Here is a 54334-nt window from a genome sequence, read left to right on the forward strand (position 1 = left end):
TCCTCCCTCGGCCTGCTGCTCGCGGCGGCGCCGCCCGAGCGGCGGGGGGCGGCGGTGCGGGCCTGGACGGCGGTGAGCGGGCTGGCGGCCGCTCTTGGACCCGTCGCCGGCGGGTTGCTGACCGAACTGGACTGGCGGTGGGTGTTCCTGGTCAACCTGCCGGTCGGGCTCGCCGTCCTCGTCGCCGGACCGCGGGTGCTGCCCCACCCGCCGCGGCGCCCCGGCGTGGGGCGGTCCGATCCGGCGGGGGCGGTCCTGCTGACGGTCGGGATCGCGGCGCTGGCGCTGGGGCTGGTCCGCGGGCCGGACTGGGGCTGGGGCTCCGCGCGGGTGGTCGGATCGCTGCTCGCCAGCGTGCTGCTGCTGGCCGGGTTCCTGCACCGCTCGGCGCGTCATCCCGCGCCGGTCCTGCCGCTGCCGCTGCTGCGCGTGCGGACCTTCAGCGCCGCCGCGGTGGCCGCGTTCGTGTTCAGCGTCGCGTTCGCGGCGATGCTGCTGTCGGGCGTGCTGTGGTGCCAGGACGTCTGGCACTGGTCGGCGCTGCGGACCGGGCTTGCCATCGCCCCCGGACCGCTGATGGTGCCGGGGCTCGCCCTCGCCGCCGGGCCGCTGGTGGCCCGCCTCGGGTCGGGACGGGTGGCCGCCGCCGGCTGCCTGGTGTTCGCGGCCGGGATCGGCTGGTGGATCCTGCGGATGGCGCCGCAGCCGGACTACGTCGGCGCGATGCTGCCCGGGATGCTGCTCACCGGCGTCGGCGTCGGGCTGATCCTGCCGACGCTGATCAGCGCGGCCGTCACCGCACTGCCCCCGGCGAGCGTCTCCACCGGCTCCGCGGTGGTGACCATGGCCCGTCAGATCGGCACCGTCATCGGGACCGCCCTGCTCGTCGCGGCGCTCGGCGGCGCGGCGGCCGACGACCTCGGCTCGCTCACGGACGCCTACGACCTGGGCTGGATCATCACCGTCTCGGCGGTCGTCCTCGCCGCGCTCGCGTGCCTCACGATCCCGCGCCCGACCACGACGCAGGCACCGCCCTCCCCGCGGGTGCCGACCCCTGCGCAGGTGCCGACCGTGGCGCCGTAGCGGCCGGGGTCAGCGGCGGAGAAGGAACCACACGGTCTTGCCGTCGCCGGGGACGGCGGCCGCGCCCCAGTCCTCGGCCAGCGCGTCGACGAGGTGCAGGCCACGGCCGCCGAGCGAGTCGGCGTCGACGTGGCGCACCCGCGGCGGGTGGCGGTCCGGGTCCCGGACGCCCACCCAGACCAGGTGATCGGTGGTCCGGATCTCCAGTTCCGGTTCACCGTGGCCGTGCAGCACGGCGTTGGTGACCAGTTCGCTGGCGAGCAGCACGACGGTCTCGGTCACCTCCACGGGGACGCCCCGGCCGGTCAGGTCCGCCGTCAGCCGCTGGCGCGCCCGACCCGGAGCGTCCGGACCTGGCGGGAGGACGAACCGGTCGAGAAATATCCCGACTGGAGGTTCCGACCCGACTGCCATGGCATCCACATATCCGGGCGAATCCATGGATAAACCGAAGTCGGGTCGGTCATCGCGGCCGTAGCGGCCGTGCGCGACGCCGGGGGGACGCCCCTCGTCCCTCGACCAGATGCCGGTCCCGTCCGCCCCGACGCCCGGAGCCGGCCTGCTGGCCCTCACCTCGGCGGACGTCCTGACCGCCGTGGACGTCCTGACCGCCGTGGACGGGCTGGTCGCCGTGGAACGCATGACGCCACCGGTACTGGCTGAGCTGTCCGGCCGGCAGCGCGGACCGGGCAATGNATTGCCGGTCGGCAGGCTTCTCGCGGGATATTCGCTTCACCCGGGCCGAACCCGCGCTGCGTCGCCCACCTTCGGCGGCGGCCGGGCCGGGGCCGTAGAATCCGGCCCGGGCACCGGGTGGCATGCTGACAATTATGGACGACACGAACCCGCGGGGGCCGGCTGGTCCGGAGCCGGAGGGCACCGGGAGGCAGGCCGAGTACGACTTCTTCGTCTCCTATCACGCCAAGGACCACGACTGGGCGAAGTGGGTCGCCTGGCAGCTCGAGGATGAGAAATACCGGGTGCTGCTGCAGGAGTGGAATTTCACGCCCGGAACGGAGTGGGCGGCTTCACTGCGACGTGACATGACCGCGTCGGAGCGCACGATTGCACTGGTGTCGGAGACCTACCTCGCGTCGGCCTACGAGCAGCGAGCGTGGGAACTCGCCTACCAGCACGACCACGGGTTCGCCCGCAAGCTGCTGCCGGTCAGGGTCGAGGACTGCCGCCTCCCCGGGCTGCTCGGCGACATCAAGGCCTTCGACCTGTTCGACGTGGCNGACGAGGCGGAAGCCAGCCGTCTGCTGCTGCAATGGATCGTGGACGCGCAGACGGGTCGGACCAAGCCCACGGCAAGGCCGCCGTTCCCCGGCTCGACCGGCACCGACCCAGAACAGCCCGGGGAAACATCCAGCCGGCTACTCAGCCCCGAAGCCCTGTTGACGGGCACGCCGCTGGCCAGGATGGTGGAGTATCCGGTGCGGTTGCGGGACAAGCGCGCCGTCGAGCTTGATCTCGAACATCTGCGGCGTGCCTGCCAGCGGGTCATCGCCGAGCGGAACGTCCGCGCCGCCGTGGAACTCGACTACCTGGTGGCGCAGAACCGGCCGGACGTGGAGCTCTCCCCGGACACCTACGCACTGGTGCAGCGGGTCAAGGCGGAGTTTCGGACGGAAATGAGGTACATGGACGGTCCCCAGGCCCAGCGACGAAACCTCATCGAACCGCTGATCAACCTGACCAACCTCGTCGGTGCGATGTTCGCCCACCTACCGATCGAGTTCGTCCTGCACGACACGCGGGATCCCCTTCATTCGGTCTGCGCCGTCCAGAACGGGTTCACCGGACGACAGGTGGGTTCGCCGGTAAGCAACGTGGCACTGAGCCGGATCGTGAACCCGCCGGGCGCCGAGNCAGCCGTCTACCAGGTGCGCCTGCCGGACGGCCGCAGACTGAGAAGCGCGACCATCCCGATTTACCACCGAGTATTCGGCCTGATCGCACTGCTGTGCATCAACGTGGACGCCGAGAGGTTCCTGCCAGGGNCGAAAGGCAGCAAAAGTTTGCTGGAGACTCTCGCCCGCCTTCCTGACAACATGGTGGAAGAATTCTTCTACGGCTGACTCCGCCAGCTACCTTCAGCGGCTCCCGAAACGTCGACGTCACATTCCCTGGCATTACGCGGGCGAGGTTTCAACGGCCGGGCGGCGGGCCATCATGGCTGCATGACCACAGCAACCGAAGCGCAGAAGTTCCTCAAGGGCGTCGACTACCCGGCCGATCGTTCGGCGATCGTGAAGAAGGCAAGGGAGAACGGTGCGGACGAATCCCTCGTCCGCACCCTGGAGAAGATTCCGGACCGGCAGTACAGCGGCCCGAACGCAATCTCGAAGGAGCTGTCCGAGAAGTCCTGACCGGAACCGGTCACCGAGCAGGACACGCGACGGGGTCGAGCCGGGGCAACCGCCTTCCGGCCCGACCCCGTCGTTCACGACACGGGGACCTCCGCCGTCCGGTCCGACTGGGCGGCCGGCTGCGCCGCCGGCTCCGGGNGGCCCGGCAGGAGCAGGCTGGCAGCCAGAATGATCACGATGGTGCCCAGCGCGAACCAGTAGACCCCGTGGAACCCGTCGACACCGCCGCCGTCACCCACCGTGGCCAGGATGAGGGTGACCACGGCGATGCCGATCGCGGCACCGAGCTGGTTGAGGATGTAGAGCACCGAGCTGCCCTGCGGCACCGAGGCCGGCGGCAGCGTGCGATACAGCGAGCCCATCGTCGGGGCGCCGACGAAGCTCAGCCCCAACCCGACGACGAACGCGGCCAGCGCCGGCCAGACCTCCGCGGTGTGCGCGCCCACCCGGGTGAACGCGAACTCGCCGACGGCGGCGACGAGCGCCCCGACGCGGACCAGCCGCCGGGCGCCGAGCCGGTCGGACAGCCGACCGGACTGCGGCATGGCGATGATGGCGGCGACCGCGAACGGCGCGACGAGCAGCCCGGAGGCGAGTGGGCCGTGCCCGTGCTGCTGCTGGTAGTACAGCGGCAGCACGAACAGGTTCGCGAACATCGCCAGCCCGACCAACATCATGATCGCCACACTGGCCGCGAAGCCGCCGCTGGTGAACAGCCGGACGTCGATCAGCGGCGGCGTGCGCCGCGCGGCGGCCGGGCGCAGGGCGTGCCCGGCGTAGCCGGCGAGCAGGGCGACGGCGGCGGCCAGCGGGAGCAGCACCTGCCAGGCGACGAAGGTCGTGCGGTCCGCGGCCTGGGACAGCGCCAGCACCGCCGCGGCGAAGCCCGGGCCCACCAGCGCCACCCCGAGCACGTCAAGCCGTGTGCGCGGCACGCCGCCCGTCGATACGCCGCCCGTCGGCGCGTCGCCCGTCGGCGCGTCGCCCGTCGGCGCGTCGCGGGGGATGACCCGCAGCGCGCCGATCAGCGCGGCGACCCCGATCGGCAGGTTGATCAGGAACATCCACCGCCAGGAGAAGTGCGCCAGGACGGCCCCGCCGACGATGAGACCGAGAACCGGGCCGGCCGAGAGGACCATGCCCATCAGCCCCATCACCCGACCCGCCCGGTGGGGGCCGGCGGCGCGGGCCAGCAGCGTGAGCACGAGCGGGTCGAGGATGCCGGCGGCGAGCCCCTGCAGGACCCGGAAGACGATCAGGCTGCTCACGTTCCAGGCCAGCCCCGAGGCGACCGAGGCGACCAGGAAGGCGACGAGGCCGNCCAGCCACAGCCGGCGGGCGCCGAACCGGTCGACGGCCCAGGTGGTGACGGGGATGGCGACGGTGAGCGCCAGCAGGTAGCCGGTGGAGACCCAGCCGATCGTGCTGAGCGCGGCGTCGAAGCGTGCGGCCAGGGTGTCCACTCCGACGGCCACCATGGAGCCGTCGAGGATTCCCATGATCCCGCCGAGGAGCACGACGGCGATCAGCCGCCGCAACGCGGGATCGAATCGGCCCTCGTCCAGCACCTGCGCCATCTCTCACCTCGTGAGTCCCTAAATCTGCACTGGTCGGTGCACTGTAACAGGCCATCACGTTCCAAGGAACCGGACGGGTGGCTTTACTGCACCAGCCGGTGCAGAGAATGGTGGGTGCTGGGATACGGTGTGGTGATGAGTGGGAGGACGCCCGCCGCGGCTGCCGGATCGGCCACCACCACCACCACCGGTTCGCCCGCCCGGCCGAGTGCGCGCGGCCGGATCGACAAGCGCGAGGCGATCCTCGCCACCGCGTTCGTGGTCTTCGCCCGCGAGGGGTACGCGCAGGCCACGCTGGACGCGATCGCCGCCGAGGCACGCGTCGCCAAGCACACGATCTACAACCACTTCGGGGACAAGCAGACACTGCTGCGCGCGGCGATCGCCGCCGAGGCGGACCGCGCGATGGCGAAGAACCTCGCGGCCGTCGACCGGCTACGCGACCACGACGGCGACCTGCGCGCGACGCTGGAGGACGTCGGCAGCCAGCTCGTCGCGTGCTACTGCGACGAGCGCGGCTGGGCGCTGCGGCGCCTGCTCTACGCGGAGATCAGCCAGTTCCCCGACCTGCTCGACATCATCACCGGCCGGGCATCGGACCCGGTCACCGAGGCACTCGCCGACCGCCTGGCCCGCCTCGCCCTGGCCGGCCACCTGCGCGCGGGCGATCCGGCCGCCGCGGCCGAGCAGCTCGCCGCCCTGCTCACCGGCTCGCTGGAGGCCCGCTGCCGGTACGGCACCAGAGTCATCTCCGCCGCCGAGCAGCACGCCGTCGCCCGCGCCGCGGTCGACACCTTCCTGCACGCCTTCGGCACCGCCCCCGGCCCTGCCGGGACGCCCGCGGCCGGGGAGGGAGACCCGGCGGCGCGATGCTGACGATCGGAATGCTGGGCGGGATGAGCTGGGAGAGCAGCGCCGAGTACTACCGGCTCGCCAACGAGCTGGTCCGGGCGCGGCTCGGTGATCTGCATTCGGCCCGGTGCGTGCTGTTCTCCGTCGACTTCGCCGACATCGAGGCCATGCAGACCGCCGGCCGGTGGGACGAGGCCAGCGTCGTCCTCGCCGCCGCCGCGCGGTCGCTGGTCGCGGCCGGCGCCGATCTGGTGCTGCTGTGCACCAACACGATGCACAAGGTCGCCGACCAGGTCCAGGCGGCCATCGACGTCCCGCTGCTACACCTCGCGGACGCCACGGCGGCGGCGGTGACCACCGCGGGGCTGCGCACCGTGGGCCTGCTGGGCACGGCGTTCACGATGGAACAGGCCTTCTACCGCGACCGGCTCACCGCCGCCGGGCTGCGCGTCCTCGTGCCACCCGCCGTCGACCGCGCGCTCGTGCACCGCGTCATCTTCGACGAGTTGTGCCGTGGCGTCGTGCGGGAGCAGTCGCGCCGGCAGTACGTGGCGGTCATCGAACGGCTGGCAGCCGCGGGCGCCGAGGGCGTCATTCTCGGCTGCACCGAAATCGAGCTGCTGGTTCGCCGCCAGGACAGTTCGGTGCCGGTCTTCCCGACGACCCGGCTGCACGTCGAGGCCGCCGTCGAGCTGGCCCTCGCCGCGGAAACGACGGCAGGCAAGTCCGGTTGACCGGGACGGGCGGCCCGGACGGTCCCGAGGAGCCGGCGCACCCGCACACCAGTGCGTGGGACCGGCTCTCGCCGATCCATCTGCGGCAGTTCGCCCGGGCCACCGGGCTGGCGGTCGGCGAGGTCCGCAGGCTGCCGGAGCATCTCGTCCCGGCGTGGCTGCGGCCTACCGACGGCGAGCGGCGGCTGCCGGTGCTGCTCGCCACGGTGGTGGCGATCGCGTTGCAGTGGGCGCTGCCGTCCCGGCTGACGCTCACCCCGCGCTGGCTGCTGCCCGGCCTGGAGATCGCGCTGCTGGCGGGGCTGACCGCGGTCAACCCGGTGCGGCTGACCCGCAAGCATCCGGTGGAGCGGGCGGCGAGCCTGCTGCTGGCCGCGTCGGTCACCACCGCGAACGGGGTGAGCGCGGCCCTGCTCGCCCACCGCCTGGTCCGCGGCACGGCCGGTGAGGACCCGGCGGTCCTGCTGAGCACCGGCGCGGCGATCTACCTGACGAACATCATCGCCTTCGCCCTCTGGTACTGGGAGTTCGACCGCGGCGGGCCGTTCGCCCGGGCGCAGAGCGAACGGCAGTACCCCGACCTGCTGTTCCCCCAGATGAGCGATCCGGCGAACGCCGATCCCCGCTGGGAGCCGACGTTCGTCGACTACCTGTTCGTCGCGTTCACGAACAGCACCGCCTTCAGCCCGACGGACACGATGCCGATGACCCGCTGGGCCAAGCTCATGATGATGGCCCAGTCGACAATCTCGATCATCGTCGTCGCCCTCGTCCTTGCCCGCGCCGTCAACATCCTCCGTTGACCGGCCACGCACCGGTCAGCGAGACGGCTGCGCCGTGCGCGCCGGATCAGGCACTCGGCGCGCGGCCGGCGGCGGGCAGCTCGATCCACCGCCGCGCCGAGGGTCGTGCGCGCCGCGCCGCCCCAGCACCACCCGATTGACGGCCGCGAGCCAGCACGCGCCGAGGAAGGCGCCGCCGAGCACGTCGCTGGGATGGTGCATGCCGCGATAGGTCCGGCAGAACCCGACGAGCACCGGCACGGCGACCGCGACGACCACCGACGCGACCAGCACGGCCCTGACCCACCACGGCCGAGCCGACGACGGCTGCCCCCCGCCCACGCCTCCGCCCTGGCCGGCACCGGAGCCGGCCGGTAGCCGCCCGAACCGGCCGTCCGCGGCGAGCCGGTGCAGCACGAGGGCCAGGCCGCCGTACAGGCACACCGCGGCGGCGGTGTGCCCGGACGGGAAGCTGGCCAGCGGATCCCCCGGGTCGAGCCGGGGCACCGCGGGGCGCGGCCGGCCCACGAGGGCGTTGGACGCCTCGTAGACGGCCGTCTCCCCTGCGGTGAGCAGGATGATCCCCGCCGGCAGCCACCAGCGCCGCGTCCACCACCCGACGGCCGCCGCCAGCACCGCCGTCGCGGCGATGACCGTCCAGGTGTCGGCGAGGTAGGTCGCGTCCGCGGTGAGGCGGACCAGGCCGCCGGTGCGGTGGCCGGCGAGCCAGCGCTCGGCGTCGGTGTCCCAGCCGCGCACCTGGCCGGGCCCGTGGACGAGGAGCGCACCGGTGCCGGCGAGGATGAGCACGAGCAGCCCCGCCGCCGCCACGAGACGGCCGCCCAGGCCGAGGAGAGATCGCACGGATCAGTTCCTCTCCACAACGAACCCACCGGACACCTGCCGTACCGTGCCACCCGGGTCCGACCGTCATCCACACGCCCGCCGCCTTCTGCCGCGCTCCGGCTGTGCCCGTCGTCGCAGCCAGACGGTGCCTACCGTGGACTGCNGGAGTCGTTGGTGTGCGGCCTCCTTCGACCGGAGGTCCCGGCCAGTCGCTGGTCGGCTGGCCGTGGTGGGGCCGAGCGGCGGGTGTTGATCTGTCGGGCCAGGCCCTCGAGCGCGACGCGAAACTGGTGTTGCGTCTCGGTGGCGAGCCGGCGGCGCAGCAGCGGAACGAGCACGCCGGTCAGACGCTCGGACTGGGTGACCCGGACCCGGGTGGAATCGAGCGGTTCGATCAGATAGCTGTGCTCGCCGGTGAAGACGCCCGGCGCCAGCAGCCGTCCCCGCCGGGTCAGTTCGCGTTCGGGAGTGACGGTCGTCAGCACGGGCCGGAAGGTCATCTGCCGGCCGGTGGCCGTGCGTACGACCTCCCGCTGTCGAGCACCGACCGCAAGCCGCCCACTCGCGTGGAGCACAAGCGGATGCCACTGCGGGTAGCTGNCCCCATCGGTGATGACCTGCCACACCTCCGCCGGGGTGGCCGCGATGTCGATCTCAGCGCGCACGTGGACACTCAGCAGGCTCATGCGAGACCCCCGGATGAGACCCCGGCCCCGGCCAGGGCCGCGGACACGAGACGCTTCAGGTAGTCGTCATCAACCGGGTCGCCCGTGATCAGGGCTCGATAGTAGACGGCGCCGATGATCTGATCGAGGATCAGCCCCGGATCCACGTCGTCAGCCTGTTCACCCTGGCCGACGGCCGCGGCGAACAGATCGAGGCTCGCCGCTCGCCGCCGGGCCCACAGCTGATACACCGACGCGGCCAGGTCGGGCTGACGAGCACCTGCGGCGATCAGCTCCGACACGAGCAGTCGTATTCCGGGCTGACCCAGGCCGGCNGCGATCGCGGCGGCGATCCGGACCAGGTCGGCTCGAAGATCCCCGGTTTCCTCGATCGCCACGTCGTCCAGAAAGGTGGCCACTGCCGCGACCACCAGGTGGTCACGCGAGGGCCATCGCCGGTAGACGGTCGTCTTGGCCACCCCGGCACGGTCAGCGACCTGGTCCACCGCGAACCTGGCGTATCCGCCCTCGCGCAGCATCNCCCTCGCGACCGCCACGACACGCTCTTCCACCCCGGTGTCCCGAGGCCTGCCCCCGCCCATGCGCCCCCTCCATTTCGCTACGCGAGTAGCGTAACAGAAGTGGATCACCCGGGGACCGCGCGCGGCGGGTCAGGCTCCGAGTCCGTTGCGCTGCGCGCGCCGGATCAGCCGTTCGGCACGCGGCTGGCTGCGGGCGGCTCGATCCGCCGCCGCGCCGAGGACCGTCGCGAGCGCGGTGAGCGTCGTGGGATCGGCGTCGTCGACGCGGGCGGCGAGGCCCGCGGGCCCGCCCGGATCACCCGGATCACCCGGATCACCCGGGTCGGCGGGGTCGGCGGGTAGTCGGGTGGCGACGTCCGCGGCCAGGCGGCTGGTCCGCCACTGTTCGAGGGCGAGATGGCGGCGCAGATGATCGAGGATGGCGGCGCCGGCGCGGTCCGCCTCGCCGAGGCGGGCGGCGAGCTGGTCGACGAGCCCGGTCTCCGCCGAAGTCGCCGGGATCGCCGGGATCGCCGGCGTTGCGAGCAGCCGCAGCGCGCCGCCGCGCAGCCGGACGAGCACGGCTCCCAGCAGCGCGTCGTAGGCGAGCGCGGCGATGAGCGGGCCGAGCACGTCCGCCCCCGGCGGCGCGGCGATGATCCCGGCCCACAGGCTGATCACCGACTTGGTCATCACGAACGCGGCCTGCCAGTCGAGCCGGCCCGGATCGACCGCGACGCCGGCGGCGGCGGCGTACTCGGCGACGCGGGTGGTGAACTCGCCGAAGTCGGTGTGCGCGCCGCGCATCCAGATCCAGGCGAGGTCCTCGTGCGGGTCGCCGGCGTGGAACAGCTCCCAGTCCAGCAGGGCGACCACCCTCCCCTCATGGATCATGACGTTGCCGGGGCCGGCGTCGCCGTGCACCGGCCGCGCCGGTGTCGGGTCGTCCGGCAGGCCATCGGCGAGGATCCGCAACGCCAGCCGGATCAGCGGCCGGTCCAGGGTGCCCGTCGTGGCGGCTCGGTCGCGCCACCAGTCGAGATCCGAGCGCAGCGCCGCGGTGATCGACGAGGCTGGCACGCCGAGGTCGGGCGGATCGATCCGGTGCAGCCGGGCGAGCAGCGCCATGTACTGCGGCGCGGCCTGCTCGACCGCCGCCGGGTCGGGTCTGCTGGTGCCGGGGACGAGCTCCAGCAGGGTGCCGGCGGGGTCCGTCAGGGTCGCGAGCACGGCGGGCACGGGCAGCCCGTGGGCGCGCACGCGCCGGAGCACCTCGGCCTCGCGGGCCAGGGTCATCTCGCTGCCGTCCATCACCCCGCCGGCCACCGGGTCGGCGCGCAGGAAGGCGATGCCGGCACCGGCGGGGCTCTCGACGCGGTAGGCCTCGCGGGAGGCCCCCGCGGGCACGGGCACCAGGCGGACCGCGTCGACGCCGAGGGCGGCGGCGATCTCGTCGGTCCGTTGGGCCCAGCTCGAGATGGGGGTCACGGCGGTCCTCTCAGCCTCGGCGACGAGTCGATACTAGCGAGAACTGACAGGTGCTCAATTTTTTGGGAGGCGAGATGACCGCAGCCGAACCGAGCGAGCCGTCCGGCCTGAGCGACGTGGCCCGGCTGTCGCGGCGACCGGCGGGCGGCGGCGGGCCCGGGCCCGGCCCCGGGCCGAAGGGGCGGCGCACCCGCCTGCGGCTGCTCGACGAGGTGGAGCGGCGCTGCCTGGCCGCGCCGTACCTGACGATCGCCGTCGCGGACGTCGCGCGGGCGGTGCACACGTCGCCGGGGACCTTCTACCACTACTTCCCCGACCTCCCCAGCGCCGTCGCCGAGGTGGCCGAGCGGCACATGGAGCAGTTCGAGCAGGTCACGGCGCTGGCCGCGGTGCTGGTGCGCGCGGACGCCGCGCCCGAGCCGTGCGAGCGGTTCGTCCGGGCGTTCCACGACTTCTGGAGCGACCGGCGCGGCCTGCTCGAGACGATCGTGNTCGCCTCCCGCGACGAGGACCCGCGGGTGTTCCGGGTCCTGCTGGACGCCATGAAGAGGCTCACCCACGTGCTGTCGGTCGCCGTCGTCGACGGTCATCCCGTGGGTCTCGCCGGGTCGCTGGTGATGATGCTGGTGATGTCGGCGGCCCGCCGCGAGGGGTTCGCCCGCGACGGGGCGCCACTCGAGGAGCTCCTCCGGTCCCAGGCCCAGATCATCCATCTCAGCCTGGCCCGGCGCCCGGACCATAATTGACGCTATGTCAGTTCCGTGAAAGCGTCTCTCGGTACGAGATCGGAGCCGGCGAGGTGGCCATGGACGAGTTCGACGGAGTGGGCGGGTCCGACGGCGTGGGCGGGTCCGACGGCGTGGGCGGGTCCGACGGAGTCAGTCTGTCGAGCGTGTTCGACCGACGGGTCCGGACCAGCCCGCGGGCGCCGGCGGTGCGCGACGTGGGTGGCGAGCCGGTGTCCTGGGGCGAGCTCGGCGACCGGGTGACGGCCCTCGCCGCGGACCTCGCCGCCCGCGGCGTCCGGCCCGCCACCGTCGTGTCCTGGCAGCTTCCGACCAGCGTCGAGGCGATCGTCCTGCTGCTGGCGCTATGCCGGCTCGGGGCGACGCAGAATCCCCTGCTGCCCGTCTACGGCGACCGTGAGCTCGACTTCATCCTGCGTCAGGCCCGCCCGGCGCTGCTCATCGTCGACGGCGCCGACCCGGCGCGTACGGCCGCCGCCCGGCGGGTGGCCGCCGCCGTGGCCCGCGACGGCGCGCCGATCGACGTCCTGGCCTGGGGGAAGGACAGCCCCGCGCGGGGCGGTCCGCTGGCCCCGCCGACGGGGGTCGCGGGCCGGTGGTACTTCTACACCTCGGGGACGACGTCGGTGCCGAAGGGCGTGGTGCATGCCGACCGCGCGGTGCTGGCGGCCGGACGCACCCTGGTCGAGCGGCTCGGGTTACGCCCGGACGACCGGTACGGCGCGGTCTTCCCCCTCTGCCACGTGGGCGGCCCGGCCTGGCAGGTCGCGGCGATGCTGGTCGGCTTCGAGACGTTGTGCGTCGCCCGGTTCACCGACGAGGCGATCAGCGCCCTGCAGGACTTCGACGTCACCATCGCCGGGGCCGGCCCGCCGTTCTTCCTCGCCTACCTCGCCGCCCAGCGTGCGCTGCCGGCCGGCCGGCGGCTGTTCCCATCGGTGCGTGCCTTCCCCGGCGGCGGTACCGGCCGACCCCCCGACCTGGACGCGCGGATGGTGGCCGCGTTCGGCGCCGGTATCGTCCCCACCTACGGACTGACCGAGGCGCCGATCGTGTGCATGGGCCGGCTCGGCGACTCCCCCGCGCAGCGGGCCACCACCGAGGGGATCGCCGCGCCCACGGCGCGGCTGCGGGTGACGGCAGCCGACGGCGGCGCCGCGCCGGCCGGCTCGGACGGCGAGATCCAGCTCCGCGGCGACCACCTGATGCTCGGCTATCTCGACCCGGAGCTGACCGCCGCGGCGATGACACCCGACGGGTGGCTGCGCACCGGCGACCTCGGCCGCCTCGACGCGGCCGGCTACCTGACCGTCACCGGACGGATCAAGGACGTGATCATCCGGAACATGGAGAACGTCTCGGCCGTGGAGGTGGAGCAGGTGCTGGCGACCCATCCGGGCGTCACCGACGTGTCGGTCATCGGGCTGCCCGACGGGCGGACCGGGGAGCGGGTGTGCGCCGTCATCGTCCCCGCGGCCGCGGACGCCCCGCCCAGCCTCGCGGACCTCACCGGCTGGTGCGCCCGGGCGGGTCTGATGAAGCAGAAGTGGCCGGAGCAGGTGGAACTGGTCGACGAGCTGCCCCGCAACCCGGTCGGCAAGGTCGCCAAGGCCCAGCTCCGCGAGCGTTACCTCCCCGGCGCCGACACGGCCGCGGCGGCACCGCGATGACCGCCGCCGCCGACCCGGCCGGCACCAGCCCCGCCGACACCGACTCGGCCAGCACCGACTCGGCCAGCACCGACCTGCCGGACACGGCCGGCTGGGGGCTGACGGAGGCGGACGACGGGCTGCACCCGTTCCCGCCCGACGAGCCGTTGTGGACGGAGACCGTCTGGTTCACCTGGATGGTGCCCGAACGTCACCTGCTGGGCTACGTGTACCCGGTGTTCCGGCCCAATCTCGGCGTCCAGTTCGGCGGGGTGACCGTCTACGACGCCAGCGCCCACCTGCCCTGGGAGCTTCCCGTGCGCCACTGGCAGCAGCACATCCCGCTGCCGGAGCTGCCGGACCTGCGCAACGCCCGGCTCGCCGACGGCATCACCCTGCGCGCCGTCCNCCCCGGCCACACGTACGACATTGGCTACCGCAGCGACGAGCTCACCCTCGACCTGCGCTACGAGGCCCTCATGCGGCCGCTGGTCTCCGGTGGCGAGTCCGACCTGTTCGCCCAGGGCGGTCATCTCGACCAGCCCGGACGGGTCACCGGGGAGATGGTGCTGCACGGCGAACGGGTCGCCGTCGACTGCCTCGCGATCCGCGACCGGGCGTGGGGGCCGCGGCGCGACCAGCGGCAGCGGCGCGTCGGCTACGCCTACGGCACGGCGTCGGCGACCGAGGCGTTCCTCGCCCTCACCGGCCCGGACCGCCACGGCACGGACCGGGTGTGGACGGGTTACCTCATGCGGGACGGCGTGTGGTCCCCGCTGGTCACCGGCGAGCGCCGGGTGGAACGCGACGGCGAGGGCCGGCCGGCGACCGTACGGATCACCGGCGGCGACGAGCTGGGCCGGGCGCTGTCCGCGACGGGCACGGTGGTCAGCCGGATGGTCTTCACCCCGTACCCGAGCATGCTCGCGTGGTGCAGCATGACCCGCTGGGATCTCGACGGCCAGGAGTGCTGGGGCGAGGACCAGGACGTCTGGAGCCCCTGCCGCTGGCGCCGCGACATGGTCGCCGCCCCGGCGGCCATGCCTGCCGAGGCTGGGTGAGCGGCCGAGCCCATGGCTGCCCGGCCGAAAACCTGTTGCGATGCCGGTTCCGTCACCCCTAGAAATCCGAAGCATGGATGAGCAGCCCCTGACCGAGCAGCGCCTGCCCGGCGGCCGGCATGTCGGGGGCGTCCGCATCGGCGACACCGTGCACCGCCCCGCCAATCCCTGGACCCCGGCGGTGCACGGGCTGCTGCGCCATCTCGACGCGGTCGGGTTCAGCGGTGCGCCGCGGGTGCTCGGCTTCGATGAGCGGGGCCGGGAGGTGCTGTCCTGGCTTGCCGGCGACACGATCGGCGAGCGGCGGCCGTGGCCGGCATGGGCGTTCTCCGACGAGGCGCTGGGCCAGGTCGGGGCGTGGCTGCGCCGGCTGCACGACGTCACCGCCGGCTACGTGCCGCCGACCGGCGCCGTCTGGCTGTCCGGGCGGCCGTGGCAGCCGGGCCTGGTCGTCGGCCACCACGACGCCTCGCCGTTCAACGCGGTGTGGGACGCCGCTGCCAACCGGCTTGTCGGGTTCGTCGACTGGGACACCGCCGGGCCGTCGTCCCGCGAGCTCGACCTCGCCTTCACCGCGCTGACCTGGGTGCCCCTGCACGCCCGCGCCGTCGTCGAAGCGCAGGGCTTCACCGCCTTCGACGACCGGCCCCGGCGGCTGCGCCTGCTGCTGGACGCCTACGACTACGACGGCGACCGGGCCGCGTTCGGCCCCGCCGTCGCCGCCCGGGCCCGGCTCAACGCCGCGGTCATCGACCGGCTGGGTATCGACGCGCTACGGCCCATCGCCGCCGACTTCGAGCAGGCCGCCCGCGAGATCGAGGCCCTGCCGCCCGCCTTCTGGACCTGACCGCTGCCCGACACCGAACCCTGGGCCTGCGCTCAGGCGGCGCACAGCAACCCCACAGGCTCGGCTCGCACTCTCATCACCAATCGGCGTTCCTCCCACGGAGCGCGGCCGGTGAGAGGGAGACGATGGCCACACGCGAACAGGGGATCCGACGGGTAGGTCCCGTCACGACCGGGCTGGTCGCCGTCGCGGCCGCCGGCGTCATCGGTTTCGGCGTCCTCGCCCACGAGCACACCGCCGCCACGGACGACGACACCTCCGCCACCGCGACGAGCGGCACCACTTCCGACACAGGCAGCACCTCGGGCAGTACCGGCACCGCCTCGGGCAGTACCGACTCTTCGGGTAGCACCGGTTCCTCGGGCAGCACAAGCTCCTCGGGCAGCGCCTCGGACAGCACGAGCTCCGGCACCTCGTCCTCGNGCGGGACCTCGCCGTGGAGCACCGACGGCCAGGCGCACGCCACCACGGGTGGCTCCTGAGATGGCCGCGACCACGAGACCCCGCCCCGCCGCGGTACCGAACTCCGACCGATCCGAGCCGGCCTCGGCCGCCTGGCCGGTCTGGAGCACCACCGCGCAGGTCGTGGTGACCGACCCGGACCGCCTCGACGCCGCGCGGCGGCTCGTTGCCGACCAGCTCGCGGCCGTCGACGCCGTGGCCAGCCGCTTCCGCGCCGACGCGGAGATCGTCCAGCTCGACGCCGCCGACGGGACGCCCCAGCAGGTCAGTCCCCTGCTCGCCGAGCTGATCGGCGTGGCGCTGGCCGCCGCCCGCCAGACCGGCGGGGCCGTCGACCCCACCCTCGGCGGCCCGCTCGCCGACCTCGGCTACGACCGGGACATCGCCCAGCTTGCCGCCGGCGGCCCGCCCGTGCGGGTGGTGCGCCGACCGGCGCCGGGCTGGCAGCGGGTCCGCCTGACCGGGCGGTTGCTGACCCTGCCCGCGGACGTCCAGCTCGACCTCGGCGCAACGGCGAAGGCGCACACCGCCGACCGCTGCGCCGCGCTGGTCGCCGACCGGCTGGGCACCGGAGTCCTGGTCAGCCTGGGCGGGGACATCGCCACCGCGGGGCCGCCGCCACCGGGCGGCTGGCGGGTCCGGGTGCTGGACCAGCCGGGCGAGCCGGCGTGCACGGTCGGCCTGCCGCCCGGGACCGCGCTCGCGACGTCGAGCACGCTCGGGCGCCGCTGGCGGCGCGGGCACCAGCTGCTGCACCATGTGCTGGACCCGCGGACCTGCCAGCCGGCGCCGGCGGTGTGGCGAACCGTCACCGTGGCCGCCGCGAGCTGCCTGGCGGCGAACACGGCGAGCACGGCGGCGATCGTGCGCGGCCCGGCGGCGCCCGATGCGCTGCGCCGCGAGGGGCTCGCCGCCCGACTGGTCGACGCGGACGGCACGGTGGTCACCGTGGCCGGCTGGCCGTCCCCGACGCAACGGTCGGCGCCGGCGGCGGTCGCGCCCGAGGCGGTCGCGCCCGAGGCGGAACAGGCGGTGCGATCCGCGGTCGCGCCCGGGATGGAGGAGACCGTCGAGCGAGACTCGACGGAAGCGCGATCGGGGATGCCCGGCCCGCGGGACGCCGGGGCCACCCGATGACCACCGACACGCTCTGGTACACCGCCCGGGGCAGCGGCACCGTGGCGCTGCTGCTGCTCACGCTCACGGTCGTCCTCGGCGTGGTGGCCCGTTCGGGCCGGGGTCTGGCGGGCCTGCCGGGCTTCGCGGTCGCCGCCGTGCACCGCAGCGCGGGCCTGCTCGCCGTCGTGTTCGTCGCCCTCCACGTCGTGACCCTGCTGCTCGACCCGTACGCGCAGCTTGCCCTGCCCGACGTGGTCCTCCCCTTCGGCGCGGGGTACCGCCCGCTGTGGGTCGGCCTGGGGACGGTGGCCCTCGACCTGCTGGCGGCGGTGGCGCTGACCAGCCTGCTGCGCCGGCGCGTCGGCGCCCGGATCTGGCGCGCGGTGCACTGGGCCGCCTACGGCGCCTGGCCGGTGGCCGTGGCGCACGGCCTCGGCGCCGGCAGCGACACGGGCACGCCGTGGCTGTGGGCGGTGGCCGTATGCTGCGTGCTCGCCGTCGCCGGGGCGCTGAGCTGGCGCCTGTCGGTGGGATTCGCCGCGTTCCACCGGTCCCGGCCGTTAGCCCCGACCGAGCCCCGGCCGGGCGGGGTCGATGACTCCCCCCTGCGGGCCCTGCGCACCGTCCCCGCGCACGGCCCCGTCCCCGCGCACGGCCCCGTCTCCGCGCACGGCCCCGTCTCCGCGCACGGCCCCGTCTCCGCGCACGGCCCCGTCTCCGCCGTCGGCGGCCACCTCGACCGGCCCGCGACGGCCGCCGCGGCGATCCCGCCCGTCCAGACCATGCGCGGCGCCGCTGGGGACAGCCCCGCGGCAGCCGCCGACCGATGGGACCCGCGATGACCGTCGAGCACACTGTTGAGCCCTGGCCGGCCGGCGTCCACCCGGTCCGCGGCGTCGGGGACGCACCGAGCGTGGCCGGCACCGCCGGCACCACGAACCCGCCGGGCACCGCCGGCACCACAAACCCGCTGGGCATGCCCGGCGCCGCGGACCTGCCGGGCACCGTCCGCGCCATGAACCTGCCGGATACGGTCGGCGTCGGCGGGCACGCCGCCCAGCGGCTGCTGGCCCTCGCCGCCCCCGACCTGCTCGGCCACCACCGCCGGTGCGGGCCGCTGCCCTGGCGCGGCCCCGGCGGGCCGCTGCTGCGCGAGATCCACGACGCGGGGCTGACCGGACGGGGCGGCGCGGCCTTCCCGACCTGGCAGAAGCTGGCCGCCGCCGCGCAGGCCGCGTGCCCGCCCGGCGCGGACCGCCCCGGGCGGCGCCGGGCGGGCACGGGCGGGGGCACCGGACGGCCACGGGCGGGCGGCACGCCCGTCGTCGTCGCCAACGCCGCCGAGGGTGAGCCCGAGAGCGCGAAGGACGCGACCCTGCTCGCCGCCGCGCCGCACCTCGTCCTCGACGGCGTGCAGCTCGCCGCCGAGGCGGTCGGCGCCGGGGAGGCGTTCGTCTACGTCAAGGCCGGCAGCGCCGCCGCGGTAGCCGTGCGGCAGGCGGTGGCCGAACGGCGGGCCGCCGGCTGGGACCGCTGCGGGATCGAGGTCCGCGAGGCGCCGGCGACGTTCCTCGCCGGGGAGGCGTCCGCGGTCGTCGCGGCGCTCGACGGGGCCGCGGCCCGACCCCGCGCGCACTGGCGACCGCTGGCCGACACCGGCCTGCACGGGCGTCCGACGCTGGTGCACAACGTCGAGACCCTCGCCCACCTGGCGACGATCGCGCGCTGGGGCGCCGCCTGGTTCCGCTCCGTCGGGACCGCCGACGAGCCCGGCACGCTCCTGGTCACGGTGACGGGAGCCGTCGCCGCGCCGGGAGTCGTCGAGGTGCCGTACGGAACCCCCCTTGGCGATCTCGTCGGGTCCCGCGGCGGCGCCGTCGAACCGGTCGGCGCCCTGCGGATCGGCGGATTCGCCGGCACCTGGCTGCCCGGCGGCGTGGCGCCCGCGGTGCCGATGTCGCGGGAGGGACTGGCGTCCTGGGGCGCCACGCCGGGACCGGGGATCGTCTCCGTGCTGCCCGCCCGGGCCTGCGGGCTGGCCGAGACCGCCCGCATCGTCGGCTACCTGGCCGCGCAGAACGCCGGCCAGTGCGGCCCGTGCGTCAGCGGGCTGCCGCAGCTCGCCCGGTCGGTCGCCGGCATGGCCGGGGTCGCCGGCCGGGACACGGCGCCGGACGGGGAGAACCCGGCCCAGGCGGCGAGCCGGTCGCTGCGCCTGGCCGCTCTGGTCGCGGGCCGCGGCGCCTGCCACCATCCCGACGGCGTGGCCCGCCTCGTGCACAGCGCGCTGCGCACGTTCGCCGCCGACATCCGCGCGCATGCCCAGGGCCACTGCCTCGGCTCGGCCCACCTGACCTGACCGCGGACGACCCCGCCGGCCACCCGGCGCACACGCACAGGCAGGCACGACTCGGGCAGCCACTCAGGCAGCCACAGGAGGAGACAGCATGCCCGGCATACCGCAACGGCGACGGACCGCCCCGGCCGGCGCCCCGAACGGCGACCCGACCGGCGACCCGGACTCCACGGCGGGCGGCGGCGGACCCGCGGTCGGCCCGGCCCGGCTGTGGATCGACTGGACGGCCTGCGACGCCCGCGGCTGGTGCGCCGAGCTGCTCCCGGAACTGCTCACCCGCGATCCCGACGGCTACCCCCTGGCCCGCGCCCCCGGCGTCCGGACCACCCGGCACGTCACGATCCCCCTGCGGCTCGCCGGCCACGCCCGCCGAGCCGTCGACGCCTGCCCCCGCCTCGCCCTGCGCCTGCTGCCCGACGGATGAGCGCATGGCCGGGCACGCCGCCGAACCAGGGATAATTCTCGGGAACCTCCGGGTGAGGGAACGGGATTGCGGGGTACAGCAAGGTCACGACAGTACCGGCCGACGACCGAAGGAGAAGAGGAGTTCCCATGACGAGGCCCAACACGGTGCACGATGCCGGTACCGAGCAGCTTCCCGTCAATCCGCCTGCCGACCGGCCCTACGGCCAGCCCTACCGTGAGCCGTACCCGCCCCAGAACTCGCCGCAGTACGGCGGATACGGCACCTGGGAAAGCGACCAGACCGGCTATCTTCNGTACCCGGACAATAACCAGGCGCAGATGCAGTACGGCTACCAGCAGCCGGTCGGGCCGCGCCCGGAATCGTCCGGGACGCGGGCGCTGTGGATTCTCGCCTTCGTTTTCTCGGCGGTGGCGCTGTTCGTACCGTTCGTCGGTTTCGCCGCCATCGCCTGCGGCGCCGTGGCCTGGGGCAAGGGCAGCCGCCGAGGCAAGCTCGCGACCTTCGTCGCCATCGCGGCCACGATCGTCGGCTGGGTCCTCAGCATCCTGATCTACACGTCCTGACCCACGCCGCGGCCGTCCACAGCACCGTCGGACGGCCGGAGCGGGGCCCCGCCGCACCCGGCGGCGAGGCCCTGTTCGTTCGCCGTGCCGCACCGCGGCCGACCCCCCGCCGCGGTGCGGCACCTCCCGACCCGCCCCCGCCCGCATGACCCGACGGTCGGCGGCGCGCCGCCCGATGCATGCCACCGATGCAGCGGGCGCCTGGGATCCGAGCCGGGTGGCGTCGGGCGGGGTCAGCCCACCGGCGGCTCGTCCGGCTCGTCCGGCCCAGCCGGCCCGGCCGGCCCGTCGTCGGCGAGGTCGCCGGGTGGGCCGTTCGGATCGGGACGAGGCCTCACGGGCGCCGAGGGATCCGGGTTCGCGTCGTCGCGTCGTGCGGCGGTGCCACCGCGACCGGCGTCAGGTTCCGTGGTCCGGGAGAGGCCGGGGATCGGTATCCCGTTGCCCAGCGGGATCGACGCGGGCAGCGGCAGATCGCGTTCGACCTGCCGGATCGTGCGCTCGGCCACGAGCAGCGTGAGGCTGACCCGACCGGACCCGGGGTGCGCTCTCGTCAACCGGCCCGCGCGCAGGGCGATGCTCACCTCTGCCAGCGCGAACTCGACGATCAGCCGGATTCTCGTCCTCGACAACAACAGCTCGCCGGCGAGGATGTCGGCCTCGCGGCCATACTCCACGGTCGAGGTGTGGGAGCCCAGGATGAGCGTCTCGGTCGCCTGCGGGGACGCGGCGGAGCGGTGCGCCGCCTCCCGGATCACCGGCCACTCCGCCCACGCGTCGATGATCATGCCAACCAGGTCGATGCGCAGGAACCGGAGGATCTCGGCGGCGAGCTCGCCGGCAACGCGAAGGATCACATCCGGCGAGATCTGCGCCGCCCGAAGGGAATTGCTGACCTCGCTGAGCTCGGTCGCCAACTGGCGACCCAGCCTCGCGACGCTTTGCCCGGCCGCGAACAGCATCCCGCCCGCCTGGAGCAGATCGAATGGCACGGGCTCCCCGTCGGACGTGGCCGGCGGCTCCGGCGGGGCGGCCTGGTCGTCGGGCCGCTGGTCCGCCTGCCCCGGCTCGCCGGCCTGGTCGGCCGGGCGCCCGGTCGGCTGGTCCGACCCGGCGGCGCCATCTCGTTCCGGCGGCTCACCCCGATCCGCCGGCACGCTCCGATCCGGCGGTGAGCGCCGATGGTCCGGCCGGACCATCGGCGCCGGGTGGGCGCGCACCGGGGTTCTCGCCGGTGGGCGGCGTCCGGCGGGGCGCGGGTGGCTCCGGAACCGGGTCCGCGGGGCCGCGGATGACGGGCAGTGGCTGGGTCGTGTCCGGATCCCNGGGGTTCGCGTTCACGGCCGCTCTCCTTCCCGAGTCCCGGCGGAGGCCTGTACCTGCGCCCGCTCAGATCTCCCGCTGCGCGGCGGAACCTCGTCTCGCTCCGGGGACCCGTCGTCGCCCCGCGCGCCGGCGATCGTCCATCGCCCGGAGCGAACGGGGGCAAGGTCGTGGGTTCGCAGGCAGACGGCGGGGCCGGCCGGCCCACCCGGGCCGCCCTCGTCCGCGCTCACGACGACACGGGGTGCAGCCGCGACGGACCAGCGCAGGCGGGGCGATGCCACCGGCGCGCCGTCGGCCGCGGCGGGCGGTCGGACCCGCACCGAGTCGAGGGAGCCGCCGATCACAAGCCGCACCGGTGCAGGCGGTGCCGCGGGGAGGATCCGGCGCACCGCGACCGGCGGCGCCGACGCCGGCCGCACCCACAGATGTGGCGGCACGCCGCCGACCGCGGCCGGCGTCAGGGCGCGCGTCCGCACCCGTACCGGCGGGTTCCCGCTACGGCTCGGCGGCGGATGACCGTCGGTCCGACGCACCACGAGACGCACCGCGGGATAAGGGGGAAGCGGGCTGGGCGGGGTCGACGGCCTGATCGGTGGCGGCCGCCGCGGGGACAACGGTGCCGCGGGGCGTGCCGACGGGCGCGGCGGGTCCGGCGCCCTACCGACCGGCACCCTGTCGGCCGGCACCCGGTCGACTGGCACCCTGTCGACCCGCGTTGGACGGACCGGTGGGTGACCGACTGGGACCGGTTGCGCGCGCCCGCTCAGCCGCCGTCGCACCCGGGGCGCCACGATCGCCAGTACGACCAAGCTGCTGGCCACGCCCAGGATCGCCGGCCCGGTCACGGGGAGGCCACCGTCGGCGGGCGGATCCTGCACCGAGACGACGGCCGGCGGGACGTTCTTCACCGGTCGCGGGCTGGGCAGGGCGCACAGGCCGTCCTGCCCCCGAGTCGTCCCGTCCGGGCAGCGTGTCGGAACCCGGGCGCACGCCCCGGAGACCGTGCGGACGAGGCCGGCGGGGCACCGCGCCGTGACCGGCGCGCAGAGCCCCGCCGCGGTCCGGTTGGTGCCGGTGGGGCAGGCGGACACCGTTTCTACACAGACGCCGCCGATCGTCCAGGCCGTGCGCGCGGGGCAGGCCGACCCGGTGCACAGCTCGCCGTCCAGCGCGGTCCCGGCGGGGCAGCGTGCCGTCCGCCCGGCCGGGCAACGGCCCCCTGACCTGGAGGGGCTGCCATCGGGGCAGGACCACGACGGCGACACGGCGCAGCGATCCGGCGGCTCGACGGTCCCCCGCGGGCAGGACGGGGTCGCGTCGCCGACGACGCAGGACGTGGTGCCGGCCGGTGCGTCACGGCCGGCGCAGCGGATCTGGACCGGGATGACGCACCGGTCGAGGTCGTCGATGTCGGCCCGGTCGTAACCGGCCGGACAGCCCAGCGTCGGCGGAGTCACGCAGCGGTCCGAGGAGTCGGGGCGCACGCCGTCCGGGCAGCTCGACGCCGCCCGGGTCACGCAGCCCGCCGAGGTGGGCGGGCTGCCCGTCCCCGGACAGGTGGCCGTCGCCGCGTAGGTCGGCGCAACGACGCAACTTCCGTCGGACGTCCCGCCACCGTCGCGCGTCCCGACGCCGTCGCGCGTCCCGACGCCGTCGCGCGTCCCGACGCCGTCGCGCGTCCCGCCGTCTTCCGCGATCCCGGTGAGGCTGCGCGGCCCAGAGGTGCTCAGGCGCGGATTCGCCTGCGGCGGTGCGGGTGGGCAGGTCGTCTGGGAGCGAAGGCAGGTCGCGCCGGACCGGCTGTCGCCGTCGCGGCAGGTGTAGTCCGGCTCGCGGGTGCAGGTCGTGCCGTCCCTACTCGCGCCGGTGGGACACGTCCACGTCGGGTCGTGCGTGCATTCTCCGGTGCCGTCTCCGCGCCGGTTCCAGCCCTCGGGGCAGGTCACCGTGGCCGCCACGAGGCAGCTCTCGCCGGATCGGTCCCAGCCCCGCGGACAGGTCCGCTCGGGTGGCGTCTGGCATCCGCCGGCGCGCCGGGTCGCGCCCGACGGGCAGGTGAGCTCGGCGGCGGTCGAGCACCGGCCGGCGGTCGAGGTCCAGCCGGCCGGGCAGGACAGCGTCGCCGCGGCCGTGCACCCGCCCGCGGTCCGCGAGCCGCCCGCGCAGGCCACGGTCGGTGCCGCGCTGCACCTGCCGGTCGAGCGGACGAGGCTCGACCCGGGCGGACAGCGCGACGCCGTCGTGGACGCACCGGGGCCCGCGGCGGTGAGACCCACCGGATGGGCTGCCGCACCGGCGCCGCTGTCCACCGCACCGGTGACGCTGAGGGCAGCGGACGCCCGCGAACCGTCCGGCGCCGCCATCAGGACGACAGCGCACGCCGCGGCCAGCACGATGACGCGAAGAAATGTTACCGAAAACCAGCCGGCGGAAACGCCGAACCCGCGCATCATGCCNCACGCTTCCCCCGTCGGCATCTCGGCCCGGCGCCTCCCGCGAGCGCGGACCGATACAAGTGTCTCCCATGGTCACCCGCGAGCAGACATTTACCTGAAAAGGCCCGGCGAATCCGCGGATTTTCATCTTCCCGACAAACTGTCGTCGCTAAAGGCGACCGTCATCTGTCGCTGATGCCGTCATCTGTCGCTGATGCGGTGGGCGAGGTCTTCGGTCCAGAGCCGGTCCAGGTCGCCGGGCCGCAGCCCATATCCGGTGAACCGTTCGACGATGAGCAGGCCCTTGGCGATCCGGTTCCGCCAGCTCGTCAGGTCGATGCCGGCCAGGTAGGACGCCGCCTCGGGCCCGGCCGGATAGTCCTCGGTCAGCTCGCCCGCCGCGACGATGTCGCCGTCACGAGCCAGGGTCAGCCGGGTGACCGCGTTGATGTTCCAGAACATGCTCGCCGCGGGGCCGAGCCGGGACAGCGCGCGCATGGTCGCCGGGTCACTGCCCGCGAACCAGTTGTCCTCGGCGACCACGACCACGCCGGCCTCGGGCACGGCGAGGACCGCTATCCAGCCGGCGCGGTCCGGCAGGTCGATCAGGGAGACCAGCGATCGTCGGTGGCGCGGATCGGCGCCGAAGGCGCGCACCACGTCGTCGCGGTCGGCGCCGGACACGACGGTGATGGTGGCCGCCTCCGCCAGCATGCTGGAGTACACCCACCGCAGGTGGCCCTCGGGCGGAGCGGGCGGCTCCGGCTCGCGGCGCAACCGGTGACCGAGCTGGTCGGTGCGCCGGCGGACGAGTTCTGGCGCGGGTGGCGCGGGCCAGACCCACAGCTCGTAGGACTCGCCGCGGTTGGCGTCGTCCCGGCCGCGCGCGGCCACGCGCAGCCGGTAGTCGCCGGACCATGGCGGCGTCTGCTCCCGCAGGGCCTCCGCGGCAGGGGTGCCGTCCGAGCTGACCACCGACGCGGACCCGACGTCCGCGTGCCAGCTCACCTCGACGACCTCGTCCCAGTCCCGCAGGTTCCAGCCCCCGGGACGCGGCGAGTCGGGGTCCGGCGGCGGCTCGGCCAGGACGCGTAGCCGGATCCGGACGGTGCCCTCGGCCTGGCCGGTCCGGATCACCGCCCCGCCGGGGACCACGGTGACCAGGCCGTTGGCCGAGAATGCCGCGTCCGCGTCCGTGTCGACGCCCGTCGGGAAGGGGCCCTCGAACAGGCCGAACCGGTGGCCGCGCACCTGCACCGACCCGGCGCAGGAACGCGGGAGGCGGTACTCCGACCGACGCTTGGCCAGCAGGGCCTCGCCGTAGCCGGGCGGCATCGGCGCGCTCGCGAGGTAGACCGCGGCGGCGCCGAGCCCGGTGCCGACGATCACCGGGGGCCCGGCGATGAGCGGCGCCAGGGCGGCCGTCGGCAGGACCGCCGCGGCGACGGCGACACCGAGCGCGAGGTGCATCGCGCCGTGGCCCGCCGCGATCGCCGCCTCCGCCTCCGTCTCCGTCTCCGCAGGCTCGATATCGGCGTCGGCGAGCAGGGGCACGATCATGGGATGTCGCGCGAGGACGGTGAGCAGCGTCGAGACCATGGCCGAGGCCTCCGGCAACGCCTGGTCAAGGCGTTGCACCGCGCGCACCGCCGCGCCGTCGGGATCGCCCGTCCCGGCACGCTCCGCGAAGATGACCTGCCGCGGCAGCCGAAGCTCGGGTAGACCGGGCACGGGGGCCAGCCGCAGATCGTCCACCGCGAGCTCCAGCGCGCCGAGCAGCCGCTCGGCGACCGGCACGCCCAGCGCGCGCAGGGCCGCCACCACCGCGGAACCGCCGTGCCCCTGGCGGCGCGCGGCAAAGGACTGCATCTGCCCTGGTGGGGCCGACCGGGGACGGGCCGCTCCAAGGAAAGGCGCAGCCGCGCCGAGGCGGCCGACCACCGCCGCGGGCGCGGCCGGCACCCGGGCGGCGAGCTGCGGCAGCACCTCGGCCACGACCTCGGCGAGTGCCTGCGCCACCTCGCCGCTCACGCCGCCCGGCGGGCCGCCCAGCCGCCCGGAACGCGCCCGCCCAGGACCGGCCCGCCCAGGACCCGCCTGATCGGACTCAGCCTGCGCTCCCGGCGCCGAACGCCGCAGGCTCTGCCCCTCGTCCGCCATCCACCCACTCCTACCGAACTCGTCAGCTTCCGACTCCATCTGGCGAGCAGGCTAGGCAGGGGGTCCGACAGAAATCGGCAGACAGTGGCTGACCAGGTCGTCCACGCGCACAGTCGGATCCGGGATGGCCGCGGTGGCACCCGTCGGTGCCGGATCCGTTGCCCTGGATGAACCACGCCGTAGGCAGCCGCTCGCCGTCCGGCCGGCGCGGCCGCCGCCTCCCACCGGCCACACCGACGCCGATCTCGGTCGGACGCGCCGATCTCGGTCGGACGCGCCGATCTCAGGGGCGCCGCCGGCCGAACCGGCGGCGCCGAGGCGGTTCGGCGGCGGGCTCGTCCTCCACCGCGGGGGTGCCGAAGCCGGCGAGGGCCGCGAGCGGCTGATCCGGATCGAGGCGCAGGTCGTCCGGGACGAGTCCGTCGAGTTCGCCCGGTCCGAAGCGGCGCCGCTTCGCCGTCCACCACAGCGCGCCCTCGGGCCGGCCCACCACCTGGTAGGAGCCGTCCGGCAACAGGATCGCGTGACCGCCGCCGTCAAACAGCACGGCGGTCGCCACGGGAGCCCAGGATCCCGCATCCCAGTAGCGGATCGTGCGATCGGCGCCGGCGACGGCGATCGTGCGACCGTCCGCGGCGAAGACGACGTCGATCACCGGCCCGCATGCACACACGAGTTCGGCGGCGAGCCGGCCCGACGAGACGTCCCAGATCCACAGCCGCCCCTGGCCGTTGCGCTGCCCCCCGGCGGCAAGCAACCGTCCGTCCGGGGAGAAGGCGAGTGCCGCCATCGACCCTTCGGGCAAGGGTTCGATCGTCAGCGCCTCGGCCGTCTCCGCCACCCACACGCCGACGCCGTCACCGCCCGCGGCCACCAGCCATCCCGTCCGCGAGAAGCTCGCCGCGGCAGGGTCGCCGATGACCATCGGACCGGAGCGCCAGTGTTGCTCCTCCATCTGCCACAGGCGCAGAAGGTTGTCTTCGAGGCAGGCGACCTGTTCGTCTGACGGTGCGAAGGCCAACGACCGGACCGCCCCGCCACCGAGGGTGGGCACCGCGCCCTCAGAGCCGAGGACGTACTCGATTGACGTCGACCTGACCAGAGAGAAGGGCCTCAGACCGCCGAGGGCGAGGACCTCCCTGTTCGGGAAGAAGGCCACCACGTGCCCCATGCCCGCAGCGGCAAGCACGTCCGGCAGTGGAAGGCCGCGCGGCAGGGGGCGACGTGCCCAGCCCGGTGGCAGGATCCGCAGAATCCTCACCCAGTGCTTGTACCTGTTGTCCGCGAGCGCGACAGTGCGGCCATCTTCGGACAGGACGGCGAGTGGGGCCCTGGGGCCCAGGGCTGGCCGCCACGAGGCCAGAGCGTCCATCTTCGCCAGATCGCTGTGCGAGCCACCGGCCACGTCGAGGCCGAAGGTGCCGAGGGAATGGGGAATGATCATCTGGCCCGTGCCGAGGTGGTGTGCCGCGAGCTCGCCGCCGGCGCCCCCGAGATTCCTCGATGTGACGATCATGGTGCCGGTGGCGGAGAAGTGGGCGCTGTAGTCGTGGGCGGTGGCGACATGGTTATGGGAGACCGCGCGCCGCTGTCCGGACAGGACGTGATGCACTCCCAGGTACCCGAGGTCGTTGACCACGGCCAGCAGGGTGCCGGACGGCGAGAACACCGGCCGGCTGTCCGGCGCTGCCTCCCATTCCGCCACCGCTCTTTCGACGAGCGGTTTCGAGGTGCCGCCCGTCGGGCGACGACGCATCGGCGGCGGCCACAGCCGCACCGTGCCGGAGCCGACAGTGGCCAGCATTCCGTCTGTCGAGAAGGCCACCGCGGTGCAGCCGGCCGGTTCGACCTGCTGTTCGGCGACCATCCGGTCCGCGGCGGTGTCCCACAGGCGCAGCCAGCCGTCGAGCCAGGCGGTGGCCATCCGTCTCCCACCGTCGAGGACGGCACCGGCGTGGTCGCTGCCCGCGTGGGCGAACAGTTCCGCGGCCAGCCGGCCCGACGCGACCTGCCAGATCCGCGTCCAACCGTCGGCGTCGCGCGACACGAGCAGCGCGCCGGACAGAGCGAACGCCAGCCCCTCGGCCATGCCTGGCGCGATCGCCCACTCCGCCCATCGACGCCCCGTGGCCACCTCCCAGACCCGCAACCGGTGATCGGCGCCGGCCGCGGCCAGCAGGGAGCCGTCGGCAGCGAGGGTCACCGCCCGGTGCGCGGCCGATTCCATCGTCCAGTGAGCGCCCGCCGTGCCGGTCGGAACGTCCCAGGTCCGCACCTCGCCATCGGCACCGACGGTGACCAGCCGGTCGGCAGCGGTGAAGGCCATCGACCGTACCCGGGCCGGGTGCTGCAGGACGGACAGCACCCCGAGGTCGGCCACGTCGAAGATCAGCACCGCCGGTCCGGTGGCCACCGCAAGCAGGCTCTCGTCCGGGGAGAACACGGCGGTCGTGCCGACGGCGCCGACGGGCCGCAGCACGGGTCGCGGGCGGTCGCGGCCGGACAGAACGGCTGGCGCCAGCTCGTCGGCGTCGCGGGCGTCCTCGTCGAGGACGGGGTCGATCAGGACCGCGCGATCCCAGCGACTGCCGGCCAGGCGCGCCGCGGTCAGCCGCGGGCGGACGAGCCAGGCGTCGCGCAGGTCGGCGTCGGTGAGGTCCGCGCCGGTCAGGTCGACGTCGTGCAGGCGCAGCCCGGACAGGTTCGCCCGGGTGAGGTCGGCGTAGCGGAGATCCTCTCCGGACAGGTCACGGCGGCGCAGGTCCTGGTCGACGAGCTGGAGGGTGCCGAGCCGGAAGCCGAGCCGCCGGCTGAGCGCGAGAGCGTTGTCTCTGCCCGCCTGGACGGGATGCATGGCGCGGCGCACGATAGGTCTCTCCCAGTCGATCCCAAAGTGCTCCCCCTCCTCCANCAATTGGTCGTACCTGGTCAGCGCGGCGCGGGCCCAGGCCTGCAGGAGGGCGCGGTCGGCTGAGCCGGCGAGAAAGTCGACCATCAGCTCGGACATCTCGCGGCGCTCCAGCAACGCCCCGGCATCGTCGCCGCCGGCGGCGAGCTGGGCGGCGGCGGCCACGGCGACCAGGTACTCCATCACCGAACGGTGCGCGAAACAGAAGCGGTCGTCGTCGCCGCGGCGCAGCAGGCTGCCGGAGCCGACGGCGAACGCCGCCTCGGCGACGCTGAGCCGGGCCGCACTCAGATCGGTCAGCGCGTCCTGCACCGTCTCGGTGAGCTCGCCGAGAGCGATGGCGTCCCCGCCGCTGTCCCACAGCGCGACGGCGAGGGCGTCGACGGCGGTGCGGAGCTGGGTTTCGTTCAGGCTCTGGTGCGACCCGGGGGTCGGCCGGCGGCGGGCGGCCTCGAAGCGCAGCCACCGTTCGATCAGGGCGGCGTACAGNTCGGCGGAGCTGATCGTCCCGTCCGCCGACCGGGCGGCGAGCAGATCCGCCTCCGGCAGTTCGGCGATGAAGGACAACATCCGCGGGTTCGCCGAGAGCCCAAGCAGGTCGCGGATGTCGTGGATGAGGCGCAGCCGCGCGTCGGCTCGCCGCTCGGCCTGCCGGCGGCGGACGGCCTGGGCAGCGACGTTGTCCGCGGCGGTGGCGTCGGCGAGGGTGAACAGGCGGATGAGGAACTCGCGGATCTGGGGCTCGTCGAAGTCGGCGAGGCGGATCAGCCGGCTGCCGGCGAGCTGGCTGACCCGTTCCCCGAACGCGGTGCGCCACTGGTCGTCGGAGGCGAAGTGCTGGGTGCGGCTGGTCAGCACCACCTTCGCCCGGCCGGACACCGCGTCGAGGATCATCCGCAGATGCTCGGCGGCGCGGTCGAACGTGACCCGCTGGGCGAGCTCGTCGAAGCCGTCGAAGAGNAGCACCACCCGGCCGCGGTCCAGCATGCGCCGCACCGCGGGGACCTTCGCGTCCGGCTCGCCGACCTTCGACAGATGCAGCGCCAGCAGGTCGTCGACGTGATGGCTCTTCTCCAGCGCGCGCAGCTCGACGAGCATCGGCACGACCTTCGGCAGCTCCGCGGGCAGCCGCCTGGCCAGCTCACGCAGCAGGAAACTCTTGCCGTGGCCGAACTCGCCGAGGACGAGCAGCAGNCGCGCCGACTCCACATCCATCCAGTCGACCATCGCGGTGAACACGTCGGCGGCGGGGCGGTCCGCGGGGGCGTCGTCGAGCAGGACGTAGCGTTGCGGCACGTACAGCTCGGGCGGATAGCTCGGATCCGCNGCCAGCCGCCGCGACTGGCGCATCAGGTAGCCGCGCAGATCCCAACGGCCCTCGAACTCCGCCAGGCTCCGCAGCCGGATTCCCCTCGTCCGCCTGGCCCACCGGCGCAGCTCCGGTTCGGCGAATCCCGCGCCGTAGACCAGGTCCGACTCGAGGTAGGTGTCGCGTGCCTCGTACCGGAGATGGACGAGCCGGTGGAACGCGTCCACCATGTCCCGATCCGGCCGGCCGGGGCACAGCCCGACCGGCCACACGCCGCGTTCGCCGTCGCGCTCCCCCTCGACCTCCAGATGGACGAGCGGGACGGTACGCCGCCCGATCCGCGCCGTGACAGCAGCCATCGGCCGCACCGACGCCCCCGGGTAACGGTCGGCGCAGGCGTCGCGCACCCAGGTCAGGAACGCCGCCGGCGGGTCCAGCCCGGGAAAGTCGGGCGGCGGGGTGCCCGTGCCGCCGACGGCCGGCGGGAACGGCGGCTGCTCGGCCGGGACGAGATGGCCGTCGCGGGCGCCACGCAGGCCACGCAGCAGCGCCCGGCGGGCATCGTGCTCGTCGACGTCGAACAGGTCGACGCGGACCAGCGGGCGCAGCAGCCCCGGCGGCTCGCACGCCTCGACCCGGACCGGAACGACAACCCGCTCCCCCGGCTCGTAACGGGCCTGCCACTCGGCGCCCGCCCAGGTGGAACGCAGGAACGCCGCGGACAGGACGAGCAGCACATGGTCGGCGNGGGCCAGGCAGTCGTCCATCCACGCCACGACGTTCGTGNCCGGCACCGAATGCCAGGCCTGCACATCGACCTGCCAGCCGGCGGCCCGAAGCTGCCAGGCGATCCACTCCGCCCACGCCTCGTCGGCAGACGCATAGCTGACAAAGACGGTCCGAACCTCCGCGTCCGGCCCGTCACTCCCCGAAGCCACCCGAACAGGGTCTCACCGGCGTCCACCCGCGACGCCTCGCGGTCCGGAATCGGGCGTGCGGCGGGAGGGTGCCAGGTCCACCCGCCGCACGCCGTGCATCCGCCGCCGTCAGCGGTGACGGGGGACGGGGCGCTTCAGGACGACGCGGTCGAACTCGGTGCCATGCTCGTCGACGCNGCACACGGTCAGCGTGGACGCGCCGCCGGGCAGCCCCGGCGCCGAGTCGACGGCGACGAACGCGTAGTTGTCGAAACGGGTCCGCGACCAGGAGATGGCCTCGGGGGTCTTCGTGCCGTCGGGCGACCAGACGTAGCTGTTCGGCACGATGTTCGATCCCGCCGGGGCCGGCTTGCCGCGGTAGTTNTCCACCTCACCGGTCTGGAACTGGTAGCGCGGACGGCCGGCGCTGCCCGCGGTGATGTAGATAGTGCCGTCCTTGGCCGGCTCGACGGTCGACCCGTCGGGCGCCTCGCGGGTCGGGGCGTTGCCGCGGATCGGGTCGGAACGCTCGAAGAGGTGGTTGTGCCCCTGGAGCACCAGGTCGACCTGGTACTTGTCGAACAGGGGCGCCCACGCGCCGCGGACCCCGCCGTCGCTGGCGTGCTGCGACGTCGTCGAGTAGGCGCAGTGGTGGAAGAAGCAGACGATGAAGTCGATGTCGGGGTCGTTGCGGTAGCCCTGGAGCGTCCGCTCCACCCAGGACGTCTGCGCGCCGCCGGAGTAGCCGGTGTTCGTCTTGATCTCGAAGCTGACGTCGTTGGCGTCCAGCGAGAGCACCGCGACGTTGCCGTAGACGAACGAGTACACGCTCGGGCAGCCCTTGGGCCCGTCGCCGGGCAGGTCCAGGCGGGCGGCGTGGCCGCCGTAGCCGTGCGGCGAGTACAGCGCCTCCATGTCGTGGTTGCCGGTGGCGAACATCCACGGGCTGCGGGCGCTGGAGACCTCGATGTCGGCCAGGTAGACGTCCCAGACCGTCGGGTCGTAGTTGTCGAAGCCCGCCGGCGGCTGGCCGGTGGTGGTCCGCTTCGGCGGCTTGCCCGCGCCGGACGGGTCGGCGTAGCAGATGTCGCCGGCGAGCAGGTGGAACGCCGGGTCCTGGCGGGCGATCGCCGCGGTGATGGCGGAGGCGTGCGCGACGGTCGGCTCGTTGTCCGGCTTGTAGTAGTCGTCGTCGAAGACGCCCTTCGGGTCACCCGGCGGGGTGGTGTTCGACCCGTGGTCGCCCATCATCGTGAACCGGAACGGCCCGCCGTGGCGGCCCTTCGCGTGCCCGGTGCGCACCGCCTGNACGGGGGTCGTCGCGCCGCCGGGAATGCGGAACCGGTAGTAGTACTCCCGGCCCGGGGCGAGGCGGTCGAACGCCGCGTGCACGTAGAACTGCTCGACGCTCAGGATCGACCCGTCGACCTGCGGCACCTGGGACAGCAGCGGCCGGACCTCGGCCTCCACCGTGCCGCCGAGGTGGGGGGTCGGGCCGATGTCGACGAGGATCCGGCCGCGGCCGGGGTTGCGCGTCAGCTGCGCGGCCAGGCGGAGCTGACGCGCCGGGTCCACGCCGAACGCGGTGTGCCGCCCGCCGATCAGCAGCGGGCTGTCCGCCGCGGTGGCGGCGTAGGCGGCCCGGCCGAACGGGGTGGTGCCCAGCGTCGCGGCGCCCGCGCCGGCCAATCCGCCGAGCAGCATGCCGCGGCGGCTCACCGGCCGGCGGCGCAGAAAGGTCTGGAGCCACTCGTGCTGCTCCGCGATGGTCATGTCCTGGGCGATGTTCGCCGGAACGCCGGAAGCGACCACTTCGTTGGGAGGACTCACTGGCATGGCGCTGAACGTAGGCCCGCCACCTGCGAAGCGCCCCAACGGCAAGGTGGCCGCCGGTCGAAATATGCGTAAACACGTCGAGGCGTTATCGCAGGCCGGCAACGCACGGGTACACGGTTCCCGGTCCGGCGGTCGTCGATGGGCACATCACGTCGGACGGTCGGTGACGGTTGCCCTGAGCTTCACGTTCTTGCCGTCGCGATTGACGGTCAGGGTGACCGTCTGCCCCGGATCGACGCTGCGCAGCTCGGCCGAGAAGTCCTCGACGGAGGTGACCGCCCGGCCGTCGAACGAACGGATGACGTCACCGGGCTGGATGCCGGCCCGGGCCGCGGGACCGCCGTCGACCACCCCGATCACCAGCGCACCGCTGCGGACGGAAAGGCCGAGCTGGTCGGNGATCTGCGGGGTGAGCGTGACGGACTGGATCCCGATGAACGCGTGCCGCACGGTACCGGTGCGCAGGAGCTGGTCGACGGCGTCGACGACGGTCGCCGACGGGATCGCGAACCCGAGCGAGACCGCGCCGCTCTGCGGCGGCACATACGCCTCGGTGACGCCGACGACCCGTCCCTCGGCGTCCAGCAGCGGGCCGCCGGAGTTCCCCGGCGAGATCGCCGCGTCGGTCTGGATGAGGTCGACCCGCGGGCCGGCCGCCGCGCCCTGCTCGCCGGACCCGCTCTGGCCGCCGGACCCGCCCTGGCCGCCGGACCCGCCCTGGCCGCCGGATCCCCCCTGGCCCCCCTGGCCCCCTGAACCGTCGACGCCGGGGAGAGTGCGGTTGACACCCGAGATGATCCCGGCGGTGACGCTGTTCTCCAGGCCGAGCGGGCTGCCGATGGCGATCGCGAGCTCACCGAGCCGGGGCTGCTGCTCGCGGAACTTCGCCGCCGGCAGCCCGGTGCGCTCGACCTTCACCACGGCGAGATCGCTGACGGCGTCCGCGGCCTGCACCCGGCCCGGCACGCGGCGCCCGTCCGCGAACGCGACCTCGACCGCTCCGCCGGCGGCCGAGGCCACGACGTGCTGGTTGGTGACGATCACGCCGTCGGAGCGGTAGACGATCCCGCTGCCCAGCCCATCGCCCACCAGGACGGTGACGACGGAGGGCTCGACGTCGGCCACGACGTCCGGCACCACGGACAGCGCCCCCGTGGCGGCCGGCGGCTGGCCCCTGGCCGGCGGCACGCTGGACCGCCCGCCGTGCCCAACGAAGGCGATGAGGGCGACGAGCACCACGATCACGGCCCCCACCCGCGACCACGCTCTGCGCACGACCCGATACACAACAACGCTGTACCCAGCTCACGTCCCCGCAGATCCTGCGGCGGAGAGGGGATCTCCGCCGCAGGTCGGCACGCAGATCGGTATGTACTTGACCACATTCCACGAGCCATGAAGGCTCGTGACGTCAACACGTCAACACGTCAACACGTCGAACGTCCGGGGCTCGGCATCCGACGGGCGCGCGGCGGCGCGGCGGCGCGGGGCCGGCGACGGGTCGCGCTGGAGCCCCCGCGCCGGGCGGGGGGACCGGCGACCGCCAGCGGAGGTCAGCGCCATGAAGTACGTCGCGGAGTTAGTGCTCGACGCGGGATGCCGGCCCGGGGCCTTCTCGGCCCGCCGGCTCGCGCGGATCGCGCGGCGCATCGAGGATGCGGGCTACGACGCCATCGCCGTCAATGATCACCTCGCCCCCTCCCGCAAGTGGTACGAGGCCGGCGGCCACGACGCCTACGAGCCGTTCGGGCTGATGGCCTACCTGGCCGCCGTCACCGAACGGGTGCGGCTGATGACGTTCGCCGTCGTCGTCCCGCACCGCAACCCGTTCGCGCTGGCCAAGTCGGTGGCGACCACCGACGCCCTGTCCGACGGCCGGCTCGACCTCGGGGTCGCCGTCGGCTACCTGCGCTCGGAGTTCCTGGCCCTCGGCGCGGACTTCGACGAGCGCAACGAGCTGTTCGACGAGGCGCTCGCCGTGCTGCGCGGGGCGTGGACGGCGGGCAGCGTCTCGGCGCGGGGCCGGCACTTCGACGGCCTCGACCAGGTTCTCGCACCCGCCCCCGTGCAGTTGCCGCACCCGCCGCTGTGGATCGCCGGCAACAGCGCCCGTGCCCGACGCCGGGCGGCCGCCTGGGGGCAGGGGTGGGCCCCACTGTCCATCGACGATCTCGGCGCCCGCACGATCCGGTCGGTGTCGATCCCGACCGTCGATGACCTGCGCCGGGCCGCGCGGACGCTGCGCGCCGACACGGTCGTCGCCGGGCGGGACCCGGCCGAGGTCGGCCTGTGGGCGACCACCAGCGACAGCTCCGCCGCGGGCCGCGACGAGCTCGACCACCGCGCGCACCTCGACCACCTCGTCGAGCTCGCCGACCTCGGTGCCAGCCACTTCACGGCGACCTTCCACCTCGACGACACCGACGGCGCCGAGCGCGCCGTCGACGGCTACGCCGAGCACGTCCTCGCCGCCGCCGGACTCCCCCGCTGACCACGACGTTGCCCCGCTGACCACAGCGCTCCCCCGACCCGGGCCCATCGCCGATGCCGGGGCATTTCTGCTCTCTCTCGCAACGGTCGAATTTTGCACAACAGCAAGCCAGACCATTCACCGGAATGAGCTCTCCGGAATGCCTGTGATCTGAATCACAGTTGCGATAACGCGGGACGTATCGGCCCGTCCGCCCTAGTCTGCCCGTGTCCTTGATTCCGTCGCCCGTCCACGTGACCGCGACGGGCTTTTGTCGATTCGCGTGGGTGACGCCGATTCACGTGGGTGGCAGNGATTCGCGTGGGTGGCAGCGATTCGCATGGGTGGCGCCGATGTACGGGGGTGGACAGTGTCGGGCACAGAGCTGGCGAACCGCATTGCCGGGAGGGCCAAGGCGACGCTGCGGCAGAACAAGCGGCTGCGGGGCGGCGTCGTCGCGGCGAANGACGCGTTATGGCAGGCCCGGGTCTCCCTGGAGGCGGCGCGGCGCGGGGCGGTCGTCGTCGAGGACGAGTACGGCATCACCCTGCTGGTCCCCGCCGACGAACGGGCCCACCTGCGCTCGCTCATGCGCCGCCCGGGGGACCGGCCGGCGTTCGCCCTGATGGACCGGCTGCTCGGCGCCGGCGACGTGGTGTTCGACGTGGGCGCCAACATCGGCGTCTACAGCGTGCACGCCCGGCGGCACACCGGCGCGAGCGGCCGGGTGTACGCCTTCGAGGCGGTGCCCGCGACCGCCGACCGGCTCGTCCAGACCCTCGCGCTCAACCGGTCCGCGGACGTCACGGTCGTGCGCGCCGCCGTCACCGACACCCCGGGCACGGCGACGATGAACGTGTTCCCCGACCCCGCGTCCGGGTGGAACTCGCTCGGCAGCCACCCGATGTTCACCTACGACGGCAGGGCGATCCGGCCGAGTGAGGTGGTCGAGGTCCCGGCGGTGACCCTCGACGGGTTCGCCGAGCGGGAGGGGATCGAGCGGGTGGCGCTGTGCAAGGTCGACGTCGAGGGCTTCGAGCGCCAGGTCTTCGCCGGTGCGGCCGGGCTGCTGGCGCAGCGGCGCATCGGCGTCGTGTGCTTCGAGATCAGCGAGGACCCGCTCGTCGGGGAGGGCGGCACCCCGTCGGAGGTCTTCGACGCGCTCGACCGCCACGGCTACCGGACCTTCCGCCACGACGAGGCGAGNGACACCCTCGTCGGCCCGATCGACCCGGCCGTCGAGGACAAGCGCCTCGCCGCGGAACCCATCCGTCCCTACGTGGCGAACTACTTCTCCACCGCGGACGAGGCGCTGCTGCACGCCTGACGACACGCGGCGGACGACACGCGGCGGACGGTCAGGAGTCGGTCCAGCGAGGCTCGCGCCGTTCGAGGAAAGCGGCCACCGCCTCCGGGTTGTCCGCGGTGGTGGAGGCGAGGACCTGGGTGCGGTTCTCCAGGTTGATCGCCGCGTCCAGGCCGGGGATCTCCAGCGTCGACCACATCACCTGCTTGGTCATGTAGACGCCGAACGGCGAGTTGGCGCGGATGAGCCGCGCGGTCTGCAGCGCGCGCTCCAGCAACGCCTCGTCGGGCACGACGTCGACGACGAGGCCGATGCGCAGCGCCTCCTCGGCGTCGATGATCCGGCCGGTGAGCAGCAGCTCGTGCGCCCGTCCGACGCCGACGACCCGGTTGAGCAGCCAGCCGGTGCCCATGTCGCAGCCGGACAGCCCGACGCGGGCGAACGCCGCGGAGAAGCGCGCCGACGCGGCGGCGAGGCGGACGTCGCAGCCGAGCGTGAACGCCAGACCGCCGCCGGTCGCCGGCCCGTTGACCGCCGCGATCACCGGTTTGGACAGCGCCCGCAGCCGGCTTGTCGTCCGCGAGTACTGCTCCTGGATCTGGAAGGTGCCGACGGGGCCGGGCCGCGGCTCGAACGGCTCCGGGAGGTCCGGATCCCCGCCGCGCAGGTCCGCGCCGGCGCAGAAGCCGCGGCCCGCGCCGGTCAGGATCACCACCCGGCAGGACCGGTCCGCGTCGACCTCGTCGAGGCGGCGGTGCAGCGCGTCGACGAGCGCCGGGGTGATGGCGTTGAGCCGCGCCGGCCGGTTGAGCCGCAGGAGCTGCACGCCGTCCTCGACGACCTCCCGCTGCACCAGATCCGCCCCGGCCGCGCCATCCGTCGCCGTCATCGGCTGCCTCCCGCTCTCATCCGCCGACTCCCGCCCTCATCCGCCGACTCCCGCCCTCATCCGCCTGCTCCCGCCGTCCGACCAGGCCGCGAACGACCTCAGAGCGCCACGCCGCTGATCGCCGGGTCGGCGCCGAGGGCGGGCACGGCGCGCAGCGCACCGACCAGCTCGCGGACCTCGTCGGCACCGAACGACGGCGGCGGGGTGAACGACAGCCGCGTCGCCAGGCCCGCGAAGCGCTCGGCGATGCGGGCGGGGACCTCGGCGGGCGGGGCGACGACGGCGAACGCCTCGACGACGTCGTCGTCGATCAGAATGGCCATCTCCGCCCACCGGTTCTGCTTCGACAGCACCGTGAGCTCGGCCCCGAGATCACCCCAGCCGTGCAGGTCCAGCACCGGGCGGTAGGCGGGCGTCGAGCCGTAGAAGGAGATCTGCCCGCGGATCGTCGCCAGGCCCTCGACGATCTCCTGCTCGGTTCCGGTGGCGAGGAAGGCGCCGGCGACGACGTCGAAGCCGGTCAGGTCGAGCCCGGCGCGGCGCCGGCCCTCGGCCAGCGCCGGCAGGGTGTGCTCGCGGATCCAGCGCGCGGTGGTGAAACCGTGGCAGAGGAAACCGTCGGCGACCTCGCCGGCGACCCGGGTCATCACGTCGCCGACGCCGGCCAGCAGCACCCGCGGCGGCCCGTAGGCGTGCGGCGCCGGGACGAACGTCGGCGGCATCAGGGTGTGCCGGTAGTACTCGCCCTCGAACGACAGCGGCGTTCCGTCCGCCCAGCTCGTCCACGCGGCCCGCATCGCCAGGATGAACTCGCGCATCTGCGGCCCGGGGCGGCCCCACGGCATCGAGAACCGCCGGGTGATGTGCGCCTTGACCTGCGACCCCAGCCCCAGCACGAACCGGCCGCCGGAGAACCGCTGCAGGTCATGCGTGGTGTAGGCCAGCGACATCGGCGAGCGGGAGAGCGCCACCGCGATCGACGTGCCCAGCTCGATGGTCGACGTGGCGTCGGCGGCGAGCGTCAGCGGCAGGAACGGATCCTGGTTGACCTCGGACGCCCACACACCGTCGTAGCCGGCCTCCTGCGCCGCACGGGCATTGCGCGTCGCCTGTTCCAGCGTGCCCAGAGCTCCGTCGATCTTCATGCGTGTCCTTCCGCGGGGCGCGCCCGGCGGCCACCCGGCCGCAGCCGTCCGTCGACCGAGAAGCTAACAGAACTGGTCCGCTGCGGCCATCAGTTGTTATCTGTCGCCGGACCTCGCGGCGGCGGGCACCTCGCGGCGGCGGACACGTCTCGGCGGCGGACACGTCTCGGCGGCGGTCATGCGATGCCAAGCGCGTGGCGGACCTGCGCGGTCGCGCGCCCGTCGAGGCCGCCGTGGGCGGTCGCGTAGGTGTCGACGACCTGCTCGCGCAGGGCGCGGGCCTCGGCCGGCAGGAACTCGGGTGGCAGCTCCGGGTCCCGGTAGACGAGTTCGCGGTAGTCATGGGTGAGCCGCATCCACCACAGCAGCGCCTCCGGCGGAGTCAGGGCGTCGCGGGAGCCGGCGGCGCGCAGCGGCGCGAAGCGGGCGACGAACGCACTGTAACGCTGGGTGAGCGAGCCGAGATCCCAGCAGCGGTGCAGGATCGCGTCGACGTCGGCGAGCGCCGAGGGGCGGCCGACGAAGACGTCGACCAGTCCGGCCAGGTCAAGCGACTCGACCAGGTCCTTGACCTCGTCCTCGCAGGCCCGCGCGGCGACCCAGGTCGTCTCCCGCAGCCGGCCGAAGCCGAGGTAGGCAAGCGCGCTCTTCATCCGCCGCCGGGTCGAGCGCAGCTCGTCGGGCACCGAGGCGAGCACGATCGTCCACGAGCCGTCCCAGCCCACCGACCGGCCGAAACTCTCCACCCGGCCGCCGACCGAGGTGACCGTCTCGGCCATCTGCCGGCCGAGACGGTAGCTGGTCTGGCGGCCGTCGCGGCGGCGTTCGAGCGAGCCGTCCGCGCACAGCCGCGACAACCCCACCCGGGTCGCCCCCGCCGCGTAACCCGCGGTGGCAAGCAGGTCGACGAGACCCGCACCGGACGCGAACGGGCGCGCCGGCAGCGCGGTGCCGANCAGCAGCGGCACCCAGCTCTGCGCCGACACGCCCGGAAACTCACCGGCCGCCATCACCGCAGTGTACGAACGCCCGCCGCGGTGGCGGATCGATTGACGCGTGGGCGCAGGCGCGCCTAGAACCCGGACATGGACCGTATTCGACGTCACACCCGACGAGGCCAGGAGTCTCGCCATCCGTCCGAGGGGGCGAGGTGAGCGCCGGCACCGGCCGGCTCGCCGGCCGTACCGCGATCGTCACCGGGGCCAGCCGCGGCCTGGGCCGGGCCATCGCGCTGGCCTTCGCCCGCGAGGGCGCCGCGGTCGCCGTGGTCGCGCGCACCGAGGCGCAGTGGGACGCGCGTCTGCCCGGCACCGTGCACGAGGTCGTCGAGGAGATCGTCCAGGAGGGCGGTCGGGCGCTGGCCGTCCCGGCCGACCTGTCCCGGCCCGCCGACGTCGAACGCATCGTCGAGGTGACCCGTGCCCGCCTCGGCCCCGTCGACCTGCTGGTGAACAACGCCGCCCTGACCGTCCCGGGCCGCCCACCCGCGCAGCCCGAGGCCAAGGCCTCCCCAGGCAAGGCCTCCCCAGGCGCCGCCGCCGCATCCGGCGCGCCGACCACCACGGACGCGCCGCGCGACGCCGCTCCGGCAGGGCCCGGCGGGTCGCCGGCACCGTCCGGAGCGCCGGGGCGGATGCCGAACTGGGCGTCGTTCCTGAACTTCCCGCTCAAGGGCCTGCGGATGCATTTCGAGATCGGGCTGTTCGCCTCCTACCGGCTCATGCAGCTCGTGCTCNCCGACATGATCGACCTGGGTCGGGGATCNATCGTGAACATCAGCTCGGTGGCCGGGTTCATCCCCGGCGAGGGGCCCTACGCCGCTCCCGGCACGCCCGGCCCGATCGCCTACGGCGGCAACAAGGCGGCGCTGCACCACCTGGCCCAGGCCGTCGCGATCGAGGCGCAGGCCTACGGGATCGCGGTGAACGTCCTCTCGCCGTCGGAGCCCGTCATCACCCCCGGCAACCTGGTCGCCGCCGCCGGGGAGTCCGACTGGGCCAGCCCCGAGGACTTCGCCGAGGCCACCGTCCTGGTCGCGCTCGCCGACCCGGCGACGACCAACGGCCAGCTGCTGTGGAGCGACGACATGCTGCACCCCGACCTGGGCCGCCGCGGCTGGCTGCGCCCCACCTAGCCAGGCGGGTGGCGGCCCGAATCCGCTGGCAACGACGCGCACCCAACCTCGGCGATCATGGTGTTCCGCGGAACCGCGTCCGCGTCCGATCTTGGCGTCGGTCTCGGCCACGAGATCGGTGATCAAGGTGTTCCGCGGAACACCCGCCGCGGTCCTCACGCGAGCGCCGCCGGGCATCCGGTTCGGCCCGGGTCGGGTCAGGTCGATGGTGACGTTCCGTGGCCGGCGAGGGGGTCGGGAGCGGGGGTGTGCGTGGGAACAGCGCCACGTGGTCGTTGGGTATGGACAAACCGGACGCCGAACCCACCAGAAGAACCACGCTGGTCGCTCTCCCACGCACCCACCCCGACCACTCCACCACCGCCGCCACGCTCCGCGATCCCCGCCGCGTGCCGCGGCCCGCCAACCACGGCGTAGCTGAGACCTACCGGTCTAGTTGAAGCCGGCGATGGGGTGGGGGGTGTAGGGCTTCTCGAGCTGGGCCCGCTCGTCCTCGGTGAGCTCCAGCTCCACGGCGGCGACGGCGTCGTCGAGGTGGGACAGCTTCGTCGCCCCGATGATCGGCGCGGCGACCTGGGGGCGGCCGAGCAGCCAGGCGAGCGCCACCTGGGCGCGGGGCACGCCGCGGTCGGCCGCGATGCGCGCCACCTCGTCGACGACGGCCCGGTCGCCCTCGACGTAGAGCGTGCGGCCGAACTCGTCGGTCTCGGTGCGCGCGGTCGTCGCGTCCCAGTCGCGGGTCAGGCGGCCGCGGGCCAGCGGGCTCCACGGGATGACGCCGACGCCCTGGTCGGCGNACAGCGGGAGCATCTCCCGCTCTTCCTCCCGGTAGATCAGGTTGTAGTGGTTCTGCATGGTCGCGAACCGGGTCCAGCCGTGGGCGTCGGCGACGAACAGCGCTTTGGCGAACTGCCAGCCGTACATGGACGAGGCGCCGATGTAGCGGGCCTTGCCGGCCTTCACCACGTCGTGCAGGGCCTCCAGCGTCTCCTCGATCGGGGTGCGCGGATCCCAGCGGTGGATCTGGTAGAGGTCGACGTAGTCGGTGCCGAGCCGCGTCAGGCTCGCGTCGATCTCGCTCATGATCGCCTTGCGGGACAGTCCGCGGCCGTTCGGACCGCGCCGCATCGGCCCGTGGACCTTGGTGGCCAGCACGATCTCGTCCCGGTTGGCGTACTCGGCCAGCGCCCGCCCGGTGATCTCCTCGCTGCTGCCGGCCGAGTAGACGTTCGCCGTGTCGAAGAAGTTGACGCCGGCCTCGATCGCCCGGCGGAAGAACGGCCGGGCGGCGTCCTCGTCCAGCGACCACGGGTGGGCGCCCCGGCCCGGTTCGCCGTAGCTCATGCAGCCCAGACAGATGCGGGACACGTCCAGCCCCGTCGAGCCGAGCTTCGTGTACTTCACCGTGCCTCCTAACAGCCGTCGCCGACCAGCATCCGTCGCCGACCCGGCCTCGTCGCCGGCGTACAGCCTCCTCGCCGGCGTACAGCCTCGTCGCCGGCGCCCGGTCGCGTCCGCGGGGAACGCGACCGGGTGCCGGCGGCCGGTCTACATCCTGCCGGTGGCAGACCGGACCGGGCCCGAACCTCGCCGAGCCCGAACCTCGCCAGGCCCAGACCTCGCCGGGCCCGAACCTCGCCGGGCTCAGACCTCGATGAGGACCGCGCCGCCCTGGCCGCCGCCCGCGCACATCGCGGCCACGCCGATGCCACCGCCGCGGCGGCGCAGGTCGTGCAGCAGCGTGATGATCATGCGGGCGCCGGAGGCGGCCACCGGGTGACCGAGGCTGCAGCCGGAGCCGCTGATGTTGACGGTGTCCTCGTCGAGGCCGAACTCCTTGACCGCGGCCACCGGCACGGACGCGAACGCCTCGTTGATCTCCCAGAGGGCGACGTCCTTGGTGGTCAGCCCGGCGCGGCCGAGCACCTTGGAGATCGCCTCCAGGGCGCCGAAGCCCATCCGGCGCGGTTCGACGCCGGCGGCGGCCCACGCGCGGACCTTCGCCAGCGTCGGCAGGCTCTCGGCGGCGGCGATGTCGGCGCCGACGAGGGTGACCGCGGCGGCCGCGTCGTTGACGCCGCTGGAGTTACCCGCGGTGATGTTGAAGCCGGGGATCTCCGGGTGCAGGACCTTCAGCGACGCCAGCTTCTCCAGCGTGCTGGAGCGGCGCGGGTGCTCGTCGACGGCGAACTCGCGGAACGACCCGTCCGGCGCCTGCACCTTGATCGGCACGATCTCGTCGACGAAGCGGCCCTCGTCGATCGCGGCGACGGCGCGCTGGTGGGAGCGGAACGCCCAGGCGTCNAGCTCCTCCCGGGTCAGCCCCGCCTCCTTCGCGGTGTTCCAGCCCACCGAGATGGACATGTCCATGTTCGGGGCCTCGGGAGAGTCCGGGTGGGTCGCGGGGATCCAGTCCTCGAACTGGTCGGCGGTGCCGAGGACGCGGCGGGTCAGCTTCGGCCCCGTGGACGTCGCCTGGACGCCGCCGGCGACGACGATCTTCTCCATCCCGCTGACGATGCCGGCGGAGCCGTTGCCGATCGCGGTGAGGCTGCCGGCACAGTGCCGGTTCACGGCCTGCCCGGGGACGCTCGTCAGGCCGAGGACGACCGCGGCGTAGCGGGCGAGGTCGCCGCCGCCGTACATCGACTCGGCGAAGATGACGTCGTCGATGCGGGCCGGGTCGAGACCCGAGCGGCGCACCGTCTCCCGCAGCACCACCTCCGCCAGCTCCTCGCCGGTGGTGTTGACCAGCGAGCCCTTGAAGGCCGTGCCGATCGCCGTGCGCGCCGCNCTGACGATGACGGGATCTGACATGACGGTCCACCTTTCACAGGGTGAGGGCTTCCAGCGGAACGCCCCCGGACAGGAACTATGGTAAGCATTACCGAGATACCGACAGTAATACAGCGGGATGGAGCCGTGAGTTGACGATAACGTCACCTTGCGGCCGGACGCCCCTGATGACGACCGCCCCCGCCGGCCACCCCTGCGGGACACCGGCGGCCCCGAAGGAGGAACCATGGATCTCACAGGAGCGTCCGCGCTGGTCGTAGGCGGAGCGGGAGGCTTCGGCGAGGCCACCGTGCGCCGGCTCGTGCAGGCCGGCGCCAAGGTCGTCATCGCCGACCTGGCGGCGGACAAGGGCAAGACCCTTGCCGACGAACTCGGCGAACAGGCCGTCTTCGTTCCCACCGACGTCACCAGCGACGAGTCCGTCGAGGCGGCGATCGCCGCCGCCGTCGAGCTCGGCCCGCTGCGCGCGGCGGTCGTCGTGCACGGCGGCCCGGCGGCCGGCAAGCGCCTGGTCAACCGGTCGGGCCAGGCCTACCCGGTGGAGACCTTCCAGCGGACGATCGACATCTTCCTCGTCGGGACGTTCCGGGTGGTCAGCAAGGTCGCGGCGGCGATGTCGCAGAACGAGCCGCTGGACTCCAACCAGCGCGGCGTCATCATCACCACGGCGAGCATCGCCGGGTTCGAGGGCCAGGTCGGCCAGACCGACTACTCGGCGGCCAAGGGCGGCGTCATCGGGTTCAACCTCACCGCGGCCCGCGACCTCGCCCCCACGGGCATCCGGGTCGTCTGCATCGCCCCGGGCACCTTCTTCACCCCCGCCTACCGGATGGAGGAGGCCGAGGCGCAGGCCAAGTGGGGCCCCGGCGTGCCCAACCCCAAGCGGATGGGCCACGCCGACGAGTACGCCAAGCTCGCCCTGTCGATCGTTGACAACGACTACATCAACGGCGAGACCATCCGCATCGACGGGGCGCAGCGCTTCAACATCTGACGCCTTGCGCTGACTGCCCTGTCTGACACCAGTCAGCGCAACAGCGCGTCCACGAGGACGCCGGCCTCGGCCGCGGGTCGCCAGGCATCGACCTGGCCCGGGCCGGCCTCCTCGCCACTCGCGCCGCCGGTGAGCAGGCCGCGGCGTTCGAGGTGCAGCAGGTGGGCGTAGGTCTCGCCGACCGCCGAGCGGCGCACGATCCCCTGCGACTCGCTCCACGGCCGCGACCAGGTCAGCCGCTCGGCGACCGCCATCGTCGTCGGCCCGTCGAGCTCGATCACCGCTTCGACCACCTCGCGCAGCCGCGCCCGGTGATGCTCCTGAAGCTGGCGCACCCGGGCGCCGAGGCCGCGGAAGCGGTACTCGTGGGCGGGCAGCACCTCGTCGACCGGCATGTCCTCGATCGCCGCGAGCGAGCCCAGGTACTCCCCGAGGGTGTCNGCGCGCACCCGCGGCGACGGGCTGATGTTCGGGCTGATCCGCGGCAGTACATGATCCCCGGTCAGCAGCACGTTGTACTCCTCGTGGACGAAGCACAGGTGGCCGGGGGTGTGCCCGGGGGTCCACAGCGCCCGCACCGCGACGGCGTCGCCGAGCGGGCGGTCACCGTCCTGGAGCAGCACGTCGGGCGGATCGCGCCACTCGGGCGGCTCGTCGCCGTCGGGGAACAGCGCGCCGATCTCCGCGGCGGGCATGCCACGGCGGCGCAACCAGATCCGGTCGGCGGCGCGGAACTCGGCGATGCTGGCGAACTGGTGGGAGGCCGCCACCTCCAGTTCGTGAATCATGACGGGGGCGCCGGACTCCCGCCGGATCCGCCGGGCGAGGCCGAAGTGGTCGGCGTGGCCGTGGGTGATCAGGACCGCGCTGACGTCGCCGATCTCGTGGCCGGTGGCGCGCACGCCCGCGACGAGGCCGTCCCAGGCGTCCTCGCTGGGCCACCCGGTGTCGACGAGGACGGGCCCGCGCGGGGTCTCCAGCAGGTAGGCCAGCACGTAGCGCAGCGGGCTCTGCGGGAACGGGGTCGGCACCGACCACAGGCCCGGGCGGACCTGCTCCACCGGCGGCAGGACCCGGTCCCGCCAGGCCTGCTGCTGAACCTGCCCGGTGACGATGATCTTGTCGTCGACCGTCACGCTGGCGCCTCCTAGCGCTGGGATGCCGTCGGGGCCGGCCATGTACCGANCCGGCCATGTGCCGAGCCGGCCCCGACGCGCCGCCGGCCGCGGCGCACGGGCGGCACCGCGGCGGTGGCGGGAAAAGATGAGCCTGCCTCAGCGCATGTTGGGTTCCCGGGGCAGGCCCAGGATCCGCTCGGCGATGACGTTGCGGCCGACCTCGGAGGTGCCGCCGGCGATGGTGAGCGCCCGGGCGAACAGGTAGCGGTAGGCGAGGTCGGCCTCGTCGCCGGTCACCCCGGTGGCGCCGGCGATGGTCATGCCGAGNTCGGTGACGTGCTGGGCGTGCTCGGCGGACAGCAGCTTGCTGACGTTGCCCTCGGGCGACGGCTCGCTGCCGGCGACCGCACGCTCGACCTGGCGCAGGTTGATCAGCCCCATGGCGACCTCGACGGCGACGAGCCGGCCGACGCGGCGGGCGAGCTCGACGTCCCCGGCGGCGTAGCGGGCGTGCAGGTCGACGAGGCCGACGGCGGTGCGGCCCTCGTCCGCGCCGCTGCCGGCGCCGATCGTCACCCGCTCGTTGCCCAGCGTCGCGCGGGCCACGATCCAGCCGGCGTTGATCTCCCCGACGACGTCGGCATCGGGGACGAAGACGTCGTCGAAGAAGACCTCGTTGAACAACGCGTCGCCGGTGATCTCGCGCAGCGGCCGGACCTCGACGCCGGGCGCGGTCAGGTCGATCGCCACCGCCGTGATGCCCTTGTGCTTGGGCGCCGTCGGGTCCGTGCGGACGGTGGCCAGGCCGCGGTTGCAGTTCTGCGCGTCCGACGTCCAGACCTTCTGCCCGTTGATCTTCCAGCCGCCCTCGACCCGCTCGGCGCGGGCCTGCACGGCCGCGGCGTCGGAGCCGGCGTTCGGCTCGCTGAACAACTGGCACCAGCGCAGCTCACCGCGCAGGCTCGGCAGCACCCAGCGCTCGATCTGCTCGGGCGAGCCCTGCTGGGTCAGCGTGAGCAGCACCCAGCCGCCGATGCCGAGGTTCGGCACCTCGACGCCGGTGAACTCCTCCTCGATGACGAGCTGCTCGGCGGCGCTCGCCTCGCGACCCCACGGCTTCTTCCAGTGCGGCACCAGGTAGCCGCTCTCGACGAGCAGCTCGCGGCGCTCGCCCTCGGCGGCGGCGTGGTAGCGCTCCACGAACTCCCGGGCCTCGCGCCGGTACTGCTCGGCCTCGGGCGGCAGCTCGACGGCCAACGCGCGCCGGGCGCCGTCGCGGATGAGCGCGTAGACGTCGTCCTCGGCGCCCTCGACCGGGCCGGCGAGCGCGGCCAGCGTCGCCGCGCGGCGCAGGTACAGGTGGGCGTCGTGCTCCCAGGTGAAGCCGATGCCGCCGTGGATCTGGATGTTCATCCGGGCGTTGTGCTGGTAGGACGACAGCGCCACCGCGGCGGCGACGGCCGCGGCGAGCTCGGCCTCCGCGCCGCCGGCCGCGACCCGGGCGGCGTCCCAGGTGGCGGCGGTGGCGAGCTCGGTGTCGACGAGCATGTTCGCCAGGTGGTGCTTGACGGCCTGGAACCCGCCGATGATGCGGCCGAACTGCTCGCGGACCTTGGCGTAGGCCAGCGCCATGTCCAGGGTGGCCCGGGCGCCGCCGACCGCCTCGGCGGCGGCGACGACCCGCAGGATGCGCACGGCCGCGGCCCGGCCACCGCGCAGCAGGCCGGCGGGGTGCACCGCGACGGCGGACAGGCCGAGGCCGGCGAGCCCGAGCGACGGGTCGAGCGCGTTGGTCGGGCGCAGCGTCAGACCCTCGGCATCGGCGGCGACCACCGCGAGGTCGTCGCCCACCGGCACGAAGTGGAGGCCGGCCCACACCGCGCCGAGCGCCGCGGGCGCCTCGCCGTGCAGCGCGCCCGCGGGGTCCGCGGTGACGGCGCCGACCGAGGAGAACGAGGCGATGACCGAACCGTCGGCGAGCCCGGGGAGCAGCTCCGCCTGCTGCTGCGGCGAGCCGACGGCGGCCACGACGGCGGAGGCGACGACCGTCGGCAGCAGCGGGCCGGCGGCGGCCCGACCGCCGAGACCCTCGGCGACGATCGCGAGCTCCGCCAGACCGAAACCGGAGCCGCCGTGCTCCTCGGGCAGGTGCAGGCCAAGCCAGCCGAGGTCGGCGATCTGCTTCCACTGCGGGCCGACGGCGCCGGGACCGCCGTCGAGCGCCCGCCGGGCCGCCGCGCGCAGGTCGTTCGCGTCGGCGAAGGTGCGGACCACCTCGGCGAGGGCCTTGTGGTCGTCGCTGATCGCCAGGGCCATCGTGTCTCCCTCCAGCGGGCTTTCGTCACCGCACCGCCGAGCGGCGCGCGGCCGTCCCGCCGACCATGATTTGTAAACCTAACCGTAAGCCTTTCAAGCAGGCTCCGTCCACGGATCCCGACGCACCGACCATCCGCAGGGAGTCGACTCGACCTGGGCGGCCGGATGCGGGCACCCGGAACGACACCAGGCACGCTAACCGTGAGCCAGGCCGTGCGTCGATCGATACCGGCCGATGACCAGCCCGGCGTGGCTCGGGTCAGGGTCAGGCGACCTCGCGGTCGTGCGCCTCCTGGGGCAGCAGGCTCCGCAGACCAAGAATGATGTTGGTGATGCCGAACGCGAACTCCTCCGGCGGCCCGGCGATCGGCCGCGACGGTTCCAGCTCTGACGCCAACGCCGCTGTCTGTGTCACCGCCGCCGTTGCCGGCGTCGCCGTTACCTGCGTTGCCGGCGTTGCCGGCGTCGGTGCCGCCGCGGCTGCGGCGACGGCCGGGCGCCGACCGGAGCCGGGCGGAGCCTCGGCCGGCTGCTCGGTGAGGAGGAATCCGCGGGTGTAGGCGGCCAGCGTGACGAAGGCGTGCCAGGCCAGCGACGGGGGGAAGCCTGCCTCGCGCAGCCCGTCGAGCAGCTCCGCGGCCCGTGGCCACGTCGTGACCGCCGCCTGGCGGGTGGCGCCGCCGATGCGCCGGGCAATCAGATCGCAGGTCAGGTCGTCGGCGGCGAGCGCGGTGTAGCAGTCGTCGAAGAACCCGCGGAGCATGTCCTCCCAGCCGCCGGCGCGCAGCGGTGGCATGCTCTCGTAAAAGGCGGCGAGCGCCTCCTCGGTCATCGCGTCGAGAAGGTCACGCTTGCTCTTGTAGTACCAGTAGATGCTGGTGACGCCGACGTCGAGGAATGCCGCGAGCCGCGGCATGCTGAGCTGGTCGACAGGCGTGTCCCGGCAGAATTCGAAGGCCCNCGAAAGAATCCCCGCGGCGTTGATCGAACCCCGAGCACGCCGCGACCGGGACCGCTTGGCGTTCGTGTTCGCTGTGGGGGGCACGCTGCCTCCGCATCGTCAGGCGCGGCCCCGCCCGCCAGGACCACCCCGAGTATCCTACCGGATGGTTCTCCGGATGGGTTTGAGACGTGCGCCGCACCCTGCGGATGCAGGGATTGTCCGCAGGTCGCGGCCCGTCTCACGGAGCCGTCGCGCGGCCGCCTCGCCGGGACTTCCCGGCCGCCACACGCCCGGCGGCGACGAGGATCCGACAGTGGCCTCCATGCTCGACGACCGCCGCAGAGCGGGCGAGGGGGACGGGCGGGATCCTCCGCACAACTCCCCCCNGATCCCGTCAGCACAACTCCCACCAGGTCCCGCCGGACCGGCGTGCGCCAATGCCGTCCGATGAACGGCGGCCGTGGCTCGCGCGTTCCAACTCCGAAACCCCAAAGCCCTATGGGTATACCCTTTTGCGCGGGATGGATCGGACACGGCCGACGTTATCGCGCCCATGCCGCGGATCGCGGCCGGAATCGGCGGACGGCCGGTCCCTGTGATCGAGGCTGGGAGGAGACGGCGATGAAGCTCGGGATCGTGTCCGACGTGCACTGCGAGGCGGCGCTGCTCGAGACCGCCGCGCGGGAGATGGTCGACGCGGGCGCCGAGGAGATTCTCCTGGCCGGCGACGCGCACTTCGAGTACCGCTTCGCCAACGACGTCACCGAGGTCATCCGGGCGTTCGGGATGCGCTACATCTCCGGCAACCACGAGTGGCGCCTGATGGGCCCGACCGGTCAGCGGGCCCGGGAGGCGCCGCACGTCCGCGCCGCGAACCGCGACTTCGTCGCCGCCATCCCGACCACCATCGACACCGTCGTCGACGGCCGCGCGCTGCGCATGATCCACGGCTGCCCGTGGCCGCCCTACGACCGCTATCTCCANCCGGCCGACCCGGACTTCTCCCGCTGCGGCGACCTCGGCGTGGACATCCTCGTCATGGGCCACACNCACCTGCCGCACATCCAGCGCGTCGGGAAGACCCTCGTGATCAATCCCGGCTCCCTGGCGTTCTCCCAGGATCCCGGCGGCTTCGACCTCATGACCTACGCCCTGCTCGACGCCAGCACCGACGAGGTCACGCTCGTCCGCCGCCCCAAGCCGACCGCCTAGTCTCGGAGAGTGACGAGGCTCGCCGCCCCCCGCCCCCGTCGGGGCCCCTCAGTGTGCCGTATATCTTGGCCAAACTAGGGACAGATACCGAGGAAGCAGCATATCTTCACGCCTGAGTCCGCATCCGCGGAGCTCGGTGCAACGGAGCACGTCATGCTCACGCACGGAAGTCGGTCACTTCCCGTGCACGAGGTTTTGCTCGCCCCTTTCGGGCGGCCCGGGTTGGCGCGCGGTCACGCGCCGGGCCCGGGCCGACGGCGTCCGGGCGGTCCGAGGCCAGGACCCGGCCCCTGCGCCGTCGCCGCCCCGGGGTGAGCCCGCCGGCCGAGCTCCGGGTGCGGCGCGCGGGCTGCGGTCACCGGGACAGCCGCACCCCGCCGCCACGCAGACCGCGGTCGCGGATCCCCGCACGGCCAGAGCACCGGGTGCCCGGCGCCCATCTGCGCCCTCCCTGTCGGACAACTGTTATGGGGACCACCGAACACATGTCAGCAACAGACCTGCCAGCAACACACCCGTCACCCAGACGCCCGTTCGCCGCCCTGCTCGCGGCCCTGATCGCGGCCCTGATCGCCCTGGTCACGCTCACCGCCTGCGGCAGCGACTCCGCCGGCTCGTCGGGCGCGGCCGCCAAGCCCACCGCGTCGGCCGCGCCGACGACCCACGAGGTCGTCGACATGGGCGGGCGGCACGTCACCGTGCCGACGCACCCGGAGCGGATCGTCACCAACTACCCGGCGGTCACCCAGATCATCTTCATGCTCGGCGGGATCGAGCGGGTCGCCGGCGTGCCGCTGAGCAACCTCACGACCCTGCCGCTGTTCAAGAAGATCTACCCGCCGCTCGCGCAGAAGAAGGCGGTGTTCGGCGCCGACACCACCACCGTCAACACCGAGACCCTGCTCGCCCAGAAGCCGGACCTGGTGGTGCTGACCTCCGGCAACGCGGCGCTCGTGAAGAAGATCACCGATCTCGGTGTGCCCGTGGTCCAGATCGCCTCGTTCCCGAACTACAAAAAGCTCAACGACGGCGTCACGTTCCTCGCCGACGTGCTCGGCGGCGACGCTCCCAAGCGGGCCCAGCAGTACGTCGAATACGTCGACGGCAACGTCGCCCAGATCAACAAGGGCCTCGCGGGCCTGCCGGCGACCGACCGGCCGAAGNTCTACTACACCGCCAACAACCCGCTGAACACCGAGGGCGGCGGCTCGATCATCGACAACTGGTCGACGCTCGCCGGGGGGACGAACGTCGCCACCGCGAACGGCGTCCAGGGCACGATGAAGGACGTCTCGGTCGAGTCGATCGTCCAGTGGGACCCGGAGTACGTCTTCTGCCGTGACGCCTCGTCCTGCACGAAGATCCAGGCGGACCCGCGCTGGTCGTCGGTGGCCGCGGTGCGCGACAAGCATCTGATCGTCAACCCGCGGGGCGTGTTCGTCTGGGCCGCCCGCAGCGCCGAGGAGGCCCTGCAGCCGATCTTCGTCGCCAAGACCCTGCATCCCGCGCAGTTCGCCGACGTCAGCATCGAGCAGGAGATCAAGGACTTCTACAAGACCTTCTACTCCTACGACCTGACCGACGCCGAGGTGACCGGCATCCTCCACCNGACGACCCCCTGACCCGTCCCGACACCCTGGCACCCTGACGTTTCGGCGCCCCGACCTTTCGACGCCCTGACGTTTCGGCGCCCTGACTATCAGTCCCGGCCGGCCCCCACCCGGGCCGGCCGGGAGCCTCTCCCCCGCCGCCGACGGCGAACCGCCCGGGTCAGGCCCCGTTTCGACCGGTTCGTGACCTTCCGTTAGGGTCTCGCCCCAGCGACTTCGGGGGAGCAGACATGGCGGATCGTCGGGCAGCGGTCGACTTTCTGGCGGGACGCGGCGGCAAGATCGCACTCGGCGTGCTCGGCGCCGTCGTAGCCATCGTCATCGTGGTCGGGAGCTTCGGCGGCTCGTCGAAGCCCGCGGGCCTGGCCGACGCCTCCTCCCGGGCCGCGGACTCGACGCCGCCGCCCGCGGCGGCGGCAACGCCCCCGTCCGCCCTGTCGGGATCGGCCTCGGGACCGGGGTCGGCATCGGGGTCGCCGTCGCCCGCCGGCTCGCCATCGCCCGGCGGCGCGCGGCCGGGACTGCCGTACTCGGCCGCTCTCGCAGAGGCGTCCGGCACCGGCTCCGGCTTCGTGCTTGACGCAACGACCAGCAGCGGCACGCACGGCGCCGGCACGGCCGGCAGCGGGACTTTCGGCGAGGATGCGCTGGCTCCCGCGGCGGCGGACGGCCCGACGCAGGCGTCCGGGTCGGTCTACTACGACAACTGCACGGCGGCCCAGGACGCCGGCGTCACTCCCCTGTACCGCGGCGCCCCCGGCTACCGGGCCGGCCTCGACGCGGACGACGACGGCATCGCCTGCGAAGCCACGTCGTCGACGACGACGTTGACGTCGGCCTCGTCGGTACCGGCGGCCTCAAGCGACCCGGCGCCGGTCACCGGGTCGGGATCGACCTACTACGCGAACTGCACGGCGGCCCGCAACGCCGGCGTCACCAACCTGCATCGCGGCGACCCCGGCTACCGGGCCGCCCTCGACGCGGACCGCGACGGCATCGCCTGCCAGACCCCGCCGTCGACGTCGACGAGGTCGACGGCGGGGTCGACGTCGACGGTGCAGCAACCGCCGGCGGCGCCCCCCACGACCCCGGTCACCACACCCACTCCCGCCGCCTCCGTCCCACCGCCACCCAGCACGGCTCCGAGCCCGGTCTCTCTCGCGAACCAGGCGTCGCCGGCCACCGAGTCGGCCTCCCAGCCCCCATCGCCCGCCCCGGCACCTGCCCCCACGACCGCCCCGGCACCCGTCCCCACGACCGCCCCGGTGCCCGTGAGCTGACAGTCTGCCGGCGACGCGCATCCAGCGACGAACAATGCACGATGTGCGCTGACAGAGNGGCACGCCGCCCTTACGATGGGGCACCGCGTGTCGGAGGATCGGACGTCCCGTTCAGCGGGGAGCCCGGGCCAGTCGGGAACCGGTGATGATCGTGGTCCATGAGCAGATCGCGCAGTTGGCGTCGCCCGCTCCAGGATCGATCGTCGTCGATGCCGGTGCGGGGTCGGGTCGGACCCTTGCCGCGATCGGCGGGATGGCCCCGCGGGCGCGGCTGATCGCCATCGATCTGGACGGGGAGAAGCTGGCGTCGGCGATGGCGACCGTCCCGAATCTCACCGCGATCCGCGCCGACCTCGCCGGGCCCTTACCAATCGCGGATCGCCAGGTCGACGTCGTCATCTCGACCAACACGCTGGAATGCCTGGTCGACCCGTCCGCGGCGCTCGTCGAGATGGCGCGAATCCTGCGGCCGACCGGGGTGGCCGTGCTGGCACACACCGATTTCGAGACGATCGTGGTCACCGCGTCGGACCGCGAGCTGTCCCGCCGGGTTCTGCGCACCTACGCCGACCTGCCCGTCCCGTACCTCTACATGCAGGCGACCGACGCCCAGTTGGGCCGGCGCCTGTCCGGCCTCGTCCGACGCGGGCCGCTGCGCCACGAGTCGGTCCAGGCCCACACGAGGGTCGTATCGTCGCTAGCCCCGTGTTTCGCACTTCGGATTCTGCTGCGCCGACCGGCCCCTGTGATCTTGTTTTCGGGTCATGGGGGTTAGGTGGGGTCGATGCCGAGGAGGTCGAGCAGGTGCTNTTGGAGTGGTCCGGGTCTGGGGATGTAGGCGGGCTGGCCGGCGGCGGTGGGGACCNGGCGCAGGGGGGCGAGGGCTTCGAGGATGAGTCGGNCGGTGGGCCGGGCGGGGCGGCCGGCGTAGAGGCCGGGCAGCTTCTCGGCGGGGGCGATCGCCTGGCGGACGGCGCGTTCGATCAGGGTGAACACGAGCAGGGCCAGGCAGATGACGTGGATGAGGCCGTCGATGCGCTGGTTGGTGCGCAGGAACAGCGGGGCGACCGCGAGTGGTCC

At 73.7% G+C, this 54334-nt stretch carries 41 protein-coding genes and 22 pseudogenes (1 of these 63 running past the window's edge); 29 read left to right on the forward strand and 34 right to left on the reverse strand.

What is annotated here, in order from left to right:
- A protein-coding gene (locus FF86_RS16555) for an MFS transporter (RefSeq protein WP_063870415.1) crosses the window boundary here: on the forward strand, window positions 1–1083 show its 3' portion. It extends 504 nt beyond the left edge of the window; the window shows 1083 of its 1587 coding nt (coding positions 505–1587); its start codon lies beyond the left edge, outside the window; it ends in the stop codon at window positions 1081–1083.
- A gap of 9 nt (window positions 1084–1092) precedes the next feature.
- Here the strand turns inward: FF86_RS16555 and FF86_RS16560 are convergent, their stop codons facing one another.
- Window positions 1093–1497 (reverse strand): ATP-binding protein, encoded by a 405-nt coding sequence (locus FF86_RS16560; protein ID WP_044885537.1) that lies wholly within the window; start codon window positions 1495–1497, stop codon window positions 1093–1095.
- Window positions 1498–1913: 416 nt separating this feature from the next.
- On the opposite strand from FF86_RS16560, the gene FF86_RS50305 reads away from it, so the two are divergent.
- From FF86_RS50305 to FF86_RS16570, 4 genes and pseudogenes are all read left to right on the forward strand, one after another.
- Window positions 1914–2320, forward strand: a 407-nt coding sequence (locus FF86_RS50305; protein WP_242418890.1) for a toll/interleukin-1 receptor domain-containing protein, incomplete at its 3' end; no start/stop codon positions are given.
- Between the two features lie 478 nt (window positions 2321–2798).
- The coding region (locus FF86_RS50310; protein WP_242418904.1) for a PAS domain-containing protein at window positions 2799–2954 on the forward strand (156 nt) is incomplete at its 3' end.
- Window position 2955: 1 nt separating this feature from the next.
- Window positions 2956–3086 (forward strand): annotated as a pseudogene (locus FF86_RS50315) (PAS domain-containing protein); the annotation flags it as partial.
- 180 nt (window positions 3087–3266) lie between these two features.
- On the forward strand, window positions 3267–3455 hold the full coding sequence (locus FF86_RS16570) for a DUF2795 domain-containing protein (RefSeq protein ID WP_044885539.1): 189 nt from the start codon (window positions 3267–3269) through the stop codon (window positions 3453–3455).
- A gap of 74 nt (window positions 3456–3529) precedes the next feature.
- Here FF86_RS16570 and FF86_RS62585 read toward each other — a convergent pair.
- The 3 genes and pseudogenes from FF86_RS62585 to FF86_RS63690 all read right to left on the reverse strand — a co-directional run.
- On the reverse strand, window positions 3530–3593 hold a 64-nt coding region (locus tag FF86_RS62585), incomplete at its 5' end, for a hypothetical protein (protein WP_255355820.1).
- A 1-nt stretch (window position 3594) separates the two neighbouring features.
- Window positions 3595–4775 (reverse strand): annotated as a pseudogene (locus tag FF86_RS16575) (MFS transporter); the annotation flags it as partial.
- Between the two features lies 1 nt (window position 4776).
- Window positions 4777–5032: pseudogene (locus FF86_RS63690) on the reverse strand (MFS transporter); the annotation flags it as partial.
- Window positions 5033–5167: 135 nt separating this feature from the next.
- Here FF86_RS63690 and FF86_RS16580 point away from each other — a divergent pair.
- The 3 genes from FF86_RS16580 to FF86_RS16590 are packed head-to-tail and all read left to right on the forward strand — an operon-like array spanning window position 5168 to window position 7421.
- Window positions 5168–5908, forward strand: coding sequence for a TetR/AcrR family transcriptional regulator (locus FF86_RS16580; RefSeq protein ID WP_044885585.1), 741 nt, complete (start codon window positions 5168–5170; stop codon window positions 5906–5908).
- Window positions 5902–6618 (forward strand): aspartate/glutamate racemase family protein, encoded by a 717-nt coding sequence (locus tag FF86_RS16585; RefSeq protein ID WP_044885541.1) that lies wholly within the window; start codon window positions 5902–5904, stop codon window positions 6616–6618. Before FF86_RS16580 ends, FF86_RS16585 begins: the two co-directional genes overlap by 7 nt.
- Complete coding sequence (locus tag FF86_RS16590) at window positions 6615–7421, forward strand: hypothetical protein (protein WP_199865393.1); 807 nt, start codon at window positions 6615–6617, stop codon at window positions 7419–7421. Before FF86_RS16585 ends, FF86_RS16590 begins: the two co-directional genes overlap by 4 nt.
- Before the next feature lie 15 nt (window positions 7422–7436).
- Here FF86_RS16590 and FF86_RS16595 read toward each other — a convergent pair whose 3' ends face one another.
- The 6 genes and pseudogenes from FF86_RS16595 to FF86_RS16610 form a co-directional block, all read right to left on the reverse strand.
- Window positions 7437–8264: a phosphatase PAP2 family protein gene (locus FF86_RS16595; RefSeq protein WP_044885542.1), complete on the reverse strand. Its 828-nt coding sequence runs from the start codon at window positions 8262–8264 to the stop codon at window positions 7437–7439.
- Between the two features lie 146 nt (window positions 8265–8410).
- Window positions 8411–8846 (reverse strand): annotated as a pseudogene (locus FF86_RS66695) (hypothetical protein); the annotation flags it as partial.
- Window position 8847: 1 nt separating this feature from the next.
- Window positions 8848–8932 (reverse strand): annotated as a pseudogene (locus FF86_RS66700) (hypothetical protein); the annotation flags it as partial.
- Window positions 8929–9246 (reverse strand): TetR-like C-terminal domain-containing protein (locus FF86_RS36005; protein WP_206778960.1); only part of this gene is annotated, 318 nt, incomplete at its 5' end. The pseudogene FF86_RS66700 and the gene FF86_RS36005, both read right to left, overlap by 4 nt.
- 1 nt (window position 9247) lies before the next feature.
- Window positions 9248–9451: pseudogene (locus FF86_RS66705) on the reverse strand (helix-turn-helix domain-containing protein); the annotation flags it as partial.
- Window positions 9452–9582: 131 nt separating this feature from the next.
- On the reverse strand, window positions 9583–10920 hold the full coding sequence (locus FF86_RS16610; protein ID WP_055867354.1) for a phosphotransferase family protein: 1338 nt from the start codon (window positions 10918–10920) through the stop codon (window positions 9583–9585).
- Between the two features lie 74 nt (window positions 10921–10994).
- Here FF86_RS16610 and FF86_RS36015 point away from each other — a divergent pair.
- From FF86_RS36015 to FF86_RS16655, 8 genes and pseudogenes are all read left to right on the forward strand, one after another.
- The coding region (locus FF86_RS36015) for a TetR/AcrR family transcriptional regulator (protein ID WP_206778961.1) at window positions 10995–11411 on the forward strand (417 nt) is incomplete at its 3' end.
- Between the two features lies 1 nt (window position 11412).
- Window positions 11413–11666, forward strand: a pseudogene (locus FF86_RS66710) (hypothetical protein); the annotation flags it as partial.
- A gap of 59 nt (window positions 11667–11725) precedes the next feature.
- Window positions 11726–13336: a class I adenylate-forming enzyme family protein gene (locus tag FF86_RS16620; protein WP_052681117.1), complete on the forward strand. Its 1611-nt coding sequence runs from the start codon at window positions 11726–11728 to the stop codon at window positions 13334–13336.
- A gap of 1128 nt (window positions 13337–14464) precedes the next feature.
- On the forward strand, window positions 14465–15223 hold the full coding sequence (locus FF86_RS16630) for a phosphotransferase (RefSeq protein ID WP_044885589.1): 759 nt from the start codon (window positions 14465–14467) through the stop codon (window positions 15221–15223).
- A 483-nt stretch (window positions 15224–15706) separates the two neighbouring features.
- Window positions 15707–16822 (forward strand): FAD:protein FMN transferase, encoded by a 1116-nt coding sequence (locus tag FF86_RS16640; protein ID WP_044885548.1) that lies wholly within the window; start codon window positions 15707–15709, stop codon window positions 16820–16822.
- Window positions 16819–17646, forward strand: coding sequence for a ferric reductase-like transmembrane domain-containing protein (locus FF86_RS16645; protein WP_044885549.1), 828 nt, complete (start codon window positions 16819–16821; stop codon window positions 17644–17646). The genes FF86_RS16640 and FF86_RS16645 overlap by 4 nt, the downstream gene beginning before the upstream one ends.
- The gene (locus tag FF86_RS16650; protein ID WP_055867364.1) at window positions 17643–19163 is read left to right on the forward strand and encodes an NADH-ubiquinone oxidoreductase-F iron-sulfur binding region domain-containing protein; all 1521 of its coding nucleotides are present in this window, start codon (window positions 17643–17645) and stop codon (window positions 19161–19163) included. Before FF86_RS16645 ends, FF86_RS16650 begins: the two co-directional genes overlap by 4 nt.
- A gap of 88 nt (window positions 19164–19251) precedes the next feature.
- Entirely contained in the window at window positions 19252–19584 is a 333-nt protein-coding gene (locus FF86_RS16655) for a ferredoxin (protein WP_052681119.1), read from the forward strand.
- A 799-nt stretch (window positions 19585–20383) separates the two neighbouring features.
- Here FF86_RS16655 and FF86_RS16665 read toward each other — a convergent pair.
- Both FF86_RS16665 and FF86_RS36020 read right to left on the reverse strand, forming a co-directional pair.
- Window positions 20384–21307, reverse strand: a complete 924-nt coding sequence (locus tag FF86_RS16665) for a hypothetical protein (RefSeq protein ID WP_044885551.1) — start codon at window positions 21305–21307, stop codon at window positions 20384–20386.
- Window positions 21308–21487: 180 nt separating this feature from the next.
- Complete coding sequence (locus FF86_RS36020) at window positions 21488–22012, reverse strand: hypothetical protein (protein WP_206778962.1); 525 nt, start codon at window positions 22010–22012, stop codon at window positions 21488–21490.
- A gap of 466 nt (window positions 22013–22478) precedes the next feature.
- Between FF86_RS36020 and FF86_RS36025 the strand changes: the two genes are divergently transcribed.
- The gene (locus tag FF86_RS36025; protein WP_206778963.1) at window positions 22479–22901 is read left to right on the forward strand and encodes a hypothetical protein; all 423 of its coding nucleotides are present in this window, start codon (window positions 22479–22481) and stop codon (window positions 22899–22901) included.
- Between the two features lie 1211 nt (window positions 22902–24112).
- On the opposite strand, the gene FF86_RS16680 is transcribed toward FF86_RS36025, so the two are convergent.
- From FF86_RS16680 to FF86_RS50335, 10 genes and pseudogenes are all read right to left on the reverse strand, one after another.
- Window positions 24113–26071, reverse strand: coding sequence for a DUF6461 domain-containing protein (locus FF86_RS16680; protein WP_052681120.1), 1959 nt, complete (start codon window positions 26069–26071; stop codon window positions 24113–24115).
- Window positions 26072–26354: 283 nt separating this feature from the next.
- The gene (locus FF86_RS66715) at window positions 26355–28925 is read right to left on the reverse strand and encodes a pentapeptide repeat-containing protein (protein WP_396229916.1); all 2571 of its coding nucleotides are present in this window, start codon (window positions 28923–28925) and stop codon (window positions 26355–26357) included.
- Window positions 28926–29469: 544 nt separating this feature from the next.
- A pseudogene (locus FF86_RS66720) lies at window positions 29470–29939 on the reverse strand (hypothetical protein); the annotation flags it as partial.
- Window position 29940: 1 nt separating this feature from the next.
- Window positions 29941–30173 (reverse strand): annotated as a pseudogene (locus FF86_RS66725) (hypothetical protein); the annotation flags it as partial.
- A gap of 133 nt (window positions 30174–30306) precedes the next feature.
- Window positions 30307–31035: pseudogene (locus FF86_RS66730) on the reverse strand (TIR domain-containing protein); the annotation flags it as partial.
- 40 nt (window positions 31036–31075) lie between these two features.
- Window positions 31076–31226: pseudogene (locus tag FF86_RS66735) on the reverse strand (toll/interleukin-1 receptor domain-containing protein); the annotation flags it as partial.
- A 177-nt stretch (window positions 31227–31403) separates the two neighbouring features.
- Window positions 31404–31589, reverse strand: a pseudogene (locus FF86_RS66740) (phosphoesterase); the annotation flags it as partial.
- Window position 31590: 1 nt separating this feature from the next.
- Window positions 31591–32513, reverse strand: a pseudogene (locus tag FF86_RS50325) (metallophosphoesterase); the annotation flags it as partial.
- 675 nt (window positions 32514–33188) lie between these two features.
- On the reverse strand, window positions 33189–33439 hold a 251-nt coding region (locus FF86_RS50330; protein WP_242418892.1), incomplete at its 5' end, for a S1C family serine protease.
- Window position 33440: 1 nt separating this feature from the next.
- Window positions 33441–34328 (reverse strand): annotated as a pseudogene (locus FF86_RS50335) (S1C family serine protease); the annotation flags it as partial.
- A 274-nt stretch (window positions 34329–34602) separates the two neighbouring features.
- On the opposite strand from FF86_RS50335, the gene FF86_RS16700 reads away from it, so the two are divergent.
- Together FF86_RS16700 and FF86_RS50340 are read left to right on the forward strand one after the other, a co-directional pair.
- Complete coding sequence (locus FF86_RS16700; protein WP_044885556.1) at window positions 34603–35532, forward strand: LLM class F420-dependent oxidoreductase; 930 nt, start codon at window positions 34603–34605, stop codon at window positions 35530–35532.
- A 604-nt stretch (window positions 35533–36136) separates the two neighbouring features.
- A partial coding sequence (locus FF86_RS50340) for an FkbM family methyltransferase (RefSeq protein ID WP_242418905.1) occupies window positions 36137–36717 on the forward strand: 581 nt, incomplete at its 3' end.
- Window positions 36718–36869: 152 nt separating this feature from the next.
- Here the strand turns inward: FF86_RS50340 and FF86_RS16710 are convergent.
- The 3 genes from FF86_RS16710 to FF86_RS16720 all read right to left on the reverse strand — a co-directional run.
- On the reverse strand, window positions 36870–37706 hold the full coding sequence (locus FF86_RS16710; RefSeq protein WP_044885558.1) for an enoyl-CoA hydratase/isomerase family protein: 837 nt from the start codon (window positions 37704–37706) through the stop codon (window positions 36870–36872).
- A gap of 98 nt (window positions 37707–37804) precedes the next feature.
- Entirely contained in the window at window positions 37805–38851 is a 1047-nt protein-coding gene (locus tag FF86_RS16715; protein WP_044885559.1) for an LLM class F420-dependent oxidoreductase, read from the reverse strand.
- A 176-nt stretch (window positions 38852–39027) separates the two neighbouring features.
- The coding region (locus FF86_RS16720) for a PaaX family transcriptional regulator C-terminal domain-containing protein (RefSeq protein WP_255355817.1) at window positions 39028–39806 on the reverse strand (779 nt) is incomplete at its 5' end.
- 195 nt (window positions 39807–40001) lie between these two features.
- On the opposite strand from FF86_RS16720, the gene FF86_RS50345 reads away from it, so the two are divergent.
- Together FF86_RS50345 and FF86_RS50355 are read left to right on the forward strand one after the other, a co-directional pair.
- Window positions 40002–40586: SDR family NAD(P)-dependent oxidoreductase (locus FF86_RS50345; protein WP_242418893.1), on the forward strand; the 585-nt coding region annotated here is incomplete at its 3' end.
- A gap of 30 nt (window positions 40587–40616) precedes the next feature.
- Entirely contained in the window at window positions 40617–40985 is a 369-nt protein-coding gene (locus tag FF86_RS50355) for an SDR family oxidoreductase (protein ID WP_242418894.1), read from the forward strand.
- A 432-nt stretch (window positions 40986–41417) separates the two neighbouring features.
- Here FF86_RS50355 and FF86_RS50360 read toward each other — a convergent pair.
- The 4 genes and pseudogenes from FF86_RS50360 to FF86_RS50375 all read right to left on the reverse strand — a co-directional run.
- On the reverse strand, window positions 41418–41781 hold a 364-nt coding region (locus FF86_RS50360; RefSeq protein ID WP_242418895.1), incomplete at its 5' end, for an aldo/keto reductase.
- 1 nt (window position 41782) lies between these two features.
- A pseudogene (locus FF86_RS50365) lies at window positions 41783–42389 on the reverse strand (aldo/keto reductase); the annotation flags it as partial.
- 240 nt (window positions 42390–42629) lie between these two features.
- Window positions 42630–43289: thiolase family protein (locus FF86_RS50370; protein WP_242418896.1), on the reverse strand; the 660-nt coding region annotated here is incomplete at its 5' end.
- Between the two features lies 1 nt (window position 43290).
- A pseudogene (locus tag FF86_RS50375) lies at window positions 43291–43778 on the reverse strand (acetyl-CoA C-acyltransferase); the annotation flags it as partial.
- A gap of 229 nt (window positions 43779–44007) precedes the next feature.
- Between FF86_RS50375 and FF86_RS16740 the strand changes: the two are divergent.
- Entirely contained in the window at window positions 44008–44775 is a 768-nt protein-coding gene (locus FF86_RS16740; RefSeq protein WP_044885563.1) for an SDR family NAD(P)-dependent oxidoreductase, read from the forward strand.
- Window positions 44776–44807: 32 nt separating this feature from the next.
- Here the strand turns inward: FF86_RS16740 and FF86_RS50380 are convergent.
- The 5 genes and pseudogenes from FF86_RS50380 to FF86_RS16755 all read right to left on the reverse strand — a co-directional run.
- Window positions 44808–45215, reverse strand: a pseudogene (locus FF86_RS50380) (hydrolase glyoxylase); the annotation flags it as partial.
- A 1-nt stretch (window position 45216) separates the two neighbouring features.
- Window positions 45217–45911: pseudogene (locus tag FF86_RS50385) on the reverse strand (MBL fold metallo-hydrolase); the annotation flags it as partial.
- Window positions 45912–46049: 138 nt separating this feature from the next.
- The coding region (locus FF86_RS50390) for an acyl-CoA dehydrogenase family protein (RefSeq protein ID WP_255355821.1) at window positions 46050–46220 on the reverse strand (171 nt) is incomplete at its 5' end.
- A gap of 1 nt (window position 46221) precedes the next feature.
- A pseudogene (locus tag FF86_RS16750) lies at window positions 46222–48209 on the reverse strand (acyl-CoA dehydrogenase); the annotation flags it as partial.
- Window positions 48210–48474: 265 nt separating this feature from the next.
- On the reverse strand, window positions 48475–49169 hold a 695-nt coding region (locus FF86_RS16755), incomplete at its 5' end, for a TetR family transcriptional regulator (RefSeq protein WP_255355818.1).
- A gap of 604 nt (window positions 49170–49773) precedes the next feature.
- Between FF86_RS16755 and FF86_RS66745 the strand changes: the two genes are divergently transcribed.
- From FF86_RS66745 to FF86_RS16775, 7 genes and pseudogenes are all read left to right on the forward strand, one after another.
- On the forward strand, window positions 49774–50135 hold a 362-nt coding region (locus FF86_RS66745; RefSeq protein ID WP_396229912.1), incomplete at its 3' end, for a metallophosphoesterase family protein.
- A gap of 1 nt (window position 50136) precedes the next feature.
- Window positions 50137–50201: pseudogene (locus FF86_RS66750) on the forward strand (hypothetical protein); the annotation flags it as partial.
- Window position 50202: 1 nt separating this feature from the next.
- Window positions 50203–50364 (forward strand): annotated as a pseudogene (locus FF86_RS66755) (hypothetical protein); the annotation flags it as partial.
- A 485-nt stretch (window positions 50365–50849) separates the two neighbouring features.
- Window positions 50850–51527 (forward strand): ABC transporter substrate-binding protein (locus FF86_RS50395; RefSeq protein ID WP_242418897.1); only part of this gene is annotated, 678 nt, incomplete at its 3' end.
- Between the two features lies 1 nt (window position 51528).
- A pseudogene (locus tag FF86_RS50400) lies at window positions 51529–51972 on the forward strand (ABC transporter substrate-binding protein); the annotation flags it as partial.
- Between the two features lie 232 nt (window positions 51973–52204).
- Window positions 52205–53254, forward strand: a complete 1050-nt coding sequence (locus FF86_RS16770; protein ID WP_052681122.1) for an excalibur calcium-binding domain-containing protein — start codon at window positions 52205–52207, stop codon at window positions 53252–53254.
- A gap of 145 nt (window positions 53255–53399) precedes the next feature.
- Window positions 53400–54029 (forward strand): methyltransferase domain-containing protein, encoded by a 630-nt coding sequence (locus FF86_RS16775; RefSeq protein ID WP_052681123.1) that lies wholly within the window; start codon window positions 53400–53402, stop codon window positions 54027–54029.
- The last annotated feature ends 305 nt before the right edge of the window (window positions 54030–54334 follow it).

It is taken from the genome of Frankia sp. CpI1-P (assembly GCF_001421075.1).
Classification (GTDB): domain Bacteria; phylum Actinomycetota; class Actinomycetes; order Frankiales; family Frankiaceae; genus Frankia; species Frankia torreyi.

Excerpts from the sequence above, each read along its gene's own strand:
- FF86_RS16560 (WP_044885537.1), bottom strand. The coding sequence starts at position 1,497 with ATGGCAGTCGGGTCGGAACCTCCAGTCGGGATATTTCTCGACCGGTTC.
- FF86_RS16570 (WP_044885539.1), top strand. The coding sequence starts at position 3,267 with ATGACCACAGCAACCGAAGCGCAGAAGTTCCTCAAGGGCGTCGACTAC.
- FF86_RS16580 (WP_044885585.1), top strand. The coding sequence starts at position 5,168 with ATGAGTGGGAGGACGCCCGCCGCGGCTGCCGGATCGGCCACCACCACC.
- FF86_RS16585 (WP_044885541.1), top strand. The coding sequence starts at position 5,902 with ATGCTGACGATCGGAATGCTGGGCGGGATGAGCTGGGAGAGCAGCGCC.
- FF86_RS16620 (WP_052681117.1), top strand. The coding sequence starts at position 11,726 with ATGGACGAGTTCGACGGAGTGGGCGGGTCCGACGGCGTGGGCGGGTCC.
- FF86_RS16640 (WP_044885548.1), top strand. The coding sequence starts at position 15,707 with ATGGCCGCGACCACGAGACCCCGCCCCGCCGCGGTACCGAACTCCGAC.
- FF86_RS16645 (WP_044885549.1), top strand. The coding sequence starts at position 16,819 with ATGACCACCGACACGCTCTGGTACACCGCCCGGGGCAGCGGCACCGTG.
- FF86_RS16650 (WP_055867364.1), top strand. The coding sequence starts at position 17,643 with ATGACCGTCGAGCACACTGTTGAGCCCTGGCCGGCCGGCGTCCACCCG.
- FF86_RS16655 (WP_052681119.1), top strand. The coding sequence starts at position 19,252 with ATGCCCGGCATACCGCAACGGCGACGGACCGCCCCGGCCGGCGCCCCG.
- FF86_RS16680 (WP_052681120.1), bottom strand. The coding sequence starts at position 26,071 with ATGGCGGACGAGGGGCAGAGCCTGCGGCGTTCGGCGCCGGGAGCGCAG.
- FF86_RS66715 (WP_396229916.1), bottom strand. The coding sequence starts at position 28,925 with ATGCATCCCGTCCAGGCGGGCAGAGACAACGCTCTCGCGCTCAGCCGG.
- FF86_RS16700 (WP_044885556.1), top strand. The coding sequence starts at position 34,603 with ATGAAGTACGTCGCGGAGTTAGTGCTCGACGCGGGATGCCGGCCCGGG.
- FF86_RS16710 (WP_044885558.1), bottom strand. The coding sequence starts at position 37,706 with ATGACGGCGACGGATGGCGCGGCCGGGGCGGATCTGGTGCAGCGGGAG.
- FF86_RS16715 (WP_044885559.1), bottom strand. The coding sequence starts at position 38,851 with ATGAAGATCGACGGAGCTCTGGGCACGCTGGAACAGGCGACGCGCAAT.
- FF86_RS16740 (WP_044885563.1), top strand. The coding sequence starts at position 44,008 with ATGGATCTCACAGGAGCGTCCGCGCTGGTCGTAGGCGGAGCGGGAGGC.
- FF86_RS16770 (WP_052681122.1), top strand. The coding sequence starts at position 52,205 with ATGGCGGATCGTCGGGCAGCGGTCGACTTTCTGGCGGGACGCGGCGGC.
- FF86_RS16775 (WP_052681123.1), top strand. The coding sequence starts at position 53,400 with ATGATCGTGGTCCATGAGCAGATCGCGCAGTTGGCGTCGCCCGCTCCA.